The 55424-nt window shown below is 64.8% G+C and carries 57 protein-coding genes and 1 pseudogene (2 of these 58 only partly in view); 37 read left to right on the forward strand and 21 right to left on the reverse strand.

Translation table 11 applies throughout. The features are described from left to right. Positions 1 to 950, reverse strand: the 5' portion of a protein-coding gene (locus H5V43_RS01875) for a lipopolysaccharide biosynthesis protein (protein WP_025547817.1). The gene continues 382 nt to the left of window position 1, outside the view; the window shows 950 of its 1332 coding nt (coding positions 1-950); the start codon lies at positions 948 to 950; its stop codon lies off the left edge, out of view. Positions 951 to 1067: 117 nt separating this feature from the next. On the opposite strand from H5V43_RS01875, the gene H5V43_RS01880 reads away from it, so the two are divergent. Continuing rightward, entirely contained in the window at positions 1068 to 1835 is a 768-nt protein-coding gene (locus tag H5V43_RS01880; protein ID WP_025547819.1) for a phosphocholine cytidylyltransferase family protein, read from the forward strand. Here the strand turns inward: H5V43_RS01880 and H5V43_RS01885 are convergent. The 3 genes from H5V43_RS01885 to H5V43_RS01895 are packed head-to-tail and all read right to left on the reverse strand — an operon-like array spanning position 1823 to position 4430. Next, positions 1823 to 2251 (reverse strand): HIT family protein, encoded by a 429-nt coding sequence (locus tag H5V43_RS01885; protein WP_193666732.1) that lies wholly within the window; start codon positions 2249 to 2251, stop codon positions 1823 to 1825. The genes H5V43_RS01880 and H5V43_RS01885 overlap by 13 nt on opposite strands. Further along, positions 2248 to 3342, reverse strand: coding sequence for a CDP-alcohol phosphatidyltransferase family protein (locus H5V43_RS01890; protein WP_193666733.1), 1095 nt, complete (start codon positions 3340 to 3342; stop codon positions 2248 to 2250). The genes H5V43_RS01885 and H5V43_RS01890 overlap by 4 nt, the downstream gene beginning before the upstream one ends. Further along, positions 3339 to 4430 (reverse strand): hypothetical protein, encoded by a 1092-nt coding sequence (locus H5V43_RS01895; RefSeq protein WP_025547821.1) that lies wholly within the window; start codon positions 4428 to 4430, stop codon positions 3339 to 3341. The genes H5V43_RS01890 and H5V43_RS01895 overlap by 4 nt, the downstream gene beginning before the upstream one ends. A 154-nt stretch (positions 4431 to 4584) precedes the next feature. Here H5V43_RS01895 and H5V43_RS01900 point away from each other — a divergent pair, with 154 nt between their 5' ends. The 9 genes and pseudogenes from H5V43_RS01900 (at position 4585) to lpdA (ending at position 15123) form a co-directional block, all read left to right on the forward strand. Further along, positions 4585 to 5373 carry a succinate dehydrogenase iron-sulfur subunit gene (locus H5V43_RS01900; protein ID WP_025547823.1) on the forward strand — a complete coding sequence of 263 codons (789 nt, stop codon included), beginning with the start codon at positions 4585 to 4587 and terminating at the stop codon, positions 5371 to 5373. Positions 5374 to 5407: 34 nt separating this feature from the next. Next, the gene (locus H5V43_RS01905; RefSeq protein WP_037481754.1) at positions 5408 to 5854 is read left to right on the forward strand and encodes a PaaI family thioesterase; all 447 of its coding nucleotides are present in this window, start codon (positions 5408 to 5410) and stop codon (positions 5852 to 5854) included. After that, entirely contained in the window at positions 5851 to 6963 is a 1113-nt protein-coding gene (gene zapE, locus H5V43_RS01910; RefSeq protein WP_025547826.1) for a cell division protein ZapE, read from the forward strand. The genes H5V43_RS01905 and zapE overlap by 4 nt, the downstream gene beginning before the upstream one ends. Before the next feature lie 288 nt (positions 6964 to 7251). Next, positions 7252 to 8214 (forward strand): malate dehydrogenase, encoded by a 963-nt coding sequence (mdh, locus tag H5V43_RS01915; protein WP_044661781.1) that lies wholly within the window; start codon positions 7252 to 7254, stop codon positions 8212 to 8214. A gap of 104 nt (positions 8215 to 8318) precedes the next feature. Beyond that, positions 8319 to 9203 (forward strand): succinate--CoA ligase subunit alpha, encoded by an 885-nt coding sequence (sucD, locus tag H5V43_RS01920; RefSeq protein ID WP_025547828.1) that lies wholly within the window; start codon positions 8319 to 8321, stop codon positions 9201 to 9203. An 86-nt stretch (positions 9204 to 9289) separates the two neighbouring features. Continuing rightward, positions 9290 to 12085, forward strand: a complete 2796-nt coding sequence (locus H5V43_RS01925; RefSeq protein ID WP_044661782.1) for a 2-oxoglutarate dehydrogenase E1 component — start codon at positions 9290 to 9292, stop codon at positions 12083 to 12085. An 8-nt stretch (positions 12086 to 12093) separates the two neighbouring features. Then, entirely contained in the window at positions 12094 to 13335 is a 1242-nt protein-coding gene (odhB, locus tag H5V43_RS01930; protein WP_099186336.1) for a 2-oxoglutarate dehydrogenase complex dihydrolipoyllysine-residue succinyltransferase, read from the forward strand. Between the two features lie 75 nt (positions 13336 to 13410). Beyond that, a pseudogene (locus H5V43_RS01935) lies at positions 13411 to 13673 on the forward strand (GIY-YIG nuclease family protein). A 49-nt stretch (positions 13674 to 13722) separates the two neighbouring features. Continuing rightward, positions 13723 to 15123 carry a dihydrolipoyl dehydrogenase gene (lpdA, locus tag H5V43_RS01940; RefSeq protein ID WP_025547832.1) on the forward strand — a complete coding sequence of 467 codons (1401 nt, stop codon included), beginning with the start codon at positions 13723 to 13725 and terminating at the stop codon, positions 15121 to 15123. 171 nt (positions 15124 to 15294) lie between these two features. Here lpdA and H5V43_RS01945 read toward each other — a convergent pair whose 3' ends face one another. The 3 genes from H5V43_RS01945 to H5V43_RS01955 form a co-directional block, all read right to left on the reverse strand. Then, entirely contained in the window at positions 15295 to 16467 is a 1173-nt protein-coding gene (locus H5V43_RS01945) for a GGDEF domain-containing protein (protein WP_025547834.1), read from the reverse strand. A gap of 149 nt (positions 16468 to 16616) precedes the next feature. Continuing rightward, positions 16617 to 17378, reverse strand: coding sequence for an enoyl-CoA hydratase/isomerase family protein (locus H5V43_RS01950; RefSeq protein ID WP_025547835.1), 762 nt, complete (start codon positions 17376 to 17378; stop codon positions 16617 to 16619). Further along, the gene (locus H5V43_RS01955) at positions 17375 to 18043 is read right to left on the reverse strand and encodes an HAD family hydrolase (RefSeq protein ID WP_025547837.1); all 669 of its coding nucleotides are present in this window, start codon (positions 18041 to 18043) and stop codon (positions 17375 to 17377) included. Before H5V43_RS01955 ends, H5V43_RS01950 begins: the two co-directional genes overlap by 4 nt. Positions 18044 to 18203: 160 nt before the next feature. Between H5V43_RS01955 and glmU the strand changes: the two genes are divergently transcribed. From glmU to glmS, 3 genes are all read left to right on the forward strand, one after another. Continuing rightward, positions 18204 to 19496 (forward strand): bifunctional UDP-N-acetylglucosamine diphosphorylase/glucosamine-1-phosphate N-acetyltransferase GlmU, encoded by a 1293-nt coding sequence (gene glmU / locus H5V43_RS01960; RefSeq protein ID WP_244968690.1) that lies wholly within the window; start codon positions 18204 to 18206, stop codon positions 19494 to 19496. Further along, positions 19493 to 20350: a metallophosphoesterase gene (locus H5V43_RS01965; protein WP_025547839.1), complete on the forward strand. Its 858-nt coding sequence runs from the start codon at positions 19493 to 19495 to the stop codon at positions 20348 to 20350. The genes glmU and H5V43_RS01965 overlap by 4 nt, the downstream gene beginning before the upstream one ends. Before the next feature lie 83 nt (positions 20351 to 20433). Next, positions 20434 to 22257: a glutamine--fructose-6-phosphate transaminase (isomerizing) gene (glmS, locus tag H5V43_RS01970; RefSeq protein ID WP_025547841.1), complete on the forward strand. Its 1824-nt coding sequence runs from the start codon at positions 20434 to 20436 to the stop codon at positions 22255 to 22257. Here glmS and H5V43_RS01975 read toward each other — a convergent pair. Beyond that, complete coding sequence (locus H5V43_RS01975; protein WP_025547842.1) at positions 22244 to 22456, reverse strand: KTSC domain-containing protein; 213 nt, start codon at positions 22454 to 22456, stop codon at positions 22244 to 22246. The genes glmS and H5V43_RS01975 overlap by 14 nt on opposite strands. A gap of 54 nt (positions 22457 to 22510) precedes the next feature. Here H5V43_RS01975 and H5V43_RS01980 point away from each other — a divergent pair, with 54 nt between their 5' ends. Beyond that, the gene (locus H5V43_RS01980; protein WP_244968646.1) at positions 22511 to 23059 is read left to right on the forward strand and encodes a GNAT family N-acetyltransferase; all 549 of its coding nucleotides are present in this window, start codon (positions 22511 to 22513) and stop codon (positions 23057 to 23059) included. Between the two features lie 20 nt (positions 23060 to 23079). Here H5V43_RS01980 and H5V43_RS01985 read toward each other — a convergent pair whose 3' ends face one another. After that, positions 23080 to 24693 (reverse strand): bifunctional GNAT family N-acetyltransferase/carbon-nitrogen hydrolase family protein, encoded by a 1614-nt coding sequence (locus H5V43_RS01985; protein WP_025547846.1) that lies wholly within the window; start codon positions 24691 to 24693, stop codon positions 23080 to 23082. A 98-nt stretch (positions 24694 to 24791) separates the two neighbouring features. After that, positions 24792 to 26012, reverse strand: a complete 1221-nt coding sequence (locus H5V43_RS01990; protein WP_025547848.1) for an NADP-dependent isocitrate dehydrogenase — start codon at positions 26010 to 26012, stop codon at positions 24792 to 24794. A gap of 165 nt (positions 26013 to 26177) precedes the next feature. Here H5V43_RS01990 and H5V43_RS01995 point away from each other — a divergent pair, with 165 nt between their 5' ends. Both H5V43_RS01995 and H5V43_RS02000 read left to right on the forward strand, forming a co-directional pair. Continuing rightward, a complete protein-coding gene (locus H5V43_RS01995; RefSeq protein WP_025547850.1) occupies positions 26178 to 26912 on the forward strand; it encodes a phosphatidylserine decarboxylase in 735 nt (244 codons plus the stop codon). Further along, positions 26912 to 27688 (forward strand): CDP-alcohol phosphatidyltransferase family protein, encoded by a 777-nt coding sequence (locus H5V43_RS02000; protein WP_025547851.1) that lies wholly within the window; start codon positions 26912 to 26914, stop codon positions 27686 to 27688. The genes H5V43_RS01995 and H5V43_RS02000 overlap by 1 nt, the downstream gene beginning before the upstream one ends. A 3-nt stretch (positions 27689 to 27691) precedes the next feature. Here the strand turns inward: H5V43_RS02000 and H5V43_RS02005 are convergent, their stop codons facing one another. Beyond that, positions 27692 to 27994, reverse strand: a complete 303-nt coding sequence (locus tag H5V43_RS02005; protein ID WP_244968647.1) for a hypothetical protein — start codon at positions 27992 to 27994, stop codon at positions 27692 to 27694. A gap of 172 nt (positions 27995 to 28166) precedes the next feature. On the opposite strand from H5V43_RS02005, the gene rpsB reads away from it, so the two are divergent. From rpsB to rpmE, 12 genes are all read left to right on the forward strand, one after another. Then, positions 28167 to 28925, forward strand: a complete 759-nt coding sequence (rpsB, locus tag H5V43_RS02010) for a 30S ribosomal protein S2 (RefSeq protein ID WP_025547855.1) — start codon at positions 28167 to 28169, stop codon at positions 28923 to 28925. A gap of 98 nt (positions 28926 to 29023) precedes the next feature. Next, the gene (tsf, locus tag H5V43_RS02015) at positions 29024 to 29950 is read left to right on the forward strand and encodes a translation elongation factor Ts (protein WP_044661795.1); all 927 of its coding nucleotides are present in this window, start codon (positions 29024 to 29026) and stop codon (positions 29948 to 29950) included. A 170-nt stretch (positions 29951 to 30120) separates the two neighbouring features. Next, positions 30121 to 30846: a UMP kinase gene (gene pyrH / locus H5V43_RS02020; protein ID WP_020821031.1), complete on the forward strand. Its 726-nt coding sequence runs from the start codon at positions 30121 to 30123 to the stop codon at positions 30844 to 30846. Between the two features lie 6 nt (positions 30847 to 30852). Beyond that, a complete protein-coding gene (gene frr / locus H5V43_RS02025; protein ID WP_025547858.1) occupies positions 30853 to 31410 on the forward strand; it encodes a ribosome recycling factor in 558 nt (185 codons plus the stop codon). Positions 31411 to 31453: 43 nt separating this feature from the next. Next, positions 31454 to 32230 carry an isoprenyl transferase gene (locus tag H5V43_RS02030; protein ID WP_025547860.1) on the forward strand — a complete coding sequence of 259 codons (777 nt, stop codon included), beginning with the start codon at positions 31454 to 31456 and terminating at the stop codon, positions 32228 to 32230. Between the two features lie 5 nt (positions 32231 to 32235). Continuing rightward, positions 32236 to 33015 (forward strand): phosphatidate cytidylyltransferase, encoded by a 780-nt coding sequence (locus tag H5V43_RS02035; RefSeq protein ID WP_025547861.1) that lies wholly within the window; start codon positions 32236 to 32238, stop codon positions 33013 to 33015. Further along, entirely contained in the window at positions 33012 to 34169 is a 1158-nt protein-coding gene (locus H5V43_RS02040) for a 1-deoxy-D-xylulose-5-phosphate reductoisomerase (protein WP_025547862.1), read from the forward strand. The genes H5V43_RS02035 and H5V43_RS02040 overlap by 4 nt, the downstream gene beginning before the upstream one ends. Then, positions 34166 to 35299, forward strand: coding sequence for an RIP metalloprotease RseP (rseP, locus tag H5V43_RS02045; protein WP_025547864.1), 1134 nt, complete (start codon positions 34166 to 34168; stop codon positions 35297 to 35299). Before H5V43_RS02040 ends, rseP begins: the two co-directional genes overlap by 4 nt. A gap of 112 nt (positions 35300 to 35411) precedes the next feature. After that, entirely contained in the window at positions 35412 to 38051 is a 2640-nt protein-coding gene (gene bamA, locus H5V43_RS02050) for an outer membrane protein assembly factor BamA (protein WP_025547866.1), read from the forward strand. After that, a complete protein-coding gene (locus H5V43_RS02055) occupies positions 38051 to 38710 on the forward strand; it encodes an OmpH/Skp family outer membrane protein (RefSeq protein WP_025547868.1) in 660 nt (219 codons plus the stop codon). Before bamA ends, H5V43_RS02055 begins: the two co-directional genes overlap by 1 nt. 7 nt (positions 38711 to 38717) lie before the next feature. Next, positions 38718 to 39200 carry a 3-hydroxyacyl-ACP dehydratase FabZ gene (gene fabZ / locus H5V43_RS02060; RefSeq protein WP_025547869.1) on the forward strand — a complete coding sequence of 161 codons (483 nt, stop codon included), beginning with the start codon at positions 38718 to 38720 and terminating at the stop codon, positions 39198 to 39200. 181 nt (positions 39201 to 39381) lie between these two features. Continuing rightward, positions 39382 to 39606, forward strand: a complete 225-nt coding sequence (gene rpmE / locus H5V43_RS02065) for a 50S ribosomal protein L31 (RefSeq protein ID WP_007687040.1) — start codon at positions 39382 to 39384, stop codon at positions 39604 to 39606. A gap of 253 nt (positions 39607 to 39859) precedes the next feature. Here the strand turns inward: rpmE and aroB are convergent, their stop codons facing one another. Beyond that, the gene (gene aroB, locus H5V43_RS02070) at positions 39860 to 40972 is read right to left on the reverse strand and encodes a 3-dehydroquinate synthase (protein WP_193666734.1); all 1113 of its coding nucleotides are present in this window, start codon (positions 40970 to 40972) and stop codon (positions 39860 to 39862) included. Further along, positions 40963 to 41511, reverse strand: a complete 549-nt coding sequence (locus H5V43_RS02075; RefSeq protein ID WP_025547872.1) for a shikimate kinase — start codon at positions 41509 to 41511, stop codon at positions 40963 to 40965. The genes aroB and H5V43_RS02075 overlap by 10 nt, the downstream gene beginning before the upstream one ends. A gap of 94 nt (positions 41512 to 41605) precedes the next feature. Between H5V43_RS02075 and H5V43_RS02080 the strand changes: the two genes are divergently transcribed. The 5 genes from H5V43_RS02080 to H5V43_RS02100 all read left to right on the forward strand — a co-directional run bounded on the left by H5V43_RS02080 (position 41606) and on the right by H5V43_RS02100 (position 47045). Further along, positions 41606 to 41794, forward strand: coding sequence for a hypothetical protein (locus H5V43_RS02080; RefSeq protein WP_025547874.1), 189 nt, complete (start codon positions 41606 to 41608; stop codon positions 41792 to 41794). 5 nt (positions 41795 to 41799) lie between these two features. Next, a complete protein-coding gene (locus tag H5V43_RS02085; protein ID WP_193666735.1) occupies positions 41800 to 43614 on the forward strand; it encodes a hypothetical protein in 1815 nt (604 codons plus the stop codon). Next, positions 43614 to 44531, forward strand: coding sequence for a tyrosine recombinase (locus H5V43_RS02090; protein WP_025547876.1), 918 nt, complete (start codon positions 43614 to 43616; stop codon positions 44529 to 44531). The genes H5V43_RS02085 and H5V43_RS02090 overlap by 1 nt, the downstream gene beginning before the upstream one ends. Before the next feature lie 11 nt (positions 44532 to 44542). Beyond that, on the forward strand, positions 44543 to 45487 hold the full coding sequence (locus H5V43_RS02095; protein WP_025547878.1) for an acetyl-CoA carboxylase carboxyltransferase subunit alpha: 945 nt from the start codon (positions 44543 to 44545) through the stop codon (positions 45485 to 45487). Positions 45488 to 45566: 79 nt separating this feature from the next. Further along, entirely contained in the window at positions 45567 to 47045 is a 1479-nt protein-coding gene (locus H5V43_RS02100) for a M48 family metalloprotease (RefSeq protein WP_025547879.1), read from the forward strand. A gap of 68 nt (positions 47046 to 47113) precedes the next feature. Here H5V43_RS02100 and H5V43_RS02105 read toward each other — a convergent pair whose 3' ends face one another. Together H5V43_RS02105 and H5V43_RS02110 are read right to left on the reverse strand one after the other, a co-directional pair. Further along, positions 47114 to 47275, reverse strand: coding sequence for a Flp family type IVb pilin (locus H5V43_RS02105; RefSeq protein WP_020821044.1), 162 nt, complete (start codon positions 47273 to 47275; stop codon positions 47114 to 47116). A gap of 138 nt (positions 47276 to 47413) precedes the next feature. Continuing rightward, positions 47414 to 47599 carry a Flp family type IVb pilin gene (locus tag H5V43_RS02110; RefSeq protein ID WP_007682781.1) on the reverse strand — a complete coding sequence of 62 codons (186 nt, stop codon included), beginning with the start codon at positions 47597 to 47599 and terminating at the stop codon, positions 47414 to 47416. A 78-nt stretch (positions 47600 to 47677) separates the two neighbouring features. On the opposite strand from H5V43_RS02110, the gene H5V43_RS02115 reads away from it, so the two are divergent. Next, positions 47678 to 48085 carry a (deoxy)nucleoside triphosphate pyrophosphohydrolase gene (locus H5V43_RS02115; protein WP_025547880.1) on the forward strand — a complete coding sequence of 136 codons (408 nt, stop codon included), beginning with the start codon at positions 47678 to 47680 and terminating at the stop codon, positions 48083 to 48085. Between the two features lie 117 nt (positions 48086 to 48202). Here H5V43_RS02115 and bfr read toward each other — a convergent pair whose 3' ends face one another. From bfr to H5V43_RS02130, 3 genes are all read right to left on the reverse strand, one after another. Continuing rightward, on the reverse strand, positions 48203 to 48682 hold the full coding sequence (gene bfr / locus H5V43_RS02120) for a bacterioferritin (protein WP_025547881.1): 480 nt from the start codon (positions 48680 to 48682) through the stop codon (positions 48203 to 48205). A gap of 150 nt (positions 48683 to 48832) precedes the next feature. Then, positions 48833 to 49003: a (2Fe-2S)-binding protein gene (locus H5V43_RS02125; protein ID WP_025547882.1), complete on the reverse strand. Its 171-nt coding sequence runs from the start codon at positions 49001 to 49003 to the stop codon at positions 48833 to 48835. A gap of 53 nt (positions 49004 to 49056) precedes the next feature. Next, positions 49057 to 50301: a DUF418 domain-containing protein gene (locus H5V43_RS02130; protein ID WP_025547884.1), complete on the reverse strand. Its 1245-nt coding sequence runs from the start codon at positions 50299 to 50301 to the stop codon at positions 49057 to 49059. A 61-nt stretch (positions 50302 to 50362) separates the two neighbouring features. On the opposite strand from H5V43_RS02130, the gene H5V43_RS02135 reads away from it, so the two are divergent. Next, positions 50363 to 51130 carry a methyltransferase domain-containing protein gene (locus H5V43_RS02135; protein ID WP_025547886.1) on the forward strand — a complete coding sequence of 256 codons (768 nt, stop codon included), beginning with the start codon at positions 50363 to 50365 and terminating at the stop codon, positions 51128 to 51130. A gap of 14 nt (positions 51131 to 51144) precedes the next feature. On the opposite strand, the gene H5V43_RS02140 is transcribed toward H5V43_RS02135, so the two are convergent. Continuing rightward, entirely contained in the window at positions 51145 to 52086 is a 942-nt protein-coding gene (locus H5V43_RS02140; protein ID WP_193666736.1) for an IS110 family RNA-guided transposase, read from the reverse strand. Positions 52087 to 52327: 241 nt separating this feature from the next. Continuing rightward, the gene (locus tag H5V43_RS02145) at positions 52328 to 53203 is read right to left on the reverse strand and encodes a LysR family transcriptional regulator (protein ID WP_025549295.1); all 876 of its coding nucleotides are present in this window, start codon (positions 53201 to 53203) and stop codon (positions 52328 to 52330) included. An 86-nt stretch (positions 53204 to 53289) separates the two neighbouring features. On the opposite strand from H5V43_RS02145, the gene H5V43_RS02150 reads away from it, so the two are divergent. Further along, positions 53290 to 54435: an isovaleryl-CoA dehydrogenase gene (locus H5V43_RS02150; protein WP_025549294.1), complete on the forward strand. Its 1146-nt coding sequence runs from the start codon at positions 53290 to 53292 to the stop codon at positions 54433 to 54435. A gap of 55 nt (positions 54436 to 54490) precedes the next feature. On the opposite strand, the gene H5V43_RS02155 is transcribed toward H5V43_RS02150, so the two are convergent. Beyond that, on the reverse strand, positions 54491 to 54829 hold the full coding sequence (locus H5V43_RS02155) for a DMT family protein (protein ID WP_025549293.1): 339 nt from the start codon (positions 54827 to 54829) through the stop codon (positions 54491 to 54493). A 45-nt stretch (positions 54830 to 54874) separates the two neighbouring features. Here H5V43_RS02155 and H5V43_RS02160 point away from each other — a divergent pair, with 45 nt between their 5' ends. Continuing rightward, positions 54875 to 55424: the 5' portion of a carboxyl transferase domain-containing protein gene (locus H5V43_RS02160; protein WP_025549292.1), read on the forward strand. Its footprint extends 1052 nt past the window's final position; 550 of the gene's 1602 nt are visible here — the first part of the coding sequence; its start codon is at positions 54875 to 54877; its stop codon lies off the right edge, out of view.

The following is a 55424-nucleotide window of genomic DNA, read 5'->3' on the forward strand; positions in this document are numbered from 1 at the left end:
GTCCGCCGGAACAGCGTACCCAGCGCCTCATGGCCATGGCTGGAATGGGTGCGGCTCAGTTCCACGAAGATGCTGCGGGAGAGCAGGCTGGAAATCTTGGTCAGGGAATTGGCGAGCTGGTTGGCAAGCCGGTAGAGGCCAGCCCCCGCCGGTCCCACGAACAGGCCGACCACCAGCACGGCCACCTGCTGGCCCACGGAGGACAGGGTCGTCTGCAAATTGGTGGCGGTGAGAAAGCCGACGATGCCGGGATTTTCCCTGCGCGCGTCCAGCGCCCGGCCGGACCGCCAGCGCCCCAGCCTTTCGCCCCCGACGCGCAGCGCCAGCCACCAATAGCTGATCGCGCACAACAATTCCGCCGCGCCCCAGGCGATCAGGAAGCCGGTGACATCGGGCATCAGCACCCAGGCCAGCCCGGCGCCGATCATCCGCCCCACCGGGATCATGGTTTCGGCAAAGGCGCCCGAATCGAACCGGTCGAACAGCCGCAGCACGCCGGTCGGGCTGGAGCGGATGGTGATCATCATCACCATGCAGAAGATCCAGGCCTGCCACCCCATGCCCGCCGACAATTCCATCAGCGGTCCGAAGGCGAGGATGATGAAGGCCGCGATCAGCCCGCCCGCCACGGCGGAGCCAAGGTCGATCAGGATGCAGAAGCGCAGCACCCGGTTCAGCGCATCGCCGTCGCCCGCGGCCAGATGGGGCTGGCCGTAGCGCACGACGATCTGCCAGCTGTCGAAGCTGACCAGCGTCTTGATGACGTTGGCGGCGCTCAGCACCAGCGCGAACCGGCCGAAATCCGCGACGCCCAGCGTTCGCGTGACGATGGCCAGATAGGCAAGGCTCAGCACCGCGCCCACGCCCTTGCCGCCCAGCAGCCAGCCGGTATTCGCCAGGATGCGGGCGAAGCCTTCCTGAGCGCCACCCGATCCGCGCTTGATCGTCACTTGGGTTCCGGCCTTTCCTGATCGCCGACCGACCGGCGCGGGTCTATCTAGGATTGGGCCGGCTGTGATGCAACATGGCCTGTCCATCGGCCTGTCTTTGCTTTAATGGCCCGACGCATGACTATCTCGAAAGCCATCATCCTTTCCGCAGGCCAGGGATCGCGCCTGCTTCCGCTGACCCGCGACGTGCCCAAATGCATGATCGACTTCAACGGCCGCACCCTCATCAGCTGGCAGGTCGCCGCGCTGGTGGCCAATGGCGTGACCGACATCGTCGTCGTCACCGGCTTCCGCACGGAACGGGTGGAGGATCATGCGCTGCAACTCTACCGCGACACCGGCGCGCGCATCCGCACGGTCTTCAATCCCTTCTTCCAGGTGGCGGACAATCTCGGTACCTGCTGGATCGTGCGGGAGGAGATGGACCGGGACTTCATCATCCTGAACGGCGACACCATCGTCTCGGACGAGATCGTGGCGAAGCTGATCGCGGGGGCGGAGGATGCCGTCACCGTGACCGTGGACGTCAAGCCCGGCGATTATGACGATGACGACATGAAGGTGAACCGGGACGAGACCGGCCGCCTGCTTGCCATCGGCAAGCGGCTGCTGCCCCATGACACCAATGCCGAATCCATCGGCATGCTGGCCTTCAAGGGTGAGGGGCCGGCGATCTTCCGCAACCAGATCGACCAGATGATGCGCACCCCCGAAGGGGTGGAGCGCTGGTATCTGCGCGCCATCGACATCATCGCCAAGGGCAACCGCGTCGGCACCGTCTCCATCGAGGGGCTGGACTGGCAGGAAGTCGACTTCCCGCAGGATGTCGAGGCGGCGAAGAGGCTCACCGCCCGCTGGCTGGCCGAGGGGCGTTACGCGAAATAGGGCCTGAGCCAGTCCGTCAGCGCGGCGATCTGTTCGGACGAGAGCTTCACCGCGCTGCCAAGGTCGGGCTGTCCCGGCCATCCGGCGTCCGCTATCCGCAGGCCCTCATGCTCGCGGCTGCCCTCATGGCGGGGCAGCACATGGAAATGGACGTGTGGGTCCACCATCATCAGCATCAGATAATTGATCTTCTCATAGCCGACTGCCTGAGCCAGCGCGCTTTCGATTGCCTTGGTGGCAACCGCCAGTTCGGCATGGGCTTCCGCCGGCAGGTCGCCAAAGGCCGTGGCGTCGGACTTCGCCGCCAGCACCAGCGACCCCAGCGTCGGCTGGGCGGGGCGCAGCAACACCAGCCAATGCGCGAACTCCGCGATCAGGGTGGCGGGATAGCCGAATTTCTCGATGGTCGCGTTCATGCCCTTGCCTCCATCCAACTGACGATGGGCCGCCCGGAGCGCTTCATGCCATAGGCCTGCATCAGCCGCACCGCATGGACGCCCAGCGAGATGATCGTCCACCAGGCGAGCGCGATCAGCCCGATGTCCGGCCGCCCGGCCAGCAGCGCGACGAACAGGATCACCATATTCGGGTTGCGCCGCGCGGTGATCAGCCGGAACCAGCTATCGAACCGGCCCCAGACATGAATGTCCATGCCGAAATCCTTGATGAACATCCCCTCGATCAGCCGCTGGAGCACATAGCCCGCGATCACCGCCGCCATCACCAGCGCGAAAGTCTGCGTCGACAGCGCCAGCCCCCAGGCCGACAGCCCCACGCCCCAGAAATACCACCAGAAGGGCGGATGGATCAGGTCGACGCCATGGTCCGCCACATTGCCCCATTTGGACGAGGTGATGGTGCAGCGGGCCAGCTTCCCGTCCACCGTGTCCAGCACCATGAAGACGAAGCCGGCAAGCATGCCGGTCCAATACAGCCCCTGCGCGAAGAACCAGGTCGCCAATATGCAGAGCGTCGCGCCGATGGCCGTCACCATATTGGGCGTCATGCCGATGGAGGCGGCCAGCCGCGTCAGCCACAGCGCCAATTCGGGCCAGAGATATTTGGTCAGCAGGTCGGTGACGCCCTTATAGGCGCCGAAATAGCTTTGCCGCTCGATGCCGCGCCGGGTCGCGGGGGTCAGTTCCCGGACGAAGGGCTGCTCCAGCTTGCGGAGCTGCCGGTTGTAAAGCTTCCGCCCATCCGACAGATCGACGACATGCGGCGCGCTCAGCGGATCGCTGCCTGCCGGCACCTGCCCGACGATCGGTACCGCGCCCCAGGCGAAGACCGTCCCCGGCTCCTCCAGCACCAGCCGCAGCAGCATCGGATCGAAGGCGTAGCTCAGGTTGAACAGCAGTTCATGCCCGTCCGCCAATGCGCTGCCGTTCTTCGCGGCGCTTTCGGCCATGCGGCGGCAGCGCTCGGCATTGGACATGCCCCAGATGCGGGTCGCATTGTCGCCCAGCAGCCGCACCGGCCCCAGCGCGGTCATGATCGTCTGCGTCATGCGGCGGCGGTCCTTTCGGAGTTCCGGGCGAAATCGAGGATGAGGTCGGCCTGCCTTTCGGAAGCAGGCGTGGGTGATCGGTCGATGGAATCGGACATGGCCGCTTCCTGAGCATCAACGAACCCGGCTTGCAAGTCCGCCGCGCGATCAAGCGCCTGTGGCAGGGCGCCCATATCCTCGATCACCTGCCCCAGCCGCCAATGGGCGAAGGCCTCATCGCCGCGCCAGTCGCGCCGGTCGAGATTGAGGAAGATGCAGGGGCGGGGATGGAGCAGATATTCATAGACCTGACTCGACACGTCGCCCAGATAGACGTCCGCGCTCATCGTATAGCTCATGTCGATGGAATGACGGCTGCCCATGTCGACGCGGATATGGGGCGCCGTCGTGCGGATCGGCGCGGTGCGGCAGGCAAGCTTGGTATGGGGGGCGATGACGACGTTCCACCCCTCCAGCGCTTCCAGCACTGTCAGCACCTCCGGCCCATGGCGGGGCCAGGACGACAATTCGGCATCGAAATGCGGATTGTAGAGCAGCACCGGCCGGTCATTGTCGAAAAAGCGTTGCCGCGCGGCCTTCAGCTCGAACTTCGCATAGCCGCCGACCGCGCAATCCTGTGCCGTGCAGAGCCCGCGGTCGATCAGCCGCCGCCGGTCCTTCTCGCCCGCGACCAGCGTCAGGTCGAAGGCGGAATGGCGCGCCTTGTACCCGCCCTCCCGGTCGCCCGCGCCATGCTTGATCTGGATCATGCGGGCGGAAAAGCCGGGCATGGTGCGCAGCCAGCCGCTGGAAATCTCCGTCGTCACCAGCAGGGGAAAGCGGCGGACCGTCGCATAGTTCAGCATCAGCGTCAGGAAACGCGACGGCTGGCGGAACAGCGAGTCGGGTTGGGCGGGCGGCCTGCGCAGGCGGATGAGGTCCAGCGCGCCTTCCGGATCATAGCTGGCGACCAGATCCAGGATCAGGCGGGAGGGGGAAAGCACATGCACCTTCACCCCCGTCCGGCGCGACAGGGCAAGCGCGGCCGGCAGCCAGTGATAGACCTGATGGGCTTCGGCAATGGCGAGGAAGGCGATGTCGGTCGGCAACGGGCTGGCTCTCCAGGGTGTGCCGAGCCGTAGCGATCAGGACCGCCACAAATCAAGCAACCCGTTTTTTGCATTGCGTCAGTGCTGGACCTTTGCAGATTTTTTGTTATGCGCAACGCCGACTGAAGGATTATCCGAAGAGGCTTGACGAGCAATGGCCGAATTTTCGCTGCCCAAGAACAGCAAGATCAGCGCCAAGGGCGTAACCCACAAGGCGCCCGACGGCGCGACGAACGTCAAGAGCTTCAAGGTCTATCGCTACGATCCCGACTCCGGGCAGAATCCGCGCTACGACACGTTCGAGATCGATCTCGACAATTGCGGGCCGATGGTTCTGGATGCCCTGCTGAAGATCAAGAATGAATATGATCCGACGCTGACCTTCCGCCGTTCCTGCCGCGAGGGCATTTGCGGTTCCTGCTCGATGAACATGAACGGCCGCAACGGCCTGGCCTGCACCACCTCGATCGAGGAATGCGCGGGCAAGGAAGTGCGCGTCACGCCGCTGCCGCACATGGACGTCATCAAGGATCTGGTCCCCGATTTCACCCATTTCTACGCCCAGTACAACAGCATCAAGCCCTGGCTGCAAACCGTCAGCCCGGCGCCCAGCGGCAAGGAACGGCTCCAGTCGCCCGCCGACCGCGAGAAGCTGGACGGTCTCTATGAGTGCATCCTGTGCGCCTGCTGCTCGACCTCCTGCCCCAGCTACTGGTGGAACAGCGACAAGTTCCTGGGCCCGGCGATCCTGCTCCAGGCCTATCGCTGGCTGGCCGACAGCCGCGACGAATATACCGGCGAGCGTCTGGACGAGCTGGAGGACCCCTTCCGCCTCTATCGCTGCCACACCATCATGAACTGCGCGAATGTCTGCCCCAAGGGTCTGAGCCCGGCCAAGGCGATCGCGGAAACCAAGAAGATGATGGTCGAGCGGCAACTCTGACACGGTGAGCGACGGAGCGGGTCATCTGAGCCCGGTGGCCGAAGGGCCCTGGGCGGGCTGGTCGTGCTGGACCGACACGGCGCCGGGCACGTTCCTCGACTCGGCCATCGGCACCAGCTATTCGCGCAGCGATGCGGCGGGCAGGGCGACGGTCATGCTGGAAAGCCTGCCGTCGCACGCCAACCGGCTGGGGGCGCTGCATGGCGGCTTTCTCGCCGGATTTGCCGATCATGCCTATTTCGCGGCCCTGGCGGCGATGGGGCGCCCGGAACAGGCGGCGGCGGTGACCGTTGACCTCAGCATGCAATATTGTGGCTCCGGAAAGATCGGTCCCGTCCTGCGCGCGGAGGTCGAATTGCTGCGGGAGACGGGGCGGCTGATGTTCCTGCGCCTGACCATTTCCCAGGATGACGACCTGATCGCGGCATCCACCGGGACCGTGCGCAAGGCGCCGGAACCCAAGAAGCCGCTGCCAGGGTGAGCAGCGTCATCGCCCGTTACGACGCGCTCGTGACCGCGGGCGAATTGCGGCCCGACCCCGACCAGCGGGCGGCGGCGATGCGCCTGGACCGGCTCCAGCAGGAACTGGAGGCGTCGCCGCCGCGCGGTTCGACCTTGTGGAGGCTGCTGCGAAAGGCGCCGGAACCGCCGCGCGGCCTCTACATGTGGGGCGGCGTCGGGCGCGGCAAGTCGATGCTGATGGACCTGTTCTTCGACACGGTGCATGTCCAGCGCAAGAAGCGCGCCCATTTCCACGAATTCATGCTCGATGTCCATGCCCGGCTGGCCGAGGCGCGCAAGTCGGAGACGGGCGACCCGATCCCCCCGGTCGTCGAGTCGCTGGCGGAGGAGGCGCGGCTGCTCTGTTTCGACGAGATGGTCGTCAACAATATGGCCGATGCCGCGATCATGTCGCGGCTCTTTACCGGCTTGCTGGAAAAGCGGGTGACGATCGTCACCACCTCCAACCGCGAGCCGGACGAACTCTACAAGAACGGTCTCAACCGCCAGCTTTTCCTGCCCTTCATCGACCTCATCAAGGCGAAGCTGGACGTCATGACCCTGAACGGTCCGACGGACTATCGCCGCGATCGCCTGGGCGATGCGACCCTGTGGCACGCGCCCAACGGTCCGGAAGCGACCAGGGCGCTGTCGGAAGCCTTTTTCCGCCTGACCGACTATCCGGTCGAAGACCGGGCGAAGGTTCCGGCCGAGGACATCAAGGTGCAGGGCGGCCGGACGCTGCATGTGCCCAAGAGCCTGAAGGGCGTCGCCGTCTTTTCCTTCAAGCGCCTCTGCGTCGAGGCCCGGGGCGCGCCGGACTATCTGGCGATCGCCCGCAAATATCACACCGTCATCATCGTCGGCATTCCGGTGCTGGGGCCGGAGAAACGCAATGAGGCCGCGCGTTTCGTGACGCTGATCGACGCGCTCTACGAATATAAGGTGAAACTGCTCGCCTCCGCCGATGCGGAACCGGCGCGTCTCTACCCGGAGGGCGATGGCGCGTTCGAGTTCGAGCGCACCGTATCCCGCCTGATGGAAATGCAGTCCGACGACTATCTGGCGCTGGGCCACGGCGAGAAATAATCTCGCTCCGTCGAATTCGCCATTGTCCGCTCTGGAAAAAAGGGTCCGCACGCTCCCATTGAAGGGAGGCGTGCGGCAGGTGGCCGCTGTGGGGAAGGGCCATGCGCCAGGGTAGGAGCGCGTGGGCGACAGAGGCGAAACGGCTATTAATGAAATTGCGAATGAATTGCAAAGATAAATTGGCATGCGGGCCTTTGCGCGGTTGAAACCTAGGGCGGATAGGCCTAAGCGCACTTTCAGTTCCGGTTTCTTGGCAATTCCAGTTTACGGCTTGGAGGATGATTGCATATGGCCCGTAAGAAGATCGCGCTTATCGGCGCTGGTAATATCGGTGGCACGCTCGCGCATCTGGCGGCTCTCAAGGGGCTTGGCGACATCGTCCTCTTCGACGTCGTCGAAGGCGTGCCGCAGGGCAAGGCGCTCGACCTGTCGCAATGCGCTTCGGTCGAAGGCTTCGATGCGAAGATCACCGGCTCCAACGATTATGCCGACATTGCGGGCGCGGACGTCATCATCGTCACCGCCGGCGTCGCCCGCAAGCCGGGCATGAGCCGCGACGACCTGCTGGGCATCAACCTCAAGGTCATGAAGGCCGTGGGCGAGGGCATCGCCGCCAACGCGCCCGACGCCTTCGTCATCTGCATCACCAACCCGCTCGACGCGATGGTGTGGGCGCTGCGCGAATTTTCCGGCTTGCCGCACAACAAGGTGGTCGGCATGGCGGGCGTGCTCGACTCGTCGCGCTTCAACCATTTCCTCGCGGAAGAATTCAACGTGTCGGCCAAGGACGTCACCAGCTTCGTGCTCGGCGGCCATGGCGACACGATGGTCCCGGTGATCGAATATTCGACCGTCGCGGGCATCCCGGTTCCCGACCTGATCAAGCAGGGCCGCTCGACCAAGGAGCGCATCGACGCCATCGTGCAGCGCACCCGTTCGGGCGGCGGCGAGATCGTCGCGCTGCTGAAGACCGGCTCGGCCTTCTATGCGCCGGCCACCAGCGCCATCGCCATGGCTGAAGCCTATCTGGGCGACAAGAAGCGCCTGCTGCCCTGCGCCGCCAACCTGACCGGCCAGTATGGCGTCGACAATCTCTATGTCGGCGTGCCCGTGATCATCGGCGCCGGCGGTGTCGAGCAGGTCGTCGAGATCGAGCTGGACGACGAAGCCAAGGCGAACCTTCAGGTGTCGATCGACGCCGTCAAGGAACTGCTGGAAGCCTGCAAGGGCATCGATCCTTCGCTGGCCTGATCCGCAAACGAGCTTGCACCGGACCGTCCCAGGTAAGTGCGCAGCCTGGGGCGGTCCGCCTTTAGACCCAAAGTGCCACGTCCACAGAAAATGAAGGGACGCCCATGTCCATTCTGGTGAACAAGAACACCAAGGTGATCACCCAGGGTATGACCGGTGCCACCGGTACCTTCCACACCGAAACCGCCCTGGCCTATGGCACGCAGATGGTCGGCGGCGTCACGCCGGGCAAGGGCGGCACGACCCATATCGGCCTGCCCATGTTCGACACCGTGGCCGAAGCCAAGTCTAAGACCGGCGCCGATGCGTCGGTCATCTATGTTCCGCCGCCGTTCGCGGCCGACTCGATCCTGGAAGCGATCGACGCCGAAATCCCGCTGATCGTCTGCATCACCGAAGGCATTCCGGTGCTGGACATGGTGAAGGTGAAGCGCGCCCTTTCGGGTTCGAAGTCGCGCCTGATCGGCCCGAACTGCCCCGGCCTGCTGACGCCGGGCGAATGCAAGATCGGCATCATGCCGGGCAACATCTTCTCCAAGGGCAGCGTCGGCGTCGTCTCGCGCTCCGGCACGCTGACCTATGAAGCCGTGTTCCAGACCACCAATGCGGGCCTGGGCCAGACCACGGCCGTCGGCATCGGCGGCGATCCGGTGAACGGCACCAACTTCATCGACGTGCTGGAACTGTTCCTGGCCGACGACGCCACCGAATCGATCATCATGATCGGTGAAATCGGTGGCGACGCGGAGGAACAGGCCGCCCAGTTCCTGATCGACGAAGCGAAGAAGGGCCGCAAGAAGCCGATGGCCGGCTTCATCGCAGGCCGCACCGCGCCTCCGGGACGCCGCATGGGTCATGCCGGCGCGATCGTGTCTGGCGGCAAGGGCGACGCTGAGAGCAAGATCGCGGCGATGGAAGCAGCCGGCATCAAGGTTGCGGCGAGCCCCTCCGAACTCGGCACGACCCTGCTGGAAGTGCTGAAGGGCTGATCCAGCCATGGAGATGGCCGGGCTGCACCCCGGCCATCTGTTACCCCGCACCCGCGACTGCACGCGGTTGGCATGGGACGAGAGAAATGGGTTACGAAAACCAGGACTTCGAGATTGAGCGCGGACCGAGCTGGGCGCGCACCAACTGGCCGCCGATCGACACCGACGACCTGACCGGGGCGCTTGACCCCACGCAGATGCAAGTGGCCGTGAAGGCCGCCGCCAAGGCCAGTGGCAAGGCGGTTTCGGATGCTGATGCCGTAAGTGCGGCCGACGATGCAATACGCGCGCAGATGTTGATCCGCACATATCGCGTACGTGGTCATCTGGCTGCCAATCTCGACCCGCTGGGGTTGACCCAACGCGATCTGCCGGCCGACCTGACGCCGGAATATCACGGCCTGAACGATCCGGACAAGAAGGTCTATCTGGGCGGCACGCTGGGCCTGCAATATGCGACCGTGCGTGAGATCGTGGCGATCCTGCGCGCCAATTATTGCGGCAATGTCGGCCTGGAATATATGCACATCGCGGACGTGGAGGAACGCCGTTTCCTGCAGGAGCGTCTGGAGGGCAAGGACAAGGAAATCCATTTCACGCCGGAAGGCAAGAAGGCGATCCTGGCCAAGGTGATCCACGCCGAGCAATATGAGAAGTTCCTGGGCCGCAAATATGTCGGCACCAAGCGCTTCGGCCTGGACGGCGGCGAATCGATGATCCCGGCGCTGGAAGCCATCATCAAATATGGCGGCGCGCAGGGCGTGCGCGAGATCGTCTATGGCATGGCGCATCGCGGCCGGCTGAACGTGCTCGCCAATGTGATGGCCAAGGGCTTCCGCGTCATCTTCCACGAATTTTCGGGCGGCACCGCCAATCCCGAGGATGTCGGCGGATCGGGCGACGTCAAATATCACCTCGGCACCTCGACCGACCGTGAGTTCGACGGCGTCAAGGTCCATATGTCGCTGGTCCCCAATCCGTCGCACCTCGAAACCGTCGATCCGGTGGTGCTGGGCAAGGTGCGCGCGCAGCAGACCTTCCGCGACGACCTCGCCAAGCATGAGCAGGTGCTGCCCGTGCTGATCCACGGCGACGCGGCCTTTGCGGGACAGGGCATCGTCTGGGAATGCTTCGGCTTCTCCGGCGTGTCGGGCTATAATACCGGCGGCTGCATCCACTTCATCGTCAACAACCAGATCGGCTTCACGACCAGCCCGCAATTTTCGCGCGGTTCGCCTTATCCCAGTGATGTGGCGAAGGGTGTCCAGGCCCCGATCCTGCACGTCAATGGCGATGATCCGGAGGCCGTGACCTTCGCGTGCAAGCTGGCGATGGAATATCGCCAGACCTTCCACCGCGACATCGTGATCGACATGTGGTGCTATCGCCGCTTCGGTCACAATGAAGGCGACGAGCCGTCCTTCACCCAGCCGCAAATGTATGCGAAGATCCGTCAGCATCCGCCGGTCAGCGACGTCTATTCGGCGCGGCTGAAGGCGGAGGGCGTGGTCGACGATGATTTCGTCGCCCAGGTGACGGGCGACTTCGTCAACCATCTGGAGGAAGAGTTCGAGGCCGGCAAGAGCTACAAGCCCAACAAGGCCGACTGGTTCGCCGGTCGGTGGTCCGGCCTGCACAAGCCGGCCGATGCCGAAACCAGCCGCCAGAGCGTCGAGTCCGCCATCAGCCAGAAGCTGTTCGACAGCCTGGGCAAGACGCTGACGGCGATTCCGGAGGGCCTCAACGTCCACAAGACGCTGAAGCGCGTGATCGACGCCAAGGCCGAGATGTTCAAGTCCGGCGAGAATTTCGACTGGGCTACCGGCGAGGCGCTGGCCTTCGGATCGCTGCTGTCGGAAGGCTATGGCGTCCGCTTGTCGGGCCAGGATTCCGGGCGCGGCACCTTCAGCCAGCGGCACGCGGTCTGGACCGACCAGGATAGGGAGAACAAATATATCCCGCTCTCGACCGTGCCGCACGGCCGGTTCGAGGTGCTGGATTCGCCGCTCTCCGAATATGGCGTGCTGGGCTTCGAATATGGCTTCGCGCTGGCCGATCCGAAGAGCCTGGTGCTGTGGGAAGCGCAGTTCGGCGACTTCGCCAATGGCGCGCAGATCATCTTCGACCAGTATATCGCTTCATCGGAGACCAAGTGGCTGCGGTCCAACGGCCTCGTCTGCCTGCTGCCGCACGGCTATGAAGGTCAGGGTCCCGAGCATAGCTCGGCCCGGCTGGAGCGCTATCTCCAGCTTTGCGCGGAAGGGAATATCCAGGTCGCGAACATCACGACCCCGGCCAATTACTTCCATGTCCTGCGTCGTCAGATGCTGCGGCCGTTCCGCAAGCCGCTGATCATCATGGCGCCCAAGTCGCTGCTGCGCCACAAGCTGGCGGTCAGCAAGGCGGAGGACTTCCTGGGCGAAACGCACTTCAAGCGCATCCTGTCGGACCCCAATGGGGCCGCCGACAAGGACACCCGCCGCCTGGTGCTCTGCTCCGGCAAGGTCTTCTACGACCTGATGGAAGCCCGCGACGCCGCGGGCGACACGGACGTGCAGATCGTTCGCATCGAGCAGATCTACCCGTTCGCGGCCGAAGCCCTCGCCAAGCGCATCGAGCGCATGACGAACCTGGAAGAAGTCGTCTGGTGTCAGGAAGAACCGCGCAACAACGGCGCATGGTTCTTCGTGGAGCCCTATGTCGAGGAAGCGCTGGCAGCCGCCGGCAAGGCGCCGATGCGCGCCCGCTATGCCGGCCGCAAGGCGTCGGCGTCGCCCGCCACGGGCCTCGCCAAGCGCCATGTCGCTGAGCAGGGCGCCCTCGTCGCCGATGCGCTGGGTCACAGCGTCCGTGAAGAAATCCGTCGCCAGAAGAAAGGCTGAACAAGCTCATGGCTACCGAAGTCAAAGTCCCCACCTTGGGTGAATCCGTTACCGAAGCAACCGTCGGCCAGTGGCTCAAGAAGCCCGGCGACGCCGTGAAGGCCGACGAGCCTATCGTCAGTCTTGAAACCGACAAGGTCGCGGTCGACGTGCCCGCGCCGGCCGCCGGCACGCTGGGCGACATCGTCGCCAAGGAAGGCGATACGGTCGAGGTCGGCGCGCTGCTGGCCTATGTCAACGAGGGCGCGGCCGCTGCGGCAGCGCCTGCCGCTGCTCCGGCCCCCGCCGCCAAGGCGGAAGCCGCCACGCCGGCCCCGGCCGCTTCGGCCCCCGCCGATGAGGATGAGGGCGGCAACCTGACCCTGTCGCCCGCCGTGCGCCGTCTGGTGCTGGAACATGGCCTTGATCCGAGCAAGATCAAGGGCACGGGCAAGGACGGTCGCCTGACCAAGGACGACGTCGTGGCCGCCGCCGCCGCCGGTACCGCCAAGGCCGCCGCTGCTGCGCCTGCCGCCGCACCCGCCACTGCTGCGCCCGCCGCTGGCCCCAGCCGCGCGCAGGAACGCGTCAAGATGACCCGCCTGCGCCAGACCGTCGCCAAGCGGCTCAAGGAAGCGCAGAACAACGCCGCGCTGCTGACCACCTATAACGACGTCGACATGACCAACGTCATCGAGGCGCGCGCCAAATACAAGGACCTGTTCGAGAAGAAGCATGGCGTCCGCCTGGGCTTCATGGGCTTCTTCACCAAGGCTGTCTGCATGGCGCTGCGCGATATTCCGGGCGTCAATGCGCAGATCGAAGGCGACGAGATCGTCTATAACGACTTCGCCGACATCTCGGTCGCCGTGTCGGCCCCGAACGGTCTGGTCGTGCCGGTGATCCGCAATGCCGAGAGCCTGAGCGTGGCCGAGATCGAGAAGACGATCGGCAGCTTCGGCAAGAAGGCCAAGGAAGGCACGCTGACCATGGAGGACATGAAGGGCGGCACCTTCACCATCTCCAATGGCGGCGTGTTCGGTTCGCTGCTGTCGAGCCCGATCATCAACCCGCCGCAGTCAGCGGTGCTGGGCCTCCACCGCATCGAGGATCGTCCGGTCGTCCGCGACGGCCAGATCGTCATCCGCCCGATGATGTATCTGGCGCTCAGCTATGACCATCGCCTGATCGACGGTCGCGAGGCAGTGACCTTCCTCGTCGCGGTGAAGAACGCGATCGAGGACCCGACCCGCCTGCTGATCGACCTGTAAAGATGCGACCCGTGCTCCTGCGGAAGCAGGAGTCCAGGGTGGAGACGCGCTACGCGAGCCGGCTATGTCTATCTTCTGGCCAACAGGCGCAACGGCACCCTATATCTGGGTGTCACCAGCGATCTGGCGGCCAGGGCATATCAACATCGCAAAGGCTTGATTGACGGTTTCACCAAGGACCACGATTGTAAGCTTTTGGTCTGGTTTGAGGCATATGACGATCTGCAGGAAGCGCGACATTGCGAACTGCGGATGAAGAAATGGAAACGCGCCTGGAAGATCGAGCTGATCGAACGCGATAATCCACAATGGCGGATTTGTTCGAAACGCTGTTCTGACGACGCCCTGGGCTCCCGCTTTCGCGGGAGCACGGCAATGGAGTGAGAAATGGCAGACTTCGATTATGATGTTCTGGTGATTGGCGCCGGTCCCGGTGGTTATGTCGCGGCGATCCGCGCGGCTCAGCTCGGCCTCAAGACCGCCTGCGCCGAAAGCCGGGAGACGCTGGGCGGCACCTGCCTCAATGTCGGTTGCATTCCGTCCAAGGCGCTGCTGCACGCTTCGGAACTGTATGAGGAAGCCGCCAATGGCGCGCTCGCCAAGCTGGGCGTGAAGATCGACAAGATGAGCCTGGACCTCGACACCATGCAGGGCCAGCGCAAGGAAGCGGTCAAGGGCCTGACCGGCGGCATCGAATATCTGTTCAAGAAGAACAAGGTCGATTGGCTGAAGGGCCTGGCGAGCTTCACCGGCGCCAACACAGTTGAAGTCGCGGGCAAGACGGTGACGGCGAAGAACATCGTCATCGCCACCGGCTCGTCGGTCACGCCGCTTCCGGGCGTTGCGGTAGACAATGCGGGGGGCAGAATCGTCGATTCGACCGGCGCGCTGGAACTGGACAAGGTTCCCGGCCATCTGGTCGTCGTCGGCGGCGGCGTCATCGGGCTTGAACTGGGTTCGGTGTGGCGCCGCGTTGGTGCGAAGGTCACGGTGGTCGAGTTCCTCGACCAGATCCTGCCCGGCATGGACGGCGAAGTCCGCAAGGAAGCGAACAAGATCTTCAAGAAGCAGGGCTTCGAATATAAGCTCGGCACCAAGGTCACGGGCGCGGAAGTCGGCAAGAAGGGCGTGACCCTGACCGTCGAGCCGGCCGCCGGCGGCGAGGCGGAGAAGATCGAGGCCGATGTGGTGCTGGTGTCGATCGGCCGTCGTCCGAACACGGAGGGGCTGGGTCTCGACAAGATCGGTCTGGAACTCAATGCCCGTGGCCAGATCGAGACCGATCATGACTTCGCGACCAAGGTTCCCGGCGTCTGGGCCATTGGCGACGTCATCCCCGGCCCGATGCTCGCGCACAAGGCCGAGGATGAAGGCATTGCCGTGGCCGAGAATATCGCGGGCCTGACCGGGATCGTGAACCATGACGTGATCCCGTCGGTGGTCTATACCAAGCCGGAGATCGCTGGCGTGGGCCTGACGGAAGAGGCCGCCAAGGAAAAGGGCGCGATCAAGGTCGGCAAATTCCCGATGCTGGCGAACAGCCGCGCCAAGACCAACCATGAGCCCGATGGCTTCGTGAAGATCATTGCCGATGCAGAAACCGACAAGGTGCTGGGCGTCTGGATCATCGCGACGGTTGCGGGCACGATGATCGCGCAGGCGGCGCAGGCGATGGAGTTCGGCGCTTCGAGCGAGGACATCGCCTATACCTGCCACGCGCATCCGACGCATAGCGAGGCGATCAAGGAAGCGGCCATGGCCGTGACGGGCAAGCCGATCCACATCTGATCGCGTCCCGCCCTTGGGAAAGAATGAGAAGGCCGTCCTTCGGGGCGGCCTTTTTCATGACCTATTGACGATTGGAGCATTGCGTGAAGCTTGCCCGATTGCGTTGAGGCACGCCCATTCTCGCGAAGGCTGGAATGCCGTTCCCAGGTCGTGCATGGAGCGGAGCAAATTCTATCTGCTCTGGGCCCGGGGCCTTGGACCGTCGGCGCGCTTGTCAGACACGGCAAGCGCCCGCCGCACGCAAACCCGGTTGCGGCCATGGGTCTTCGCTTCATAGAGCGCCGCATCCGCCCGCGCGATGGCATCGTGGATCGCGGCATCTCCGGGTTGGACGGCCGACAATCCGAAACTGGCGGTAAGGGGGCGCGAAAGGCCAAGCTGGCGAGCGACCTCCTGCGCGATGCTCTCCCGAATGTCATTGGCGACCGTGGCTGCCCGGGCCGCGTCGGCATCGGGGAGGAACAATATGAATTCCTCCCCGCCGAAGCGCGCCGTGATGGCCTCGGCAGGCGCGAATTGCACCAATATCCGCGCCAGTGTGACGATCACGCGATCGCCCAGCGCATGGCCATGGGCATCGTTGATCGACTTGAAATGGTCGATGTCGCAGACGATCAGGCTGCCCTGCGTCGGCAGTTTCCGTGCCCTCTGGCCGATGGCATCGTCGAATCCCCGTCGGTTGAGCAGGCCGGAGAGGGGGTCATGCAGCGCGTCGCGCTGATAGCGGGCGAGAAGGTCGAGCATATTCGCCGCAAGCGCGGCCAGAGCCAGGAACAGGCCAAGGACGCAGGCAAGCGCCTGCATCAGGAAGGCATAGTCGCTGCTCAGGAAACTGCCGCCCGACAGGGTAAGGGGCACGGTGCTGCCGCGTATCAGATTGTCCAGCGCGACCAGCGTCGCCGCGCCGAACAATGTGCGGTCCGACCAGTTGTCGAGGCGATCCCTGCCGGCGATCAGCGGCAGGCCGATCAGCAGGAAGCAGCCGAAATCGGACGCAGCCAGTTCGAAGGGCAGATTGTCCAGCATGAGGGAAACGGCGCACAGCATCACGGACAGCGCCCAGATCGCGATCCGCACCCGCAGCAGCCAGTTGGGCCGCCACCGTTCCAGCAAAGCCTGGCTGAACAGCAGGAAGCCGCTGGCGAACAGCAGGTCCGCCAGGAAACCCCAGAGGGGCGTCGGCACAAGAGCGAATCCCGCCGGCACGGCAAAGCCGCCCGCGACGCAGAAGAAGGCGGCGCTCCAATATCCTGCGGCGCGCACCCGCAGGGTCCAGACAAAGGCGAAAACCACGCCGAAGCTCGCCATCATGACGGGCAGGAAGAAGGCGAAATTCTCTCCCACGCTGCGTGCCTGTTCCTTCTATCGGTCGAAAGTCATGCGCGAGCCGGCGCGTCGTCCGTGTCGGGAGACCGGTAAAAGCCGATCCTTAACAAATACTTCCGGATCGGATGAGATGTTCATCCAATTTGGATGAACATGCGATGAGCGGGTCAGAAGCGGGGACGACGCTTGTCGCGGAAGGCCTGCACGCCCTCCTGAAAGTCGGGCAGGGTGAAGGCGTCCCGGAACATGGCCAGCGTTTCCGCGTCGTCGTCCGCCTGTCCATCCAGGATGCGGCGGACGATCGCCTTGGAAGAACGGATCGAATGCTGGGCATTGGCGGCCATGCGCCGAGCCAGTTCCACTGCTGTCTCCAGCGGGGCGGGGGCGATCTGGTCGATCAGGCCGATGGCGAGCGCATCCTCCGCATCATGGAGGGCGGCGGTGAACAGGATGCGCTTGGCCCGCGCCGGCCCCACCAGATCCACCAGCAGCCTGGTGTCGAACAGCGAATAGACGATCCCGAGCTTGGCCGGCGTGATGCCCAGCCGGGCGGAGGGGGAGGCGATCCGCAGGTCGCAGGCGATGGCCATGCCGCATCCGCCGCCGATCGCGTCCCCGTCTATGGCCGCGATCACCGGTTTTTCGGCATGGGCCAGGGCATATTGGGTGGCGCGGATCGCCGCCTGATTGGCGACGCGCCAATCCTCCTCGCCCGAATGACGCGCGAATTCGTGGATGTCCGCACCCGCGCAGAACAGGCCCGGTGCAGCCGATGTCAGGATCAGCACGCGGATCGCCTCGTCCGCCATCGCTTCCTGCACCAGTTGGGGCAATCGCTCCCACATCTCCTGGTTCATGGCGTTGTGCTGCCGGGGCCGGTCGATCAGCAGCGTGGCGACCGCGCCGTCGCGTTCCAGGCGGAGGGTCATGCCGGCCAGCCTTCGAGCAGCGGCACCAGCTCGTCAAAATGGTGGATGACGGCGTCGGCCTCCAGCGCCCCGACCGGCCCGTCGAGAAAGCCGAAGCTGACGGCGATGCTGGGGATGCCCGCATTGCGCGCCCCGGCGATGTCGTTGATCGTGTCGCCCAGGAAGATCGTCCGCCCGCCGCCCGCGCGCTCGATCATGGCGTGGATCGGCGCCGGGTCGGGCTTTGCGATGCCGACCGTGTCGCCGCCGACGACGCTGGTGAAACGGTCCGACAGGCCGATCTGGTGCAGCAGGGGAATGGTGAAGCGCTCCGCCTTGTTGGTGCAGATGGCCAGCTTCACGCCCGCCTCCTCCAGCGCATCCATCGCCGCGATCAGGCCCGGATAGGGCAGCGAATGGATCGCCAGATTCTGCTCATAATAATCCAGCAGGATCGGCAGCATCCTTTCCAGCATGGCGTCGTCATAGCCGCCCGAGGCGTCGAGCGCGCGCTGAAGCATCACCTTCGCCCCCTTGCCGACAAAGGGATGGATCGCCTCGACCGGAAAGGGCGGCCGCCCGTCGGTGGCGATGGCGTAGTTGACCGCCGCCGCCAGGTCGCCGCTGGTATCGAGCAGGGTGCCGTCAAGGTCGAAGCCGACAATGTCGAAGGGAATGGAAACCATGCCCGGCTCATGCCGCCTGGGTGGTGGCAAAGGCAAGTCAAACATGGCAGAGAGCGCTCAGATTCTTGGCCCTTTCGTGAAGGATGCCCCCGTGACCTCCAGCCGCTCCCCCGCTCGCCCCTTGGCCGTGATCATCCTTGCCGCCGGGCAGGGCACGCGCATGAAGTCGGCCAGACACAAGGTTCTGCACCCGTTTGCGGGGCGACCGATGCTGCTCCATCTGCTCGCCAGCGTGGCGGAGTTGCAGCCCGAGCGGCAGGTCGTGGTGGTCGGCGCTGGGCGCGAACAGGTGGAGAAGGCGGTGGAGGGCAGCGGCGCCGTCATCGCCGTGCAGGAACAGCAGCTGGGCACCGGCCATGCCGTGGCGCAGGCGCATGACGCGCTGGCCGGTTTCGCGGGCGACATATTGATCCTCTATGGCGACGTGCCGCTGGTGCGCGCCGAAACGCTGCGCAGCATGCTGGACCGCCTGAACTGGGGCGACGAGCCGCGCGCCGTGGTGCTGGGCTTCCGGCCGGAAGATGCCGCCGCCTATGGCCGGATCATCGCCCGGGACCAGGGCGTGATCGAGAAGATGGTCGAATATAAGGACGCAAATGCGGAGGAGCGGGCGGTGACGCTCTGCAATTCCGGGCTGATGGCGGTGCGCTCGACCGATCTGTTCGTGCTGCTCGACAAGATCGGCAACGACAATGCGGCGGGCGAATATTATCTGCCCGACATCGTCATGCTGCCCGGAGCGCAGAGCGCCGTCATCGAGGCGGAGGCCTGGGAAGTGGCGGGCGTCAACAGCCGCGCCGAACTGGCGGGGGTGGAGGCCGTCTGGCAGGACCGCCGCCGGGCAGAGGCGATGCGGGAGGGCGCGACGCTGATCGCGCCGGAAACGGTGTTCTTCGCGCATGACACGCTGTTGGGCCGCGATGTGGTGATCGAGCCGCATGTCGTCTTCGGCCCCGGCGTCAGTGTGGCGGACGACGCGACCATCCATGCCTTCTCCCATCTGGAGGGCGCGGCCGTCGGCAGGGGCGCGGAAATCGGCCCCTATGCCCGGCTGCGTCCCGGCGCGAAGATCGGCGTCAAGGCCAAGGTCGGCAATTTCGTCGAGGTGAAGAAGGCCGAACTGGGCGAGGGCGCCAAGGCCAATCACCTGTCCTATATCGGCGACGCCAGCGTGGGCGCGGGCGCGAATATCGGCGCGGGCACCATCACCTGCAATTATGACGGCTTCTTCAAATATCGGACGGAAATCGGTGCGGGCGCCTTCATCGGCTCCAACAGCGCGCTGGTCGCGCCGGTGAAGATAGGCGACGGCGCGATCGTGGCGGCCGGCAGCGTCGTGACCCAGCCGGTGGAGGCCGACGCGCTATGCCTCGTCCGGCCGAAGCAGGAGGCGAAGCCCGGCTGGGCGGCCCGCTTCCGGGCGCGGATGCAGGCGCGCAAAGCCGCCAAGTGACGGGTCTTCTGCGAAGGCGGCGCTGGCTTGCGGCGCTGCTGCTCATCCTTCTGGCCGTGCCGGGCGGGGCGGTCTGGCTCTATGCCAATGCGCGGGCCATGCCGGTCGTGCGGCGGCTGGACGTCGCGCTGCCCTTTCCGGCGGATGCGCCGCGCCGCCCGGTGACGGTGGCGCTGCTGACCGACAGCCATTTGTCCGGTCCCGATAACAGTCCGGAGCGGATGGCGCGGATCGTCGCTCTGGTGAACGGCCTCAGGCCCAAGCTGATCGTGCTGGGCGGCGACTATATCGGGGACGACAAGGGCGGTGCGACCTATGATCCGGCGCAGAGCATCGCCCCCTTCGCCGCCTTGCGCGCCCCGCTGGGGGTGGTGGCGGTGCTGGGCAATCACGATGCGCGCAAGCATACGGGGATCAGCCGCCGGCAATGGGGCGATCTGTTCGGCCGGATCGGCATCCGCCTGCTCGACAATCAGGCGGTGCGGCGGGGACCGCTGGCCATTGGCGGACTGCGCGACATCTATACCGGGCGGCCCGATATTCCCGGGACGCTGGCGGCCATGCAGGCGCTGGGCGGCGCGCCGCTGATGCTGTCGCACGGGCCGGACGCCTTTCCGCTGCTGCCTGACCGGGCGATGCTGACGCTGGTCGGGCATACCCATTGCGGGCAGGTGGCCTTGCCCTTTGCGGGCATCGTCTATGTGCCCTCGCGCTATGGCACCCGCTATGCGTGCGGGGTGTATCGGGAAGGGCGGCGGACCATGGTGGTGTCCGCGGGGCTCGGCACCAGCGGCCTGCCGATCCGGATGCTGGCGCCCCCCGATGTCTGGCTGATTACAATTCATCCACGATGATGCGGTACCCCTGTCGCCCGCCGCATGATCGTGGCATAGGCGGCGTAAGCATAGAGTTTTCACGGCTTTGGGACTGACTATCCATGTGCGGTATCATCGGAATCATCGGCAAGGACGACGTGGCGGGACGGCTGGTGGAGGGCCTCAGGCGCCTGGAATATCGCGGCTATGACAGCGCGGGCGTCGCCACGGTCCATGACGGGCGGATCGACCGCCGCCGGGCCGAGGGGAAGCTCGCCAACCTGGTGAAGGAACTGGACGCCGCGCCCCTGCCGGGCACCACCGGCATCGCCCACACCCGCTGGGCCACCCATGGCGCGCCGACGACCAGCAACGCCCATCCCCACGCCACGAAGGAAGTGGCGCTCGTCCACAACGGCATCATCGAGAATTTCAAGCCGCTGCGCGAGGAACTGATGGCGCGGGGCCGGACCTTCGACAGCCAGACCGACACGGAGGTCGTCGCCCATCTGGTGAGCGAGCTGGTGGAGCAGGGCGCGTCGCCCCGCGATGCCGTGGCGCAGGTTTTGCCGCGCCTCCATGGCGCCTTCGCGCTGGCGATCCTGTTCCGCAGCCATCCGGAAATCCTCATCGGCGCGCGCCTGGGTTCGCCGCTGGTGGTGGGCTATGGCGAGGGTGAGACCTATCTCGGTTCCGACGCGCTGGCGCTGGCGCCGCTGACTCAGCGCATCGCCTATCTGGAGGAGGGCGACTGGGTCATCATCACTCGCGACGGCGCGGAGATTTTCGACAAGGACAACAATCCGGTCGAACGTCCCGTCACCATTTCCGGCGTGACCGGCGAGCTGATCTCCAAGGGCAATCACCGCCACTATATGCTCAAGGAGATTTACGAGCAGCCGGTGGTCGTGGCCCAGACCCTGCGTTCCTATCTGCGCCGGATGGAGGATCAGGTATCGCTGCCGATCCCCGATTTCGACCTGGGGACCATCCGCCGCGTCACCATCGTCGCCTGCGGCACCAGCTATTATGCGGGCATGGTCGCCAAATATTGGTTCGAGCAATTCGCCCGCGTGCCTGTCGACATCGATGTGGCGAGCGAGTTCCGCTACCGCGCCCCGGTGATGGAGGAGGGCGGCCTGATGATCGTCATCAGCCAATCGGGCGAGACCGCCGATACGCTCGCCGCGCTCCGCCATGCTCGGGCCGAAGGGCAGAAGATCGCCGCCGTCGTCAACGTGCCGACCAGCACCATGGCACGGGAAGCGGACCTGCTGCTGCCCACCAATGCCGGGCCGGAGATCGGCGTGGCGTCGACCAAGGCCTTCACCTGCCAGTTGGCGGTGCTGGCGGCGTTCGCGGCCAATCTCGCCCGCGCCAAGGGGCGGCTGGACGCGAAGGCGGAGAAGGAACTGGTCCGCCACCTGTCCGAAGCGCCCGCCGCGCTGAACGGGGCGCTGGCCTATGATGAATCGATCGAGGCGATGGCCCATCTGATCGCGGGCGCGCGCGACGTGCTCTATCTGGGGCGCGGGCCGGACTATCCGCTGGCGCTGGAAGGGGCGCTGAAGCTCAAGGAAATCAGCTATATCCATGCCGAGGGCTATGCCGCGGGCGAGATGAAGCATGGTCCCATCGCCTTGATCGACGACAAGGTGCCGGTGATCGTGCTGGCGCCCAGCGGGCCGCTGTTCGAAAAGACCGTCAGCAACATGCAGGAAGTGCAGGCGCGCGGCGGGAAGGTGGTACTGATCTCCGACTATGACGGGGTGCAGGCGGCGGGCGAGGGCTGCATGGCGACGATCACCATGCCCAAGGTCCATCCGCTGATCGCGCCGATGGTCTATGCCGTGCCGGTGCAGTTACTGGCCTATCATGTCGCCGTCGCCAAGGGCACGGACGTCGATCAACCAAGGAATCTCGCCAAGTCCGTCACCGTCGAGTGATAGATGGCTGGCGAGTGAAGCGGTAGCGGTCCCGGATGCGGCGGTTGAAATAGCCGCCCTTGGACGTGGCGGCGCGCATGCCTTCCGCGACGTCCACCGGGACATCATGATAGCTGTAGCGCCGCCCGCTGACGAACTGCACGTCCAGCCGGCGCTGGGTGGCGTCATAGTCGAAACGGGCGATGGCGGTCGACGGCATGCGGATGACAATGATCCGCGACGGGGGAGGTTGCGTGTCGGAGGGCGCCAGCCGTTGCCGGCCGAACCGGGCCGCTCTATCCTCTGGGGAATGATCGAGACGGAAAGACTGCGCCTTCGCCCCTACACGCTCGCTGACTTCGCGCCTTATTGCGCCATGTGGTCGGACATGGACCTGATGCGGCATATCGGCGGCGTAGCTCCTTCGCCGGAAGACGCCTGGAACCGCATCCTGCGTTATGAGGGGCACTGGTCCCTTCTGGGCTACGGCATTTTCGCGGTGATCGAAAAGGCCAGCGGCCGCTATGTCGGAGAGACCGGGCTGGCGGATTTCCATCGGGGCCTTGGCGATGATTTCGACGAGGCGGGGGAAGCGGCCTGGATTTTCTCATCCGAGGTACATGGCCGCGGCTACGCGTTCGAGGCCGCCCGCGCCGCGCACGACTGGTATGCGCGGCGTAAGGACGCCGGCCGAACCGTCTGCCTCATCGATCCCGCCAACGAACCATCGCTCAGGCTTGCGGCCAGGCTTGGCTATGCGCCGTTCAGGGAGGCGGTCTACAAGGGGCGGACGGCGGTCATGCTCGAAAAATCGTCCGCATAGAGGCGACCCGGCGGAGAAGCTCAGCCGCCACCCGGCGCATTGTGCCCGCCCGCCGGCACCGGTCCGCCGCTCGGCGCATGGCTGTGGTCGGGATTGCTGTCCCAGTCGATATGATAGAGGTCGAACCGCCGGTCGCGCAGGTTGCGGACCGTACCCTCCGCGCGCGCCCAGCTCAGGTCCGCCAGGTTCACGTCGGCCATGGTCAGCGTCTCGACATTCTCCGTCGATTCCGCTGCGATGCCGTCGCGCGCAAAGGGCAGGTCGCAGGGCGTCAGGATCGCGCTCTGCGCATATTGAATGTCCATATTGTCGACGTTCGGCAGGTTGCCGACATTGCCCGACATGACGACATAGCATTGGTTCTCGATGGCGCGGGCCTGCGCGCAATAGCGCACGCGCATGTAACCCAGCCGCGAGTCGGTGCAGAAGGGGACGAAGATGATCCGCGCGCCCTGGTCCACCAGCCGCCGCGCCAGTTCCGGAAATTCGCTGTCATAGCAGATCAGCACGCCGATCGGCCCGCAGTCGGTCTGGATCACGTCCAGCGAGTCCCCGCCCTTGATGTTCCACCAGAAGGCTTCGTTGGGCGTGGGGTGAATCTTCTCCTGCGTGTGCAGCGAACCGTCGCGCAGGGCGACATAGGCGATGTTCTGAATGTCGCCATCCTCTGCCCGCGTCGGGTGGGACCCGCCGATGATGTTGATATTATATTCCAGCGCCATCCGCTCCAGTTCGCGGGTCAGGCGCGGGGTGTAGCCGGTCAGCCTGTCGATGGCCTCGATGGGGGAGAGCTTCTTGGTTTCGTAGGAGAGCAGCGGCAGGGTGAACAGTTCGGGGAAGACGATGAAATCGGAGCGATAATCTGCCGCCACGTCGACGAAATATTCGATATTGCGAATGAACTCGTCAAAATCCTGTACGGCGCGGGCCTGCAACTGACAGGTGGCTAGGCGGACGCTTTCCACGCCGCGCGGCACCCGCATTTCGGGCGCTTCGTCGGGGTCGACATAGGGGTTGCGCCATACCAGATGGGCGGCGTGTCCGTCGGACTGCCTGTCTTCGGGCAGGTAATTTTCCAGCACGCCGAGCGGCTCGAACTGGTTCTTGAGCTGGAAGCTGATCACCTGATCGCGCAGCTTGCCGTGCACGACCTTGTCCAGATAATCCGCCGGGCCATCGACGCGCCGCTTCGCACGCGCATAGCCCGGCATGCGTCCGGCGATGACGATGCCGTGCAGGTCCAGTTCCTCGGCTAGTTCCTTGCGCTCGTCATAGAGGCGCTGGCCGATGCGCAGGCCGCGCAGCTTCGGGTCGACGGCCATTTCATAGCCGTACAGCCACTCGCCCGCCGCGCTGTGCCGCGTGCCGAAGCCGTTTGCGGTGATCTCCTCCCAGTCATGATGGGAAAAGGCCATCGCCTTGCTGACCCGCATGGTCGCGCAATAGCCGACGACCTTATTGTCGTAGAGCGCGACGAAGCAGCCATTGGGGAAATTGTTGATCTGCCCGCGCAGGGTGGCGAGCGAATAATTGGGCATGCCGGGATAGACCCGGGCGATCAGTCGCTGGATGCCGCGTACATCGGAAGGAACGGCGGCCCGGACCTCCAGGCGTTTCTTGGCTGTCGTCGTCATCGCTGATCTCCTGCCATGGAAAAGGCGGCGCCGATACACGGCGCCGCCTCGTTCCGTTTCCGTATTGAACCGCGGAAGGGCGGATCAGTTCCGTCCGATTATTGCCACTTGCCCATGGCTTCTTCCAGGTTCACGCGGATCGCCTCGAAGAACTGCTCGGTGGTCATCCACGCCTGTTCCGGACCGATCAGCAGGGCGAGATCCTTGGTCATCGCGCCGCCCTCGACCGTTTCGATGCAGACCTTTTCCAGCGTTTCCGCGAACTTGGTGACTTCCGGCGTTTCGTCGAACTTGCCGCGATAGGAAAGGCCCTGGGTCCAGGCGAAGATCGAGGCGATCGGATTGGTCGAGGTCGCCTTGCCCTGTTGATGCTGGCGATAGTGGCGGGTGACGGTGCCGTGCGCGGCTTCGGCCTCGACGGTCTTGCCGTCGGGCGACAGCAGCACGGAGGTCATGAGACCCAGCGAGCCGAACCCCTGCGCCACGGTGTCCGACTGGACGTCGCCATCGTAATTCTTGCAGGCCCAGACGAACTTGCCGCTCCACTTGAGGGCGGAGGCGACCATGTCGTCGATCAGGCGATGTTCGTAGACGGCGCCCACCTTCTTGAACTCGTCGGCGAATTCATTGTCGAACACTTCCTGGAACAGGTCCTTGAAGCGGCCGTCATAGGCCTTGAGAATGGTGTTCTTGGTCGAGAGGTACAGCGGCCAGCCGCGGCCCAGCGCGTAGTTCATGCTGGCGCGGGCGAAATCGCGGATCGAGTCGTCCAGATTGTACATGCCCATGGCGACGCCGGAGCTGGGGAAGTTGAAGACGTCCTTCTCGATCTTCTCGCCATTGGCGCCGTCCCACACCATGCGCAGCTTGCCGGGGCCGGGGACGAGGAAGTCGGTGGCGCGATACTGGTCGCCGAAGGCGTGGCGGCCGATGACGATGGGGTCGGTCCAGCCGGGGACCAGGCGCGGCACGTTGCGGATGACGATGGGTTCACGGAACACCACGCCGCCCAGGATGTTGCGGATGGTGCCGTTGGGCGACTTCCACATTTCCTTCAGGCCGAATTCCTCGACGCGGGCTTCGTCCGGGGTGATGGTGGCGCACTTCACGCCGACGCCATGTTCCTTGATCGCGTTGGCGGAATCGATGGTGATCTGGTCGTTGGTCTCGTCGCGCTTCTCGACGCCCAGATCATAATATTTAAGATCGATGTCGAGATAGGGGAGAATCAGGCGCTCACGGATCCACTGCCATATGATCCGCGTCATTTCATCGCCATCGATCTCCACGACGGGGTTTTTCACCTTGATCTTAGCCATAGCGCCTGTTCGCCTTCTCGTTCGGGTGGAATTTGCGACCGCCCTAGGCAAAGCGACGGCAATGTTCAACCGTCCAATGCCCTTTGCAGGATTGGAACATTTCATGGCTCCTGCGACGGTATCGGACGTTGTCACTGCAAGTGTCTGTCCTTAAAGACGGTGCCCATGGAAAATGACGAACTGACGGTCGCACTGGGCGGCAATGTGAAATGGCGCTTCCCCTCCGTGCATCCGGAGGGCGTGAAATTCGGCCTGATCGCGGCGGCCATCACCGCGCTGCTGTTCCTGGTCGGCTGGGAAATCCTCGGCTGGCTGATGGTGATGGTGACCATCTGGGTGCTGGCGTTCTTCCGCGATCCGGTGCGCGCGGTGCCGCAGGATGAGCGGGCCATCGTCGCCCCCGCCGATGGGCTGGTGACGCTGATCCAGCGGGTGCCGCCCCCCCGCGAGATGGCGGGGGCGGATGGGCTGGGCGACCAGCCTATGATCCGCGTGTCGATCTTCATGAGCGTGTTCGACGTCCACATCAACCGCACGCCGATCGGCGGGACGGTGAAGTCGGTGGTCTATATTTCGGGCAAGTTCCTGAACGCCGATCTCGACAAGGCGAGCGAGGATAATGAGCGCCAGCATATATTGGTGGAGCGGCATGACGGCGTGCGCATCGGCTTCACCCAGATCGCCGGATTGGTGGCGCGGCGGATCGTGCCGTTCGTGAAGCCGGGCGACATGGTCGCGGCTGGACAGCGCATCGGCCTCATCCGTTTCGGCAGCCGGGTCGACGTCTATCTGCCCGCCGGCACCGCGCCGCGCGTGGTGCTGGGGCAGCGCACCGTCGCGGGTGAGACGATCCTGGGCCAGATCGGTGACATGCGCGTGATTTCGGGGATTCAGCAATAATGCGGCAGCGGCGCGCCATCCCGCGCGGATTGCGCCGGGGGATCACCCTGCGGATGGTGGCGCCCAACGCCGTGACCGCAATGGCCCTGTGCTTCGGCCTGACCGGCGTTCGCTACGGCATATCGGGCGAGTGGGAGAGGGCGGTGCTCTCCATCCTCATTGCCGGGGTGCTGGATGGGCTGGACGGGCGCATTGCGCGGTTGTTGCGGGGGGAGAGCCGCTTCGGGGCCGAACTCGACTCCTTGTCGGACTCCATCGCCTTTGGCGTGGCGCCGGCGCTGGTGCTCTATCTCTGGTCGCTGAACGCCATGCCGAAATTCGGCTGGATCTTCGCGCTCGCCCACGCGCTGTCCTGCGCACTGCGGCTGGCGCGGTTCAATGCGAATATCGACGCCGATGTTCAGCCGCACAAATCCGCCGGTTTCCTGACCGGCGTGCCGGCTCCGGCAGGTGCGGGGCTGGCCTTCGTGCCGCTCTATCTCTGGCTGGTGACGGGCGAGCCGCTTTTTCGGGAATGGTATGTCGTGGCGCCCTGGACCGCCTTCACGGCTTTCCTGATGATCTCCAACATCGCGACTTATAGCTGGTCGGCGCTGCGCCTGCGCAAACGCATCCGGCTGGAGGCGATCGCGCTGGCGGGCCTGCTGGCGGCGCTGCTGATCACCGATCCTTGGCTGACGCTGCTGGTGTTGTGCGCCTTCTACCTTGCGCTCATCCCCTTCGGCATGATGTCCTATGCCAAGGTGCGCCGCCAGCGGGCGGGCGAGGAAGCGTAATCCTCAGGCGGCCAGGACCGCCGCCGCAAAAGCAGGCGTGGTCTGCCGTGCAGAGGGTGACGCGCGCCGCCGGCTGATGCGCAGGCGATAGACCGGCGTTTCCTGCGGAATGGGTTCGAACGTCAGCGCCGCGACCATCTTGTCATGATAGGCCAGGAACATGCCGATAATGGTGCCTGCGGCCAGCAGGAAGGATCCGATGAAAACAAGTGCTGCGACCAGTGCGAACATATGCAGCTCACTTTCTGTCTTGCCATTTGCACGGCTTGGTTCACTATAGGCAGGCAAACGGCGTGAATCCGCCATTTGTTCCCGATGTTCTCCTTATGTTCCATCCGGAATGGAGAGTCAAGCCCCTTGCATTGATATTCCGACGCCGTTAAAGGCGCGCCCATTCCACATGGGAATCGACATATCCGGTGCTGTGCGTGACGCCCAGTTCCTGATTCCCAGAGGTGTAACCGGAAGGAGAAATATTATGGCGGCTCCTGTCGTCACCATGCATCAATTGATCGAGGCCGGCGCGCATTTCGGCCACCAGACCCACCGCTGGAACCCGCGCATGAAGCCGTACATCTTCGGTGAGCGCAACGGCATCCACATTCTCGACCTGTCGCAGACCGTGCCGCTGTTCGGCCGCGCGCTGGACTTCGTGTCGGCGACCGTCGCCGCCGGCGGCAAGGTGCTGTTCGTCGGCACCAAGCGCCAGGCGCAGGACCCGATCGCCGAAGCCGCCCGCAAGTCGGGCCAGCATTTCGTCAACCATCGCTGGCTGGGCGGCATGCTCACCAACTGGAAGACCATTTCGGGTTCGATCAAGCGTCTGAAGACCCTGGAAGAGAAGCTGTCGGGCGACACCCACGGCTTCACCAAGAAGGAAGTCCTCCAGATGACCCGCGAGCGCGAGAAGCTGGAACTGTCGCTGGGCGGCATCCGCGACATGAACGGCATCCCCGACGTCATGTTCGTGATCGACGCCAACAAGGAAGAACTGGCGATCAAGGAAGCCAACACGCTGGGCATCCCGGTCGTTGCGATCCTCGATTCGAACGTCTCGCCCGACGGCATCGCGTTCCCGGTTCCGGCGAACGATGACGCCAGCCGCGCGATCCGCCTTTACTGCGACGCCGTCGCCGCCGCCGCCACCAAGGGCAACCGCGGTGCGCAGCAGGCTTCGGGCGTCGACCTGGGCGCTCTGGACGAGCCCGAGGCCGAAGAGGTCGTCGCTCAGGCCTGAGACGCGGTCTTCGAACTGCAAAATTGACAGGCTAGGGCGCGCTCCACTGGAACGCGCCCTGCCGTTTTTCTGAAACATTGAACTTTAGGAGCCGAAACATGGCCGAGATTACCGCTGCTGCCGTCAAGGAACTGCGCGACCGTTCGGGCGCGGGCATGATGGATTGCAAGAAGGCGCTCACCGAAGCCAATGGCGACATCGAAGCGGCGACCGACTGGCTGCGCGCCAAGGGTCTGGCCGCCGCGCAGAAGAAGTCGAGCCGCACCGCCGCCGAAGGTCTGGTCGGCGTCGCCGTCGCCGGCACCAAGGGCGTGGCCGTCGAAGTGAACAGCGAAACCGACTTCGTCGCCAAGAACGACCAGTTCCAGGATTTCGTCCGCACCGTGTCGGTCATCGCGCTGGAGAACGGCGTGGCCGATGCCGAGGCGCTGTCGAACGCGGCCTATCCCTCGGGCGGCACGGTCGCCGAGAAGCTGGTCGCCAACATCGCCACCATCGGCGAGAACCAGACCCTGCGCCGCGTCGGCCAGGTCGAGGTGAACCAGGGCGTGGTCGTTCCCTATGTCCACAACGCCGCCGCTCCGGGCCTGGGCAAGATCGGCGTGCTGGTCGCGCTGGAAGGCGATGCGCCCGCCGACGTCCTGGAGCCGCTGGGCAAGCAGATCGCGATGCACATCGCCGCTGCCTTCCCGCTGGCGCTGTCGGCCGCCGACATCGATCCGGCCCTGCTGGAGCGCGAGCGCGCCATCGCCGCTGAAAAGGCCGCCGAATCGGGCAAGCCTGCCGAGATCGTCGCCAAGATGGTCGACGGCGCCGTCGCCAAGTTCGCCAAGGAGCAGGCCCTGCTCAGCCAGCTCTTCGTGATGGACAACAAGACCCCGGTTGCCGATGTCGTCGCGAAGGCGGCGAAGGATGCCGGCGCGTCGATCACGCTGAAGAACTATGTCCGCTTCCAGCTCGGTGAAGGCATCGAGAAGGAAACGAGCGACTTCGCCGCCGAAGTGGCCGCGGCCGCAGGCGTCTGATCCGATAGTTCGTTCGCTTCGGCGGTGTCGGGAGGCTCAGGCTTCTCGACAAGCCGGAAGCGGGCGCTAAGGAAGTTCGGGGTTTCCAAAACCCTGCTTCACAACATGGCGCGCGCTGCTTAAGGTGCGCGCCATTTCCTTGCCCGATCATAAAAGGAATATTGCCCCGCATGTCTCGCCCAGCCTTCAAGCGCATCCTGCTGAAACTTTCGGGCGAAGTGCTGATGGGGCAGGGGCAGTTCGGCATCGAGCCGGAGACGGTGAACCGCGTCGCGGGCGAGATCGCGGCGGCGAAGGATGCGGGGTTCGAACTGTGCGTCGTCGTTGGCGGCGGCAATATCTTCCGAGGCCTGGCGGGCGCCGCCAAGGGTTTCGACCGGGCGAGCGCCGACTATATGGGCATGCTGGCCACCGTCATGAACGCGCTCGCCGTGCAGAATGCGCTGGAGAAGCTGGGCTACGACACGCGCGTCCAGTCCGCCATTCCGATGGCGTCGGTCTGCGAACCCTATATCCGGCGCAAGGCGGTGCGGCATATGGAGAAGGGACGGATCGTCATCTTCGCGGCGGGCACCGGCAGCCCCTTCTTCACCACGGACACCACGGCGGCGCTGCGGGCGGCCGAAATGGATTGCGACGCCCTGTTCAAGGGGACCAGCGTCGACGGCATCTACAATGCCGATCCCAAGAAGGTGCCGGATGCGGCCCGCTATGAAGCGATCAGCTTCGACCAGGTGCTGAACGACAATCTGAAGGTCATGGACGCGAGCGCCATTGCCCTTTGCCGCGAAAACAATATCCCCATCGTCGTGTTCAACATCCGCGAAACCGGCAATCTGGCCAAGGTGCTGGCCGGTGACGGTGTGGCGACGATCGTGCAAAATCAGGAGCGCTGAAACAAAATGGCTCAATATGACAAGGCCGACCTCGAACGCCGCATGGCGGGTGCCCTGGAATCGCTGAAAGGCGATCTGTCGGGCCTGCGCACGGGCCGCGCCAATATCCAGCTTCTCGATCCGGTGACGGTCGAGGTCTATGGCGCGCATATGCCGCTTAATCAGGTCGCGACCGTTTCCGCGCCCGAACCGCGCATGCTTTCCGTGCAGGTGTGGGACAAGAGCAATGTCGGCCCGGTCGACAAGGCTATCCGTTCGGCGGGGCTGGGCCTTAACCCCATCGTCGACGGCCAGACGCTGCGCCTGCCGATCCCCGACCTGACCGAGGAGCGCCGCAAGGAACTCGCCAAGCTCGCCAGCAAATATGCCGAGGGCGCCCGGATCGCCGTCCGCAATGTCCGCCGCGACGGCATGGACAGCCTGAAGACCGACGAGAAGAAGGGCGAGATCAGCGAGGACGAGCGCAAGCGCAAGGAAACCGAAGTCCAGAAGCTGACCGACAGCACCATCGCGGACATCGACGCGGCGGCTGCGGCGAAGGAAAAGGAAATTCTCGGTCAGTGATCCGGGGCTTTCCTTTCGCGGCCAAAGCACGCATTCCTGTCTGATGGCCACCCAAGCCAAAACCGATCTGACCAGCGGCGCGCCAGCCCATGGCGCGCGCCCCAAGGATGTTCCGCCAGGAACGGCCATGCCTCGTCACGTCGCCATCATCATGGACGGCAATGGACGCTGGGCGAAGAAGCGCTTCCTGCCCCGCATCGCTGGCCATCGGGCGGGGGTGGAGGCGGTGCGCCGCGTCGCCCGCGCCGCGCGGGAACTGGGTCTGGAATGCCTGACGCTCTACGCCTTTTCCTCGGAAAACTGGAAGCGTCCGGCCGGCGAGGTGGCGGACCTGATGGGCCTGCTGCGTCATTTCATCCAGTCCGACCTTGACGAATTCCATGCCAATGGCGTGCGGCTGCGCATCATCGGCAATTATCGGGCGCTCGATCCCGCGCTGGTGGCGCTGATCGACAATGCGGTGGCGCGGACCGCGGGGAACAGCGGGCCGATCATTGCCATAGCGCTCAACTATGGCGCGCAGGACGAACTGGTGCGCATGGCCCAGACGCTGGCGCGCCGCGTGGCCGCCGGCGAGATCGCGGCGGAGGAGATCGGCCTCGCCGATGTCGATGCGGCGCTCTACACCGCAGACCTGCCGCCGCTGGACCTGATGATCCGGACGTCGGGGGAACAGCGGCTCAGCAACTTCATGCTGTGGCAGGCCGCCTATGCGGAGCTTTACTTCACGGACATGCTGTGGCCGGATTTCGACGGGCGGGCGCTGGCTGCCGCACTGGACGCCTTCCGCCTGAGGGACCGCCGTTTCGGCGGGCTGTGACAGGCATGTCGAGCGAGCTTCGCACCCGCGCCATCGTCGGCGTCGTGCTCATCCTCGTAGCGTTGGCGGCCCTGTTTTCGGGCGGCTTCCTTTTCTGGATGCTGCTGTCCGTGGCGGGCGTGCTGATGCAGGGGGAGTGGGGCGACCTGACCGGAGCCACGCCGGAGAACCGCAAGCTGGCGATGTTCGCCGTCTCGGTGCCGCTGGCGATCCTTTGCCCGGCGGCGGCCGGCGTGTCCTGGCTCGCCTTCACATTGATGGCGGCCGCCTTCTTCTTCGTCGCGCTGGTGGGCCGGTCGGTCAAGCTGGCGCTGGGCGTGCCCTATATCGTCGTGCCGGTGATGGCGCTGCTTTTCCTGCGCGAACAGGCGCCCAATCTTCAGGGGTTGCTGCTGACCCTCTGGGCGCTGGGCCTCGTTTGGGCGACCGACATCGGCGCTTATTTCGCCGGCCGGTCCATTGGCGGGCCGAAGCTGGCTCCGCGCGTCAGCCCGTCTAAGACCTGGGCCGGCCTTGGCGGTGGGGTGCTGGCTGCGCTGACCGTGGGTTTCCTGCTCTACCGGTTCGCGGACCTGCCGGTTCAGCTTGCCGCGGCAAGCGGCCTGCTGGCGGTCGCCGCGCAGCTGGGCGACCTGTTGGAAAGCTGGATGAAGCGCCGTGCAGGGGTGAAGGATAGCGGTACGCTGCTGCCCGGCCATGGTGGGGTGATGGATCGGTTGGACGGGGTGGTCGCCGCCGCGCCGCTGGCCGCGATCTGCTATATGATCCTGGTGCAATTGCCATGAAGAAGGTGTCGATCTTCGGCGCGACCGGATCGGTCGGCATGTCCACGCTGGACCTGATCCAGCGCGATCCGGACAGCTATAGCGTCGTTGCGCTGACCGCGCATGGCGATGTGGCGGGTCTGGCCGCCGCCGCGCGGCAGAGCAATGCCGCGATCGCGGTGATCGGGGACGAGACCCGCTATGACGCGCTGAAGGATGCGCTGCGCGGTTCCGGGACGGAGGCGGCGGCCGGCCAAGGCGCGTTGGTCGATGTGGCCGGTGCAGGCGCGGACTGGAGCATGGCCGCCATCGTCGGTTGTGCGGGGCTGCGCCCGACCATGGCGGCGTTGAAGGCGGGTGGCACGGTCGCGCTCGCCAACAAGGAATCGCTGGTGTCGGCGGGTGCGCTGATGATGGACGCGGTCGGTGCGTCGGGCGCGACGCTGCTGCCGGTCGACAGCGAACATAATGCCATATTCCAGTGCCTTGCGGGCAGTCGCATGGAAGATGTCGCAAGGATCACCCTGACCGCGAGCGGCGGCCCCTTCCGCACCCGCAGCCGGGAGGAGATGCGCGGCATCACCCCCGCGCAGGCCGTCGCCCATCCCAACTGGTCCATGGGCGCGAAGATCAGCGTCGACAGCGCGACGATGATGAACAAGGGGCTGGAACTGATAGAGGCGGCGCATCTCTTCCCAGTCGGGCTCGACCGGATCGAGATCCTCGTCCATCCGCAATCGGTCATCCACTCCATGGTCGAATATCGCGACCGCTCAACCCTGGCGCAGCTTGGCTCGCCCGACATGCGCATCCCCATCGCCCATGCGCTGGCCTGGCCCGATCGGATCGCTACCCCTTGCCAGCCGCTGGACCTCGCCCGGATCGGCCGCCTGGATTTCGAGGCGCCGGATGAGCATCGCTTCCCCGCGCTGCGGCTGACCCGGCAGGCGGCGGAGGCGGGCGGCGCCGCGCCCGCCATATTGAACGCCGCCAATGAGGTCGCCGTCGCCGCCTTCCTCAAAGGCGCCATAGGCTTCCTTGATATCGCCATGATTGTGGAGGATGTCCTGAACCGCTATAGCGCGCCTGTGCCCCGCCAGATCGACGATGTGCTGGAAGCGGATGCGCAGGCGCGTAATATGGCTGCACAAGTGATGGAAAGATTGACCGCTTGATCCAGAATCCCGGTTTCCTGTTGACCGTAGTCGCATTTGTGGCGGTCATCGGACCGCTCGTCTTCGTGCATGAGCTGGGCCATTATCTGGTGGGCCGCTGGTGCGGGGTGAAGGCGGAGGCCTTTTCCATCGGATTCGGCCCGGAAATCGCGGCCTGGGTGGACAGGCGCGGCACCCGCTGGCGCCTGGGGGCGCTGCCGCTGGGCGGCTATGTGCGTTTCAAGGGCGACATGAACGCGGCGAGCCAGACCGATCCCCGCTGGCTGGAAATGCCCGCCGCCGAACGGGCCGAGAGCTTCCCTGCCAAGCCGCTATGGCAGCGGGCGGCCATCGTCGCGGCCGGGCCGGCGATCAACTTCCTCTTCGCCATGGCGATCCTTGCAACCTTCGCCTTCGTCCATGGCGAGAGCCGTACCCCTGCGGTCGCCGGGCAGGTGCAGCCCGGCAGCGCGGCAGCGGCGGCTGGCATCGTCGCGGGCGACCGCATCGTCTCGCTCAACGGGCGGGAAATGACGACCTTCGACGATATTCGCCTGTTCGCGCAGATCCGCCCCGGCGAACCCGTCACCATCGTGATCGACCGCCGGGGCAAGCTGTTCGAGAAGCAGGGCAAGGTCGGCGCGGTCGAGGAAGATGACGGCTTCGGCAACAAGTTCCGCATCGGACGGCTGGGCATCGCGCCGGGTGAGCCGGTGATCGAGCCCGTCAGCCTGGCCCGAGCCCCGGTCGTCGCCGTGGAGCGGACGGGTCAGATCATCCGCACCATGGTGGAGACGCTGGGCCAGATCGTGGGGGGCGGCCGATCGGTCAAGGAACTGGGCGGCCCGCTCAAGATCGCTGAGGTTTCCGGTCAGGCGGCGACGCTGGGGGTGGAGAGCTTCGTCTTCTTCATGGCGCTCATCTCGATTAACTTGGGGTTCATCAACCTCTTGCCAATCCCGATGCTGGATGGCGGGCATCTGCTGTTCTATGGGGTGGAGGCGATACAGCGGCGACCGGTCAGTCCGCAGGTGCAGGAATGGGCCTATCGCTCGGGCCTGGCGGTTCTGCTGGCGATGATGGTGCTGGTAACATTCAACGATTTATCCTCTTTCGGCCTCTGGGATCGTCTGTCCGGCTTGATCGGCTGAGCCGTATCGGGCAGGAGGACGCGATTTGGCGCCGTCTTTCCGGATGTGAACGGAATGGGTCCGGCGTGAACGACATGTTGCTTTTTTGTAGAAGGTGGAGCGGGTGACAGCGATGATGAGCAGCAACAGGCAGCGCCCGGTCGTCGTGGCCCTGTTGGCGACGACGATGATCGCGGGCATGTCTGCGATCCCGGCGATGGCTCAAAATGCCCCGCCGGCTGCCGCGCCTGCGCCCGTTCCGGCAGCCGCGCCAGCGGCCGGAACCATCCGCACCATCTCCGTCACTGGCCAGCAGCGCCTGGAGCCGGATACGGTGCTGTCCTACACCAAGCTGCGGATCGGCCAGCCCTTCACCCAGGAATCGCTCGACCAGGCGCTGCGCGACCTTTACGAGACGGAGCTGTTCGCCGACGTCCAGATCCGCAACGACAATGGCGCGCTGACCGTAGAGGTTAAGGAAAACCCGGTCATCAACCGCATCGTCCTTGAAGGTAATAAGCGCCTCAAGGAAGACAAGATACGTCCCGAAATAAAACTGGCTCCGCGCCAGATCTACACCCGCTCGAAAGTGCGCGCCGACGTCGCCCGCATCATCGAGCTGTATCGCCGGCAGGGCCGCTTCGCCGCCACGGTCGAACCGAAGATGGTGCAGCTTGACCAGAACCGCGTCGACATCGTCTTCGAAATTTCCGAGGGGCCGAAATCCAAGGTCCGCCAGATCAACATCATCGGCAATGAGAAGTTCAAGGACGGCGAACTGCGCAGCCAGATGGTGACCAAGCAATCGCGCTGGTTCCGCATCTTCTCGTCGGGCACCAGCTACGATCCGGATCGTCTGGCCTATGATCAGCAGAAGCTGCGCCAGTTCTACCTGACCGAAGGCTATGCCGATTTCCGCGTGATCTCCGCCGTGGCGGAACTGACGCCGGACAAGCAGGACTTCATCATCACCTATGTGGTCGAGGAAGGGCAGCGCTACAAATTCGGCGATGTGAAGGTCAACAGCGACATTCGCGACCTGTCCGGCGATTCGCTGACCAAGATGCTGCCGATGAAGAAGGGCGACTGGTACAACGCCAAGCAGGTCGAGGACACCGTCGACACGCTGAGCGAAACGGCGGGCCTGTTCGGCTATGCCTTCGCGGACGTCCAGCCGGACTTCCAGCGCGACAAGGATACGCTGACGATGGGGATCGACTTCCGCATCGCCAATGCGCCGCGCGTCTATGTCGAGCGGGTCGACATCAACGGCAACACGCTGACCCAGGACAAGGTCGTGCGCCGCGAATTCCGCCTGGCGGAGGGCGATGCGTTCAACAGCTTCCTGGTCAAGCGGTCGAAGGACCGCATCAATTCGCTGGGCTTCTTTCAGGAAAAGCTGGACATTGAGCAGAAGCCGGGTTCCGCGCCGGACCGCATCGTCCTGGAAACCAATGTGCAGGAAAAATCGACCGGCGAATTGTCGCTTTCGGCCGGCTTCTCCTCGCTGGAGCGTTTCATCGTCGCGGCGTCGATCACCCAGCGCAACTTCCGCGGCAAGGGCCAGGAACTGCGCACCAGCGTCAACTATTCGGCTTATTCCAAGTCGGTGGAAGTGGGCTTCACCGAGCCCTATTTCATGGACAAGAATATCGCACTGGGCGGCGACATCTATCGCCGCGACCTCAACAGCTTCCGTTATCTGAACAATAACGACCGCGACACGACCTATGAACAGACGACGACCGGCTTCCAGCTTCGCGCGGGCGTGCCGATCACGGAATATATGTCGCTGGCGCTGCGTTACACGTTGAATCTGGACGACGTGACGCTCGACAAGGATACCTACTACTCCGATCCCGATGGCGCAGGTCCGCTGGGACTTCAGTGCGATCCGCTGCTGGCCGGACGCTATCTTTGCGACGCCATCGGCAAGCGGACGACGTCGTCGCTGGGCTATTCTCTGATCTACGATACCCGCGACAACCGCATTCGTCCGACACGGGGCCATAATGTCGTTCTCAGCCAGGATTTCGCGGGTCTGGGCGGCAGCGTCAAATATGTGCGCACGCGGTTGAACGGCTCCAAATATTGGCCTGTCGGCGGTGGGTTCATCTTCTCCGTCTCTGCGGAGGGCGGCTATATCCACAGCCTTGAAGGCGACCGCCGGGACGCTTCGAACGAGCTGGTCGACAAGGTTCGCCTGACGGATCGCTTCTTCCTGGGCAATCCGCAGATTCGCGGCTTCGATATTCGCGGCATCGGCCCGCGCGTGAAGCGCTATTACCTGCAGTCGCAGACCGATTCGAGCGGCAATACCACCTATGTGCGGGGGGAAGGGAACAATAATGTTTCCGACGACGCCCTGGGCGGCAAGGTCTATTATCTGGCGCGGGCGGAGATGGAAATTCCGCTGGGCTCGGGTGCGCGTGAAATGGGCCTGCGTCCCTCGATTTTCGCGGACGTCGGCGCGGTCGCCGGATTGCGCAATCCCCGCACGACGAATTCGAACGGCATCTGCGCCGACAACACGACCGGTTCGCGCAGCGAGGCGGGGACTCCCGGCACGTGCGGGACCAACCAGACCCTCATCATCGGACCGTTCGAGGAGGAATATCTGGGCGATACGCTGAAACCGCGTGTCGCCGTGGGCTTCGGCGTCAACTGGAACTCGCCCTTCGGGCCGTTCCGCATCGACATCGCCAAGGCCCTGCTCAAGGAACCAGGGGACGACACTCAGCTCATTAGCTTCAACGTAGGGACTCAATTCTGATGAAGACGATTTTCAAGGCTGCGGCGCTGGTTCTCGCGCCGATGACCGCCATGGCGCTGACCAGCGTCCCGGCCGCTGCCCAGTCGAAGACCGGCATCGCCGTCGTCGACCTGCAACGCGCCGTCGCCACCAGCTCGGCCTATTCGACCGCGCGCACGCAGATCCAGACCACCTACAAGGCGCAGATCGACGGCTTTACCGCACGCAAGAATGCGATCGACGCCGATCTCAAGGCCAAGGGCACGGCCCTGGAAGCCGCGATGAAGGCAGCCGGTGGCAAGCCGACCCCGGCGATCCAGACCCAATATGAGGCCTATCAGAAGGCCGGTCAGGACGGCCAGGCCGAACTGCAGCGCCTGGGTCAGCCGATCGCTCTCGCCAACGCCTATGTCGAGGAGCAGATTTCGGCCAAGCTGTCGGATGCGCTGAAGTCCGCCATGACCAAGGCGAAGGTCGACCTGATCCTGTCGCCCGACGCGACCGTGTCCTATCAGCCGACCGTCGACATCACCCAGTCGGTGGTGACCGAACTCAACGCGCTGGTGCCCAGCGTCGGCATCACCCCGCCGGCCGGCTGGCAGCCGGGCCGTCAGGGCCAGGCCGCTGCCGCTCCGGCCGCTGCTCCCGCCAATCCGTCGCAGCAGCCGACCTCGCGCTGATCGCTTGATGACGGTTCAGTCTGACAATGCTGCCGCCGCCATCGGCCCCATCGATATTCGTGGGGTGATGGCGGCGTTGCCGCACCGTTATCCGATGCTGCTCGTCGACCGCGTGATTTCGCTCGTGCCGAACAGCACGATCCACGCGGTCAAGGCGGTGTCGATCAACGAGGATTTCTTCCAGGGGCATTTCCCCGGCCGGCCGATCATGCCCGGCGTATTGATCGTCGAAGCCATGGCGCAGGCCGCTGGCGTGCTGACGGTCGAAACCATGGACCTTCGCGGTTCGGGCAAGCTCGTCTATTTCATGAGCATCGACGGGGCGAAGTTCCGCAATCCGGTAGAACCGGGCTGCCTGCTAGACCTGCATGTCGATCTGGTCCAGATTCGCGGCCGCGTCTGCAAGTTCACGGGCAAGGCGATGGTCGAGGGCAAGCTCTGCGCCGAGGCCAGTTTCGTCGCGATGATTGCCGACCCGCCGGTGGACTGAAACGCGGCGGTGATCCCGACTTTCCCGCCACTTCCTCCCAAGCCGGAATGACGGGTCGACTGATACAGGGAACCGCCCGTTCTTCCCCTTGCTTTTGCGCGCATTCCCATGTAACCGCGCGCCTTCGCAGATTTTCGCATCCATGGCCGGTCGGAAACCGGCCCCTGAACGGAGCAGACCCATGAAGGCCGATACGCATCCCGATTACCACTTCATCACCGTCCAGATGACCGACGGCACGACGTTCCGCACCCGCTCGACCTGGGGCAAGGAAGGCGACACGCTGGCGCTCGACATCGATCCCAAGTCGCACCCGGCCTGGACCGGCGGCACCCGCCAGCTTGAGCAGGGCGGCCAGGTGGCACGCTTCAACAAGCGTTTCGGCGGCCTGACGCTGAAGAAGTAATCGGCCTTCAAGCGAAGGATAGGGAAGGGCGCCTCCTGGGGCGCCCTTTTATTTGGCTGGTAGAGGCGGGTTTTCGCCAGAAGCGGACATTGACGCTTGCCCTCCTCTTCAGGGGAGAGGGGCGTGCCTCACGCGCAGTCTCAGCCTATGGGCACTCCCCCCATCCCATCCTTCAAACGAGTTACATGCCTCGTTTGAACCTGAAGGGAAGGGGCTTAATGGTGGCTGACCATCCCTATCAGCCATCCGGGCATCATCCCGCCGCCATGCGATCCTCGTCCAGGAACGCGGCGACATCATCCAGCACGACATCCTTCGACAGGAAGGTCTGCCCGATTCCCCGCGCCAGCAGGAAGGGCAGGGTGCCTGCCGCCATCTTCTTGTCGTGCAGCATATGCGCGACCAGCGCCGCGCCGTCCGCCTTCACATGCGCGCTGGCGAGATCGTGCGGCAGGCCGACGGCCTTCAGATGCGCCGTCACCCGCTCCGCATCCTCCGCCGGGCACAGGCCGCGCCGCGCCGAATAGCGGAAGGCAAGAGCCATCCCCGCCGCGACGCCCTCGCCATGGAGCAGAAGATCCGAAAAGCCGGTATCCGCCTCCAGCGCATGGCCGAAGGTATGGCCAAGGTTCAGCAAGGCCCGCCGTCCGGATGTCTCCCGCTCGTCATCGGCAACAATGGCCGCCTTGGCCGCCACGCTGCGTTCGATGGCATATTCGCGGGCCTGGACGTCGCCGGACAGCAGCCTGTGCCCTTCCGCCTCGCACCAGGCGAAAAAGGCGGGATCGTCGATCAGGCCATATTTCACCACTTCGGCATAACCGGCCCGCGTCTCCCGCGCCGGCAGCGTGTCGAGCGTCGAGGGATCGATCAGCACCAGCGAGGGCTGGTAGAAGCTGCCGACCAGATTCTTGCCGGCCTTCGCATTGATCGCGGTCTTTCCGCCGACGGAACTGTCCACCTGCGCCAGCAATGTCGTGGGCACCTGGATGAAATGGCAGCCGCGTTTCAGGATCGAGGCGGCAAAGCCCACCAGATCGCCGATCACCCCGCCGCCGAGCGCCACCACATGGTCGCCGCGCTCTATCTCCAGCGCCAGCAGCGCATCGAGCAGCTCTTCAAGGTGGCGCCAGCTCTTGGTCTGCTCTCCCGGTGGCAGTACCACCGCTTCGACCGCCACATTGGCGGCCCGCAGGCTGGTCTCCAGGCGGGGCAGTTGCGCGGCGGCGACATGCCGATCGGTCACGACCACCAGCCGTCCCTTGCGCGCATAGCCTGCCAGATGCGTTGCCGCCCGGTCCAGCACGCCCTGTTCGATCAGAATGTCGTAGCTGCGCGAATCCAGCGCGACGCGGACTATGGCCATTGGGAAAGCTGCTCCATGATGCTGTCGACCGCCACGTCATGCGGCGCGGCGGCGCTTTTCACATGAATGGGGCAGAGTGCGTAAACCGGATTGCGGATCGCGGCCAGCTCGGTCAGCACGACGCGCGGGTCCTTGCCCTTCAGCAGCGGCCGTCCCTCGCGCCGCGACACCCGGTCGACCAGCGTGTCGATGTCGGCGTTCAGCCAGATCGCCAGCGCATGCTCCAGGATAAGCGCCCGCGTCTCTTCCTGCATGAAGGCGCCCCCGCCGGTCGCGATGACCTTGGGCTCCCCATCCATCAGCCGGGCGATCACCCGCCGTTCGCCATCGCGGAAATAGGCTTCGCCATAGCGTTCGAACATTTCGGTGATCGTCATGCCCGCGGCCTTTTCGATCTCCTCGTCCGCATCGACGAAGCCCACGCCGAGCCGCGCCGCCAGCCGACGCCCGACGGTCGATTTGCCCACGCCCATCATGCCCACCAGGACGATGGGGCCGCGCTTCGCTTGCGCATTGGCGGATTTGCTGTTTCGCTGCATGGCGAGCGGGGCTATACATCCCCGCGTCGACAAGGCAAATCGCAACTTTCCTTCAGCTTTGACCCAGCCAGAATAGCCAGCCAGAACAGGACTCATGAAGCGCAACCGTTCCTACAGCAGTTTTGAGGGCAGCTCCCGGCGCCGCAAGGCGTCCCTGCCGATCATCCCCATCATTGCGGTCCTTGTGCTGGCGGGGATTATCGCCCTGCTCTGGTCGCGCGGCGGCGAAAAGCCGCAGGCCCGCGTGGAAAAGGTCATTCCCGCCGAAAAGCTGGGCCAGTAAACGGCATGGCGCAACGGCGGGTGAATGCGAAATGGGCGCTGGGCACGCTTGCGCTCGCTCTGGCGCTGCCGGTGGTGGCGCAGGAGACGCCCGAATCGCTCCTGCCGCCCGGCTTCGGCGATGCGCCCGAAACGCCGCAACCCGGCACGCAGCCGCCGCGCCCCGCCCCGGGCACGCCCGCGCCGCCTGTCGGCTCCACGCCCGCCACGCCCATCGTGCCGCCCAGCTTCGCCATCACGGACGAGGCCGGGGACAATGCGGCGGAACCGATGAGCGAGGAGGAGCTGGCCGCCGAAAAGCAGAAATACGACCTGCCGGAAAACGCCCATCGCTCACTCGATCGCGTTGGGCCGCTGACGCCGGAGCAGCGGGGGCTGGCTCCCAATGCCTTTGGCGCGCAGTCGGGCCAGTTCCTTGCTGCATTGATGAAGGAAACGCGGGCGCCGATCACCTCCCGCTGGGCGTCGATCCTGCTGCGCCGGGCGCTCTTGTCCGCGACCGATACGCCCCGCGACATCGACGGCGCCGATTGGGTCGCCGAACGCGCCTGGCTGCTGCTGCGCATGGGGGAGGCGGACAGCGCCCGCCTGCTGGTGCAGAGCGTCGATTCCGACCGGTTCACCCCCCGCCTCTATGCCATCGCCATGCAGACCTATCTGGCGACGGCCGATCCGGCGGGACTGTGTCCGCTGTCGGCGGGCGCGCTGCGGTTCAGCAAGGAGCCGGGCTGGGACATGACGCGCGCCATATGCCCGGCGCTTTCAGGGGATCAGGGTTCGGCCAGCGGGGCGCTCAACCAGGCGCAACGGCGGGGCGTGGTGCGCGGCATCGACTATCGGCTGGCGGAAAAGGTCGTGGGCACCGGATTCAACGCCCGCAGGTCGGTGAAGATCGAATGGGACGCGGTGGACCGGCTGACGGCCTGGCGTTTCGGCCTCGCGACGGCGCTCAATGTCGAGATACCCGATGATCTCTATGCCACGGCCGGGCCCCATGTCCGCGCCTGGGAAGCGCGTGCCCCTGCCTTGTCCGCCGTTCGTCGCCTGCCGGGCGCAGAGGTGGCGGCTCGGCTCGGCGTCTTTTCCTCGCAGGCGCTGGTTGGCTTCTACAGCCAGTTGCAATCCGACGGCGAGGTGCCCGCCAATGCGGCCGACCGGGTGGACGCGCTGCGCACCGCCTATGCCGGATCGGGGACGGACGAGCGGCTCCAGGCGATGCGGACAGTTTGGCAGAATGAGGCGCGGCCGGATTTCGTCGGCTTGATCGCGACGGCGCGGGCAGCCGCGGCGCTGCCGGTTTCGGAGATGAGCGCGCGCGATGCCGCCAATCTGGTCGCGGCCATGTTCACCGCCGGCTATGACCGCAGCGCGGCGCAGTGGTCGCGGCTTGCGGCGCAGGCGGACGGTGACGGCGCGGCCGACCTTTGGGCCTTGCTGGCGGTCGGTGCGCCGAGCGCGGTGGTGGAGATCGGGTCGGGACGGGTTTCCTCCTTCGCCAAGGATGCCGATCCCCACAAGGCGCAGATGCTGATCGCCGCGCTGGCGGGACTGTCGCGGCTCAATGCGCAGGACGGTGCGGCCCTGGCGCAGGATCATGGTTTCGATCTGGCTGCCGCCAGCCGCTGGTCGCGCGCCATCGATGCGGCGGCCGGCCGGGGCGAGAAGGGCAGCGTCGCGCTGCTGGCGGCGGTCGGCATGCAGACCGCCGACTGGAACCGGCTCCCGGCCTTCCACCTCTACCACATCGTCGCGGCACTGCATCGGGTCGGGCTGGACCCCGAAGCCCGGATGATCGCCGCGGAGGCGATGACGCGGCTCTGATGGGAGAGGATGCCGCGCTTATCGACCGCTTTCTGGAAATGATGGCGGCCGAACGGGGTGCCTCGCGCAACACGCTGCTGGCCTATCGCGCGGACCTGCAGGGGGCGGCGGACCTTGTCGGCGGCCTGGCGGTCGCCACCAAGGATGGCCTGGCGGAACTGGCGACGGCCTGGGCGGAACTGGCGGCCTCTTCCGTCGCCCGCAAGTCTTCCGCCCTGCGCGCCTTCTACGCCTTTCTGGAGGAGGAGGGGCTGCGCGCCGATAATCCTTCCGCTGCCCTGCCGCGTCCCGTCACCCGCCGGCCGCTGCCAAAGATCCTTTCGACGGGCGAGGTCGAATCCCTGTTCGCCCTGATCGCGGCGAAGCTGGCTGTCGAGCATCCCGCGCCGCTGGACCTGCGGCTGTCCGCGCTGATCGAGCTGCTTTACGGATCGGGGCTGCGGGCGACGGAACTGGTGTCGCTGCCGCGCCGCGCCCTGGCATCCGATCGGCCCTTCCTGATCCTGAGGGGGAAGGGCGGGCGCGAGCGGCTGGTGCCGATTTCAGACCGCGCCCGCGCCGCCGTGGCGGCCTGGCTGCCGCATGTTCCGGCCGACAGCCCCTGGCTCTTTCCGTCGGGCAAGAGCCATGTCAGCCGGATTCGCCTCTATCAGATGGTGAAGGCGCTGGCCGCCGCTGCCGGCATCGCGCCAGATCGGGTCAGCCCCCATGTGCTGCGCCATGCCTTCGCCACGCATTTGCTGGAAGGCGGGGCGGACCTGCGCGCGCTGCAATCCATGCTGGGTCATGCCGACATCGGCACCACGCAAATCTATACCCATGTCGACAGCCGCAGGCTGGTCGAACTGGTCAACAGCCGCCATCCGCTGGCTTCCATGACGCATCGGCGCGTTGACGGCGAAGCGTCTGCGCCCTAACGCCATGCGCCATGGTTAGTTTTCTCGAATTCGAAAAGCCGATTGCCGAACTGGAAGCGCGCATCATCGAATTGCGCGCGACCGCCAATGCGGGCGACATCGACATCAGCGGCGAGATCGACAAGCTGGAGCAGCGCGCCTCCAAAATGCTGGTCGACACCTATGCGAAGCTGTCGCCCTGGCAGAAGACGCAGGTCGCCCGCCATCCCGACCGTCCGCATTTCAAGGATTATGTCGCGGGCATGTTCGACAATTTCATGCCCCTGGCCGGCGACCGCGCCTTTGCCGACGATCAGGCGATCATCGGCGGTTTCGCCACGCTGGGCGAGCGGCGCGTGGTGGTGATCGGCCATGAGAAGGGGGACGATACCGCAAGCCGCGTCCGCCATAATTTCGGCATGGCCAAGCCGGAGGGCTACCGCAAGGCGATCCGCCTGATGCAGCTGGCCGACCGTTTCGGCCTGCCGGTGGTGACGCTGGTCGATACGTCGGGCGCTTTCCCCGGCGTGCAGGCGGAGGAGCGCGGTCAGGCGGAGGCGATCGCCCGTTCGACGGAACAATGCCTGGCGCTGGGCGTGCCGATGGTGGCCGCCGTGGTGGGTGAGGGCGGCTCCGGCGGTGCGGTGGCGCTGGCGGCGGCCAATCGCGTGCTGATGTTCGAACATGCCGTCTATTCGGTGATCTCTCCCGAAGGTTGCGCCTCCATCCTCTGGCGCACGGCGGAAAAGGCGAGCGACGCCGCGACCGCCATGCAAGTGACGGCGCAGCATCTGAAGGCGCTTGGCGTCATCGACCGGATCGTGCCGGAGCCGGTCGGCGGCGCCCATCGCGAGCCGGTGCAGGCCATCGCCAATCTGGGCGCGGCGATCGGGGAGGAACTGGATTCGCTCTCGGGTCTTGGCGGCGATGCGCTGCGTACCGATCGCGCCGACAAGTTTCTGGCGATAGGCGTCTGACCGCGCGATCCTCTGTTTCGGGGAACATCCGCCTGCTATTGCTCGTTACGCGAAGGTAACAGGGGTAGCAGGAGGCGCCGTGAAACGAACATCATCTCTGGCTCTCGCCAGGCTGGGCCTGATCGTCCTGGCAGCCGCGCCGTCCGCAGACGGCCAGCAGCGGGCGATTCGTACGGTTTCGTCGATCAGTCCGCAGGAAAAGGAAGCGGGCGCCAAGCAGCATCCCCAGCTTCTCAACGAATTTGGCGGCGCCTATGCCGGGCCGCAGGCGAAATATGTGGAGGGCGTGGGTCGACGCATCGCGGTCCAGTCCGGCCTGTCCAATGCCCAGGGGGATTTCACCGTCACCCTGCTCAATTCGCCGGTAAACAACGCCTTCGCCATTCCCGGCGGCTATGTCTATGTGACGCGCCAGCTCATGGCGCTGATGAACGACGAGGCGGAGCTGGCCGGCGTACTCGGTCATGAGATCGGCCATGTCGCGGCGCAGCATGGCCAGAGGCGGCAGCAGGCGGCGCAGCGCAACGCCATTGGCGGCACCCTGTTGCAGGTGCTGACGGGCGCTCTGCTGGGCGATTCGGCGCTCACCGGCATGTTGCAGAAGGGGATCGGACAAGGCAGCCAGTTGCTGACGCTCAAATTCTCGCGCAGCCAGGAATATGAGGCGGACGATCTGGGTATCCGCTATCTTGCGTCGGGCGGTTACGATCCCAAGGCCCTGTCATCCATGCTGGCCTCGCTCGCGGCGCAGAGCAGCCTGGATGCCCGGGTCGCCGGCAGCTCCCGTTCGGTGCCGGAATGGGCAAGCACCCATCCCGACCCCGCCTCGCGCGTTGGCCGCGCGTCACGCAATGCAGCCGGCAGCGGCTCGACCAGCACGGTCCGCAACCGGGACGCGTTCCTGAACGCCCTCAACGGCGTTCTCTATGGCGACGATCCGAAACAGGGCGTGATCGAGGGCAGCCGCTTCCGCCATCCCGATTTGCGGGTCAGCTTCACCGCGCCATCGGGCTTCGGCATGGAAAATGGCGCGAGCGCCGTCAGCGTCGTGGGGTCGGGCGGCCAGGCGCAGTTCAGCGCCGCTCCCTATTCGGGCGATCTGTCCGCCTATATCGACTCAGTGTTCGCGAAGCTGGGCGGCGGCAATGGCGGCGTTCGGGCCGGAGAGGTGCGGCGCACCACCGTCAACGGCCTGCCCGCAGCCTGGCGCACCGTTCGCGCCAGCACCCAGTCCAGCCAGGTGGATGCGACGGTTTTCGCTTATGATTTCGGCGGCGGGAAAGCCTATCATTTCCTGCTGCTGACGGCGGCGGGGCAGGGGATCGGTCCCTTTTCCACCATGGTGCAGTCGGTACAACGTCTTTCGGCCCAGGACGCGGCGGCGATCAAGCCTCGCCGGGTCGATGTCGTGACTGTAAAGGCTGGCGACACCGTCCAGTCCCTGGCCAGGCGCATGGCCTATACGGATTATCCGCTGGACCGGTTCCTGACGATCAACGCCCTGACGGCGAATAGCGTGCTGCGTCCCGGGCAGCGGGTCAAGATCGTGACCTGGTGAAGCTGGGTGCAATGAAAAGGGCGACGGAATTGCTTCCGTCGCCCTTTTTTCGTCAATGTGGTTCGAGCTTACTTCAGGTTGCCCGAAACATTGTTGAAGGTGTTGCCGAGCTTGCCGCCCAGGCTGGTCATGGCGCCGATGGCGGCGACGGCGATGAGCGCGGCGATCAGGCCATATTCAATGGCGGTCGCACCCTTTTCATTCTTCATCATCTTGCGGATGAACTGCATTGGAAGTCTCCTTGCGTCAAATTTCACGTTTAACTACCCGGCCGCCCCCCGCTTGGAATGAAGGTCAGCTTGGGACGGTGTAGAGAGTGCGGGTTGATAAAGATTTAATGGAGCGCAGCAGGTGTCAGACATAAATGGTTAATGCGCTAGGACTTCCGTCGCGACATTGTTCCACATGCCGATGGTCTTGTTGGCGACGTTGGACAGGGCACTGACTATGGCCAGGCAGATGAGGGCGAGGATCAACCCATATTCCACCGCCGTCGCTCCGCGCTGGCAGTAGATCAGCTTCCAGAAGCTGAAATTTTTGAATAATGCCCGCATGCCGCACCCCATTTACACACAGCCCCGGATGCCCTTGTAAAAGGGGCAGAGTTAACAAACCCCTCAAGCGGAACCATTATGACGATAATTTCTCCTCTGCTGGTGGTCGCCGCCGCCCTGGTCGACGCGGATGGCCGCGTGCTGTTGCAGCAGCGGCCGCCAGGCAAGCCGATGGCGCATCTCTGGGAGTTTCCCGGTGGCAAGGTCGAGCCGGGGGAAGCGCCTGAAACCGCGCTGATCCGGGAACTGGAGGAGGAATTGGGCATTCGCACCCATGCGAGCTGCCTGGCGCCCGCGACCTTCGCGAGCGAGCCGCTGGGCGACCGCCATCTGCTGCTGCTGCTCTATGTCTGCCGCAAGTGGCAAGGAATAGCGGAAGCGCGTCATGCGACCGCGCTGCAATGGGTCAGGCCGGCGCAAATGTATGCGCTGGAGATGCCGCCGGCCGACCTGCCGCTGATCGGTTTGCTCGATTCGCTGATTTAAATGGGCTGAATGACGCCTGCTCCCGTCTTCGCATGAGCACAATGTCATTCCCACCGCTGATCCGAAGCGTCAGTGGCGGGGCAGGCATGCCGGATAGGCCCGCCCGCCCGTGATCCCTTATTCTTCCGCAGCCTTGCTCTGCAGCTGGATATAGTTCTGGATGCCCATGCGCTCGATCATCTCGAACTGGGTTTCCAGCGTGTCGACATGCTCTTCCTCGCTTTCGAGGATATGCTGGAACAGGTCCCGGCTCACATAGTCACGGATCGATTCGCAATAGGCGATGGCGTCCTTCAGCACCGGCAGGGCTTCATATTCCAACTCGAGGTCGGCTTTCAGGATTTCTTCCACCGTTTCCCCAATCTTCAGCCGGCCGAGCAACTGGAAGTTGGGCAGGCCGTCAAGGAACAGAATGCGCTCCGCCAGCTTGTCCGCATGCTTCATCTCATCGATGGATTCTTCATATTCGAACTTGGCCAGCTTCTCGATGCCCCAATGATTCAGCATGCGATAGTGGAGGAAATATTGATTGATCGCGGTCAACTCGTTCTTGAGCACCTCGTTCAGATATTCGATAACCTTGGCGTCGCCCTTCATGGCGTTCTTCTCCGGCTGTAGGGGAAAGTGCCGGGATCATAAGCGTTCGGCTTGCGTTTGTTAATCCGCAAAGCCGCGGAAATCCGCCATTTTCTGCTACGCTATTGCGTCAGGTTCGCGTCAATCCGATGCGCTTGCTTCGCAATGGCTTCAAATGGAGGCGCGCTCCGCCGCGATGATCGTGCGGGCGAAGGGCACGCACTGGCCGCATTTCGGCCGCCGGCCAAGGCGCGCATAGGCGCTGCAAGGGGTTGCGCAACCTTCACGGGCGACCTCTTTCAGGTCCTTTTCACGGATGGCATTGCAGACACAGACAACCATGCAAATCTCCTGAGGGGGAGATAGCGCAGATGATAATAGGTCGCAATAGGAATTCAGGCGCTGTTGCGAATCTTTTGCGTTTGGCCGCGGGCAAGGCTGCGCCACAGCCACTCCGCCGGGCCAAGGGCGAATCGGCGTTGCCAGAGGGGTGACCAGATCAGCATCGTCGCCCATGCCGCGATCACGAACAGCGGCAGCCTATGGTGCGGAACCTGGCCGAACAGTCCCAGTCCCCAGCCATAGAAGATCCCGCACATGATGAGGCTGCTGCCCAGATAGTTGCTGAGCGCCAGTCGGCCGACGGCCGCGATGCGCCCGGTCAACGATGCGGCAGGGTGGCGTGTGAACAGCCACAGGACCAGGGCCGCCCACCCGACAGCAAGCGGGATGCGGAAGGGGAAGGACCAGGCCAATACCGATCCCAATGCCGTGAGCGGAGCGAACCGGCTGGAAACGATCCACGCCGCCAGCGCCGCCATCGGAATCAGCCCGATCAGGAAGCAGTGCCGCGCCGTCCGCCAATATTGCTCCGCCTCCCAACGGCCGGTGAGGAAACCGCCCTTCAACATCGCCATGCCCAGCAGCATGAACCCCAGCGTATCGAATGCGACGAATGGCAGGGTCGTGAGCCACTGTCCGCCGAACAGGGCGACATGATGGAGGAGGACGCCGCCATAGCCGCCGCGATAGACCCTATATTCGCTGCTGATGGCCGCGTGGTCCGGATCGGAAAGCGAAGCGACGAAATCGGCGAAACCCGCACTGACATGGCCGGGAGCATCGGGTGCGGCGGCGGCATGGCCCCAGGCATAGAGCGTGCCGATGAAGCCTGCACAGATCAGGAAATGCGCCAGGAAGAAGAAAAAGGCCCATTTGACGAGCGCCAGCGGCTCCCTGCGCGCGAATGGCAGCGCCGCCAGCCCGACCAGCGCATAGATCATCAATATGTCGCCCCACCACAGCAGCAGGTAATGGGCAAGGCCGAAGACGAACAGCCAGCCGGCCCGGATCATCTGCGCCCGCCGTCCGTCGCGTCCGGCCATTTCCTCCCGGTCGATCAGCAGCAGCATCGACGCGCCGAACAGCATGGAGAACAGCGCCCGCATCTTGCCGTCCACCAACAGGAAGCTGACGGTCCAGAAGGCGATGTCTCCTGTCGACAGCGGCCCCGCCGCCGCGGGGTTGAAATAGGCCTGTTCGGGCAGGGCGAAGGCCGCGATGTTCATCCAGAGGATTCCCATGACCGCGCAGCCGCGCAGAACGTCCATGGCGGGAATCCGGGCGGAAAGGGCGGTCATCGGTCGGCGCGGTCCTTGAAAGACTGGAAAAGAGAGTGCGGCTCTGTCAATGCGACTAGCCATGAACGGCCACCGCAAGCAACGAATAAGCGACGCTTTCGGCGCGGCTGCGGGGCATTATGACGATCATGCCGGGCCGCAGCGGCTGGCCGCCGCGCTGGTGGCCGATCTTGCGCAGCGGCAGAGGCCCGGCGGGGTCGGCCGGATATTGGAGATCGGCTGCGGCACGGGCTTTCTGACACGCGACATCCAGGCGCGCTGGCCGGGCGCCGAACTGGTGGTGACGGATCTGTCGCCGGACATGCTGGCCCGCGCCGCCACGGGCGGACTGGTTGCGGGCACTTTCCTGGCGATGGATGGGGAAGCGCCGATCTTCGAGGGCGAATGGTTCGACCTCATTCTTTCCAGCCTGGCCTTTCAATGGTTCGACGATCTGGAAAGCGCGATCGCACGGTTGGCGGGATTGCTGCGCCCGGGGGGCAGCCTGCTTTTCTCGACCATGGGGCAGGGCAGCTTCGCCCGCTGGCGTTCGGCGCATCAGGCCGCCGGATTGAGGCCGGGCATTCCCGACTATCCTTCGCTGCCCGCATTGCGGTCCATGCTGGCGCCCTATGAGGACGCCTTCGCCTTCGATGAGGAATATGCCCTGCCATGCGGCGGCGCAAAGGGTTTGATCGCCCATCTCAAGGGCATCGGCGCCGTGGTGCCGAGCGAGGGGAGAAAGCCGCTTCCTCCCCGCGACCTGCGCCGCGTCATGGCGGCCTTCGAAGAGGACGGCGGCGATGACGTCTATCAGATATTGTTCGGCCGGGTGACGCGCGCCGGTTAGAGTATCCGTGATGATCAAGCTGGAGATTGCGTCCAGCATCGATCGGCTTTGAGCATGGCGTTCGCGGTGACGACGAGCTTTCGCATGACGGCGGTGATGGCGATCTTGGCGGGCTTGCCGGCAGTAACGAGCTGCTGATATTTTGCCTTGAGATCGGGATTGTACCGGGCGGCGACGAGGGCCGGCATATAGAGAGCCTGCCGCACGTTGGCGCGTCCGCCGCGGATGAAGCTCTTGCCTTTCCATTGTCCGGACTGTCGAGCGACGGGGGCGAGACCGGCGAGGGATGCGGCCTGCTTGTTCTCGAGGCTGCCGAGTTCGGGCATGGTGGCGATGAGCTGGTTGGCGGTCAGCGTTCCGACGCCGGCGATGCTGGTGAGGATCTCATGCCGGCGGGCGAGCGCGGCATCGGCGGCGATCAGGTTGGTGATCTCGGTATCGAGCGCCTCGATATGCCGTTCGATCTGCTCGAGCCGCTGCCGGCACTGGCGCTTGAGGAAGGCGATGGTGAGGTTCTTCTCGCGATTCTTGAGCGCGGTGCGATCGCGCACGAGGCCGTCTCGGGCATTGATGAGCTCCGCTATCTGCGCCTGCTGTGCGCTTCGAGCGGGTCTGACCGGCGGCTGCAAGGTGGCCGCCATACGGGCCAGCAACATGGCATCGATGCGATCGGTCTTGGCCAGAATGCCAGTCGCCTGGGCGAAGCGCCGGGCGCGCTCCGGGTTGAGCTTCACGCAGGGCCAGTCGGCCAGAGCCGCCTCCAGCGCCCGATGATAGGTGCCCGTTGCCTCATAGGCGATCCGCTCGACCGGCCATTGTCGCAGCCAGGCGATCAGTGCCTTGTGGCCCTTGGCCGTGTTGGTGAACTGGCGCTCGACGCCGATGGGGTGAGCATAGCAATCGAGGCTCGCTTTGGAGATGTCGATGCCGATCGTCTGTGGTAGATTGTCGCTCATCTTTTCCGCTGTCCCATGCTTGTCATCCGGGTCCAAAACCCCGGTATCCGTTCGGGCCGACACGAAAAGAAAGGGGCGATCCTACTCTAACCCGGTCCCACAACGACCGGCGCTTTCACGATCCGTCCCCTTCCGCCCGGGCCGGGGTGGCCACCCCGGCCCGGGCAATCCAGCATGACCCAAACGGACCGCAATGTCATAAGACAAGCGTTTTTCCAAGCAGATGGAATCATCTGCTGCCCTAGATACGGAGGCCTTCCGCCCCCAAGGACGCCTCCAGCGCCCTGAGCATCGGCGCTTCCCGCAGCCCCGCCGCTCGCGCGCCATAGAGAAGTCCGACATTCCTCCGCTCACCGAAATCCTTGAGCGCGACCCGCGCCATGCCCGGCCAGCGGTAGCTTTCGGGCATGACCGTTATGCCCAGCCCCGCCGCGACCATCTGCATCACGCGCTCGTCATTGGTCGAGCGCAAGGCGAAATGCGGGCGGACGCCGCGATCGACGAAATAGCGGCTGGTGGCGGAGAGCGCCTCGCAATGGCGGCGCACGATCATCGTTTCGGAGGCGAGTTCTTCGGCAGCCACCACGGCTCTCCCGGCCAGCGGATGGCCGGCGGCCATGGCGATGCCATAGCCTTCCTCTATAACCGATTGCGTCAGGAAGCGGTCCGCGCCCGGCCTGATCAGGGTGAGCGCCACGTCGATCCGCTCCGCGTCCAGGCGCCCCAGCAATTCCCGCTCGCTGCCGGGGATGATCTCGATCCTGCCTTCCTTGGCCATGGCGCGGTCCGCAACGGCGCGGGCGACCAGCTCGCCTGCTATGCTCAGCAGCACGCCGATGCGCAGCACCGGGGCCTGCTCCGCCTTTGCCCCCGCCAGTTCCGCCAGGTTGAATTCGCGCTCGATCCGCCGGGCATGGGTCAGCAGGCGGGCTCCGGCTTCGGTCAGTTCGACCCGCTGGTTGCTGCGCAGGAAAAGCGGAGCGCCCACCGTCTGTTCCAGCTTGGAGATGCCCACGGACAAAGTCGGCTGCGACACCAGGCAGTGCGCGGCCGCGCGGGAGAAATTGCCATGGTCCACAACAGCCAGGAAATAGCGGAGCAAATAGCGTTCGATCATAGACAGAAACTATACACTATCCTGCGCCGTTTCAATTTTTCTTGGCGGTTGTTGAACGATAGGATGCGCGGCAAGGAGAGCTTGCCATGACTGATTTCGACTTCGCGCTGGGTGAAAATGCGGAGATGATCCGCGAGACGACCGCCCGTTTCGCCGCCGACCGCATCGCGCCTCTGGCCGCGGAAATCGACGCCAGGGATTGGTTCCCGCGCGACCTGTGGCCGGAAATGGGCGCGCTGGGCCTGCACGGCGTCACCGTGGAGGAAGCCGATGGCGGCCTTGGCCTCGGCTATCTGGAGCATGTGGTTGCACAGGAGGAAGTGGCGCGGGCTTCCGCCTCCATAGGCCTCAGCTATGGCGCGCACTCCAATCTCTGCGTCAACCAGATCCGCCGCTGGGCCACGCCGGAGCAGAAGGCGCGCTATCTGCCCAAGCTGATCTCCGGCGAGCATGTCGGATCGCTCGCCATGTCGGAGGCGGGAGCAGGGTCGGACGTCGTCTCGATGAAGCTGCGCGCGGAGAAGCGCGGCGACCGCTATGTCCTCAACGGCACCAAATTCTGGATCACCAACGCCACTTATGCCGACACGCTTGTCGTCTATGCCAAGACCGGCGAAGGGTCGCGCGGCATCACCGCCTTCCTGATCGAGAAGGATTTCAAGGGCTTCTCCATCGGGCAGAAGATCGACAAGGTGGGCATGCGCGGATCGCCCACCGCTGAACTGGTCTTCGACGATTGCGAAGTGCCGGAGGAAAACATCATGGGCCCGCTCAACGGCGGCGTCGGCGTGCTGATGTCGGGCCTCGACTATGAGCGGGCGGTGCTGTCGGGCATCCAGCTCGGCATCATGCAGGCCTGTCTCGACGTGGTGCTGCCCTATGTGCGGGAGCGCAAGCAGTTCGGCCAGCCCATCGGCGCGTTCCAGCTCATGCAGGCCAAGGTCGCGGACATGTATGTCGCGCTCAATTCGGCGCGGGCCTATGTCTATGCCGTGGCGCAGGCCTGCGACCGGGGCAGGACAACCCGCTTCGACGCGGCGGGCGCGATCCTGCTGGCCAGCGAGAATGCGATGAAGGTGTCGCTGGAGGCGGTGCAGGCGCTGGGCGGCGCGGGCTATACGAAGGATTGGCCGGTCGAGCGCTACATGCGCGACGCCAAGCTGCTGGACATCGGCGCGGGAACGAACGAAATCCGCCGCATGCTGATCGGCCGCGAACTGATCGGCGTGTGAATGTGCCCCTGCCGTCCGAACTGGGCTCCTGCCTCCGCAAGAGCGGGCAACTCTCTCATGACCGCCCCACGAACAGGAAGCCCACCGCCGCCATGATGCAGAGGAAAGCGGCCAGATGGCGCCAGTGCAGCGGCTCGCCCAGCACCGTCACCATGAATCCGCCGAAGATCAGCAGCGCAATGGCCTCCTGCGCGATCTTGAGCTGGCCCGCGCTCCACCCATGGGCAAAGCCGATGCGGTTGGCGGGCACGGCGAAGCAATATTCGACGAAGGCGATGCCCCAACTGATCAGGATGACCGCGAAAAGGGGCTTATTCATCCCGCCTTTCAGGTGCCAATACCAGGCGGTGGTCATGAACAGGTTGGATATGGTGAGGAGCAGGATGGTAGGCATGGATGACCCCGGATATGCAACCGCAGGGCAGCGGAGCGCAAGAGCATGAGTGCGCCTGTTCTCGACACGAAGCTCTCGGCGGAGAGTGATGCTTTCCGCGCCAACGCGGCGCATAACCGGGCGCTGCGCGACGAATTGCACGCGAAGGTCGCGCAGGCCGCGCTCGGCGGCAGCGAAGCGGCGCGGGCCAAGCATGTGGCGCGCGGCAAGCTGCTGCCCCGCGACCGAGTGGAGCGGCTGCTCGATCCGGGCAGTCCGTTTCTGGAGATCGGCCAGCTCACCGCCAATGACATGTATCATGGCGAGGTGCCCGGTGCGGGCATTATCGCAGGGATCGGCCGGGTGTCGGGACGGCAGGTGATGATCGCCTGCAACGACGCCACGGTTAAGGGCGGCACCTATTATCCGCTGACCGTGAAGAAGCATCTCCGCGCGCAGGAGATCGCAATGGAGAATCGGCTCCCCTGCGTCTATCTGGTCGACAGCGGCGGCGCGAACCTGCCCAATCAGGCTGAGGTCTTTCCCGACCGCGAGCATTTCGGGCGCATCTTCTACAATCAGGCGCAGATGTCGGCGCGGGGCATCCCGCAGATCG

Source organism: Sphingobium fuliginis (assembly GCF_015074805.1).
In the GTDB taxonomy this organism is placed as follows: Bacteria; Pseudomonadota; Alphaproteobacteria; order Sphingomonadales; family Sphingomonadaceae; genus Sphingobium; species Sphingobium fuliginis.

Excerpts from the sequence above, each read along its gene's own strand:
- H5V43_RS02005 (WP_244968647.1), bottom strand. The coding sequence starts at position 27,994 with ATGGCGGATTCACGCCGTTTGCCTGCCTATAGTGAACCAAGCCGTGCA.
- bamA (WP_025547866.1), top strand. The coding sequence starts at position 35,412 with ATGATGAGCAGCAACAGGCAGCGCCCGGTCGTCGTGGCCCTGTTGGCG.
- H5V43_RS01900 (WP_025547823.1), top strand. The coding sequence starts at position 4,585 with ATGGCCGAATTTTCGCTGCCCAAGAACAGCAAGATCAGCGCCAAGGGC.
- H5V43_RS02035 (WP_025547861.1), top strand. The coding sequence starts at position 32,236 with ATGTCGAGCGAGCTTCGCACCCGCGCCATCGTCGGCGTCGTGCTCATC.
- H5V43_RS02140 (WP_193666736.1), bottom strand. The coding sequence starts at position 52,086 with ATGAGCGACAATCTACCACAGACGATCGGCATCGACATCTCCAAAGCG.
- H5V43_RS01890 (WP_193666733.1), bottom strand. The coding sequence starts at position 3,342 with ATGACGCAGACGATCATGACCGCGCTGGGGCCGGTGCGGCTGCTGGGC.
- H5V43_RS02150 (WP_025549294.1), top strand. The coding sequence starts at position 53,290 with ATGACTGATTTCGACTTCGCGCTGGGTGAAAATGCGGAGATGATCCGC.
- H5V43_RS01995 (WP_025547850.1), top strand. The coding sequence starts at position 26,178 with ATGGAAAATGACGAACTGACGGTCGCACTGGGCGGCAATGTGAAATGG.
- H5V43_RS02130 (WP_025547884.1), bottom strand. The coding sequence starts at position 50,301 with ATGACCGCCCTTTCCGCCCGGATTCCCGCCATGGACGTTCTGCGCGGC.
- sucD (WP_025547828.1), top strand. The coding sequence starts at position 8,319 with ATGTCCATTCTGGTGAACAAGAACACCAAGGTGATCACCCAGGGTATG.
- H5V43_RS02155 (WP_025549293.1), bottom strand. The coding sequence starts at position 54,829 with ATGCCTACCATCCTGCTCCTCACCATATCCAACCTGTTCATGACCACC.
- H5V43_RS02000 (WP_025547851.1), top strand. The coding sequence starts at position 26,912 with ATGCGGCAGCGGCGCGCCATCCCGCGCGGATTGCGCCGGGGGATCACC.
- H5V43_RS01985 (WP_025547846.1), bottom strand. The coding sequence starts at position 24,693 with ATGACGACGACAGCCAAGAAACGCCTGGAGGTCCGGGCCGCCGTTCCT.
- H5V43_RS01925 (WP_044661782.1), top strand. The coding sequence starts at position 9,290 with ATGGGTTACGAAAACCAGGACTTCGAGATTGAGCGCGGACCGAGCTGG.
- H5V43_RS02110 (WP_007682781.1), bottom strand. The coding sequence starts at position 47,599 with ATGCGGGCATTATTCAAAAATTTCAGCTTCTGGAAGCTGATCTACTGC.
- H5V43_RS01955 (WP_025547837.1), bottom strand. The coding sequence starts at position 18,043 with ATGGTTTCCATTCCCTTCGACATTGTCGGCTTCGACCTTGACGGCACC.
- rpmE (WP_007687040.1), top strand. The coding sequence starts at position 39,382 with ATGAAGGCCGATACGCATCCCGATTACCACTTCATCACCGTCCAGATG.
- odhB (WP_099186336.1), top strand. The coding sequence starts at position 12,094 with ATGGCTACCGAAGTCAAAGTCCCCACCTTGGGTGAATCCGTTACCGAA.
- H5V43_RS01880 (WP_025547819.1), top strand. The coding sequence starts at position 1,068 with ATGACTATCTCGAAAGCCATCATCCTTTCCGCAGGCCAGGGATCGCGC.
- H5V43_RS02055 (WP_025547868.1), top strand. The coding sequence starts at position 38,051 with ATGAAGACGATTTTCAAGGCTGCGGCGCTGGTTCTCGCGCCGATGACC.
- H5V43_RS02115 (WP_025547880.1), top strand. The coding sequence starts at position 47,678 with ATGACGATAATTTCTCCTCTGCTGGTGGTCGCCGCCGCCCTGGTCGAC.
- lpdA (WP_025547832.1), top strand. The coding sequence starts at position 13,723 with ATGGCAGACTTCGATTATGATGTTCTGGTGATTGGCGCCGGTCCCGGT.
- H5V43_RS01950 (WP_025547835.1), bottom strand. The coding sequence starts at position 17,378 with ATGACCCTCCGCCTGGAACGCGACGGCGCGGTCGCCACGCTGCTGATC.
- aroB (WP_193666734.1), bottom strand. The coding sequence starts at position 40,972 with ATGGCCATAGTCCGCGTCGCGCTGGATTCGCGCAGCTACGACATTCTG.
- H5V43_RS02040 (WP_025547862.1), top strand. The coding sequence starts at position 33,012 with ATGAAGAAGGTGTCGATCTTCGGCGCGACCGGATCGGTCGGCATGTCC.
- H5V43_RS02075 (WP_025547872.1), bottom strand. The coding sequence starts at position 41,511 with ATGCAGCGAAACAGCAAATCCGCCAATGCGCAAGCGAAGCGCGGCCCC.
- H5V43_RS02095 (WP_025547878.1), top strand. The coding sequence starts at position 44,543 with ATGGTTAGTTTTCTCGAATTCGAAAAGCCGATTGCCGAACTGGAAGCG.
- H5V43_RS02085 (WP_193666735.1), top strand. The coding sequence starts at position 41,800 with ATGGCGCAACGGCGGGTGAATGCGAAATGGGCGCTGGGCACGCTTGCG.
- H5V43_RS02080 (WP_025547874.1), top strand. The coding sequence starts at position 41,606 with ATGAAGCGCAACCGTTCCTACAGCAGTTTTGAGGGCAGCTCCCGGCGC.
- H5V43_RS01990 (WP_025547848.1), bottom strand. The coding sequence starts at position 26,012 with ATGGCTAAGATCAAGGTGAAAAACCCCGTCGTGGAGATCGATGGCGAT.
- glmU (WP_244968690.1), top strand. The coding sequence starts at position 18,204 with ATGAAGTCGGCCAGACACAAGGTTCTGCACCCGTTTGCGGGGCGACCG.
- bfr (WP_025547881.1), bottom strand. The coding sequence starts at position 48,682 with ATGAAGGGCGACGCCAAGGTTATCGAATATCTGAACGAGGTGCTCAAG.
- H5V43_RS01885 (WP_193666732.1), bottom strand. The coding sequence starts at position 2,251 with ATGAACGCGACCATCGAGAAATTCGGCTATCCCGCCACCCTGATCGCG.
- H5V43_RS02105 (WP_020821044.1), bottom strand. The coding sequence starts at position 47,275 with ATGCAGTTCATCCGCAAGATGATGAAGAATGAAAAGGGTGCGACCGCC.
- tsf (WP_044661795.1), top strand. The coding sequence starts at position 29,024 with ATGGCCGAGATTACCGCTGCTGCCGTCAAGGAACTGCGCGACCGTTCG.
- H5V43_RS02135 (WP_025547886.1), top strand. The coding sequence starts at position 50,363 with ATGAACGGCCACCGCAAGCAACGAATAAGCGACGCTTTCGGCGCGGCT.
- mdh (WP_044661781.1), top strand. The coding sequence starts at position 7,252 with ATGGCCCGTAAGAAGATCGCGCTTATCGGCGCTGGTAATATCGGTGGC.
- rpsB (WP_025547855.1), top strand. The coding sequence starts at position 28,167 with ATGGCGGCTCCTGTCGTCACCATGCATCAATTGATCGAGGCCGGCGCG.
- glmS (WP_025547841.1), top strand. The coding sequence starts at position 20,434 with ATGTGCGGTATCATCGGAATCATCGGCAAGGACGACGTGGCGGGACGG.
- H5V43_RS01975 (WP_025547842.1), bottom strand. The coding sequence starts at position 22,456 with ATGCCGTCGACCGCCATCGCCCGTTTCGACTATGACGCCACCCAGCGC.
- fabZ (WP_025547869.1), top strand. The coding sequence starts at position 38,718 with ATGACGGTTCAGTCTGACAATGCTGCCGCCGCCATCGGCCCCATCGAT.
- pyrH (WP_020821031.1), top strand. The coding sequence starts at position 30,121 with ATGTCTCGCCCAGCCTTCAAGCGCATCCTGCTGAAACTTTCGGGCGAA.
- H5V43_RS02090 (WP_025547876.1), top strand. The coding sequence starts at position 43,614 with ATGGGAGAGGATGCCGCGCTTATCGACCGCTTTCTGGAAATGATGGCG.
- H5V43_RS02145 (WP_025549295.1), bottom strand. The coding sequence starts at position 53,203 with ATGATCGAACGCTATTTGCTCCGCTATTTCCTGGCTGTTGTGGACCAT.
- H5V43_RS02125 (WP_025547882.1), bottom strand. The coding sequence starts at position 49,003 with ATGGTTGTCTGTGTCTGCAATGCCATCCGTGAAAAGGACCTGAAAGAG.
- H5V43_RS02030 (WP_025547860.1), top strand. The coding sequence starts at position 31,454 with ATGGCCACCCAAGCCAAAACCGATCTGACCAGCGGCGCGCCAGCCCAT.
- frr (WP_025547858.1), top strand. The coding sequence starts at position 30,853 with ATGGCTCAATATGACAAGGCCGACCTCGAACGCCGCATGGCGGGTGCC.